The organism is Kocuria marina (assembly GCA_014652975.1).
Classification (GTDB): domain Bacteria; phylum Actinomycetota; class Actinomycetes; order Actinomycetales; family Micrococcaceae; genus Kocuria; species Kocuria marina.
In genome coordinates this window covers 1-57,671 of the sequence record BMZV01000006.1, presented here as the reverse complement: position 1 = coordinate 57,671, position 57,671 = coordinate 1, and the positions used below count along the sequence as shown (strand labels likewise).

40 protein-coding genes, 4 tRNA genes and 1 pseudogene (1 of these 45 running past the window's edge) are annotated in these 57,671 nt (G+C 69.4%); 28 read left to right on the top strand and 17 right to left on the bottom strand.

The genetic code is table 11. From position 1 onward, the window contains the following. Positions 1–1,116: the 5' portion of a glutaminase A gene (glsA, locus tag IE157_RS11625; RefSeq protein ID WP_193520053.1), read on the bottom strand. Its footprint begins 726 nt before the window's first position; 1,116 of the gene's 1,842 nt are visible here — the first part of the coding sequence; it begins with the start codon at positions 1,114–1,116; its stop codon lies beyond the left edge, outside the window. 278 nt (positions 1,117–1,394) lie between these two features. Between glsA and IE157_RS11620 the strand changes: the two genes are divergently transcribed. Next, positions 1,395–1,470: transfer RNA gene (locus IE157_RS11620), tRNA-Lys, on the top strand. 143 nt (positions 1,471–1,613) lie between these two features. Here IE157_RS11620 and IE157_RS11615 read toward each other — a convergent pair. Continuing rightward, complete coding sequence (locus IE157_RS11615) at positions 1,614–2,012, bottom strand: SRPBCC family protein (RefSeq protein WP_193520052.1); 399 nt, start codon at positions 2,010–2,012, stop codon at positions 1,614–1,616. A gap of 100 nt (positions 2,013–2,112) precedes the next feature. Between IE157_RS11615 and IE157_RS11610 the strand changes: the two genes are divergently transcribed. From IE157_RS11610 to IE157_RS11600, 3 genes are all read left to right on the top strand, one after another. Next, positions 2,113–3,153 carry a hypothetical protein gene (locus IE157_RS11610; protein ID WP_193520051.1) on the top strand — a complete coding sequence of 347 codons (1,041 nt, stop codon included), beginning with the start codon at positions 2,113–2,115 and terminating at the stop codon, positions 3,151–3,153. A gap of 599 nt (positions 3,154–3,752) precedes the next feature. After that, positions 3,753–5,909, top strand: a complete 2,157-nt coding sequence (locus IE157_RS11605; protein WP_193520050.1) for a RecQ family ATP-dependent DNA helicase — start codon at positions 3,753–3,755, stop codon at positions 5,907–5,909. Positions 5,910–5,990: 81 nt separating this feature from the next. Then, positions 5,991–7,124 carry a glycosyltransferase gene (locus tag IE157_RS11600; protein ID WP_167318813.1) on the top strand — a complete coding sequence of 378 codons (1,134 nt, stop codon included), beginning with the start codon at positions 5,991–5,993 and terminating at the stop codon, positions 7,122–7,124. A gap of 22 nt (positions 7,125–7,146) precedes the next feature. Here IE157_RS11600 and IE157_RS11595 read toward each other — a convergent pair whose 3' ends face one another. After that, a complete protein-coding gene (locus IE157_RS11595; protein ID WP_318281463.1) occupies positions 7,147–8,649 on the bottom strand; it encodes a lipopolysaccharide biosynthesis protein in 1,503 nt (500 codons plus the stop codon). 10 nt (positions 8,650–8,659) lie between these two features. Continuing rightward, positions 8,660–9,781: a glycosyltransferase gene (locus tag IE157_RS11590; RefSeq protein WP_193520049.1), complete on the bottom strand. Its 1,122-nt coding sequence runs from the start codon at positions 9,779–9,781 to the stop codon at positions 8,660–8,662. Between the two features lie 199 nt (positions 9,782–9,980). On the opposite strand from IE157_RS11590, the gene IE157_RS11585 reads away from it, so the two are divergent. Then, a tRNA-Ser gene (locus IE157_RS11585) sits at positions 9,981–10,069 on the top strand. Between the two features lie 179 nt (positions 10,070–10,248). Further along, positions 10,249–12,207, top strand: coding sequence for a S8 family serine peptidase (locus tag IE157_RS11580; protein WP_193520048.1), 1,959 nt, complete (start codon positions 10,249–10,251; stop codon positions 12,205–12,207). Between the two features lie 141 nt (positions 12,208–12,348). Here IE157_RS11580 and IE157_RS11575 read toward each other — a convergent pair whose 3' ends face one another. After that, positions 12,349–13,839 (bottom strand): MDR family MFS transporter, encoded by a 1,491-nt coding sequence (locus IE157_RS11575; protein WP_193520047.1) that lies wholly within the window; start codon positions 13,837–13,839, stop codon positions 12,349–12,351. A gap of 247 nt (positions 13,840–14,086) precedes the next feature. Between IE157_RS11575 and IE157_RS11570 the strand changes: the two genes are divergently transcribed. Continuing rightward, positions 14,087–16,090: an FAD/NAD(P)-binding protein gene (locus IE157_RS11570; RefSeq protein WP_193520046.1), complete on the top strand. Its 2,004-nt coding sequence runs from the start codon at positions 14,087–14,089 to the stop codon at positions 16,088–16,090. Between the two features lie 159 nt (positions 16,091–16,249). Here IE157_RS11570 and IE157_RS11565 read toward each other — a convergent pair whose 3' ends face one another. Together IE157_RS11565 and IE157_RS11560 are read right to left on the bottom strand one after the other, a co-directional pair. Further along, positions 16,250–17,185, bottom strand: coding sequence for a sugar-binding transcriptional regulator (locus tag IE157_RS11565; RefSeq protein WP_193520045.1), 936 nt, complete (start codon positions 17,183–17,185; stop codon positions 16,250–16,252). A 33-nt stretch (positions 17,186–17,218) separates the two neighbouring features. Then, a complete protein-coding gene (locus IE157_RS11560) occupies positions 17,219–18,436 on the bottom strand; it encodes a NupC/NupG family nucleoside CNT transporter (RefSeq protein WP_193520044.1) in 1,218 nt (405 codons plus the stop codon). Between the two features lie 179 nt (positions 18,437–18,615). On the opposite strand from IE157_RS11560, the gene IE157_RS11555 reads away from it, so the two are divergent. The 3 genes from IE157_RS11555 to IE157_RS11545 all read left to right on the top strand — a co-directional run bounded on the left by IE157_RS11555 (position 18,616) and on the right by IE157_RS11545 (position 22,368). Further along, a complete protein-coding gene (locus IE157_RS11555) occupies positions 18,616–19,911 on the top strand; it encodes a thymidine phosphorylase (RefSeq protein ID WP_064846320.1) in 1,296 nt (431 codons plus the stop codon). 100 nt (positions 19,912–20,011) lie between these two features. Continuing rightward, complete coding sequence (gene deoC / locus IE157_RS11550; protein ID WP_193520043.1) at positions 20,012–20,668, top strand: deoxyribose-phosphate aldolase; 657 nt, start codon at positions 20,012–20,014, stop codon at positions 20,666–20,668. After that, positions 20,668–22,368 carry a phospho-sugar mutase gene (locus IE157_RS11545; protein ID WP_193520042.1) on the top strand — a complete coding sequence of 567 codons (1,701 nt, stop codon included), beginning with the start codon at positions 20,668–20,670 and terminating at the stop codon, positions 22,366–22,368. Before deoC ends, IE157_RS11545 begins: the two co-directional genes overlap by 1 nt. On the opposite strand, the pseudogene IE157_RS11540 reads toward IE157_RS11545, so the two are convergent. Further along, positions 22,334–22,714, bottom strand: a pseudogene (locus IE157_RS11540) (sortase domain-containing protein); the annotation flags it as partial. The gene IE157_RS11545 and the pseudogene IE157_RS11540 overlap by 35 nt on opposite strands. A gap of 445 nt (positions 22,715–23,159) precedes the next feature. Continuing rightward, a tRNA-Ser gene (locus IE157_RS11535) sits at positions 23,160–23,247 on the bottom strand. A 182-nt stretch (positions 23,248–23,429) separates the two neighbouring features. Between IE157_RS11535 and IE157_RS11530 the strand changes: the two genes are divergently transcribed. From IE157_RS11530 to IE157_RS11515, 4 genes are all read left to right on the top strand, one after another. Further along, complete coding sequence (locus tag IE157_RS11530; protein ID WP_064846289.1) at positions 23,430–24,413, top strand: NAD(P)H-quinone oxidoreductase; 984 nt, start codon at positions 23,430–23,432, stop codon at positions 24,411–24,413. Positions 24,414–24,530: 117 nt separating this feature from the next. Beyond that, on the top strand, positions 24,531–26,816 hold the full coding sequence (locus IE157_RS11525; RefSeq protein WP_064846288.1) for a carbon starvation CstA family protein: 2,286 nt from the start codon (positions 24,531–24,533) through the stop codon (positions 26,814–26,816). Beyond that, positions 26,816–27,034 (top strand): YbdD/YjiX family protein, encoded by a 219-nt coding sequence (locus IE157_RS11520; protein ID WP_064846287.1) that lies wholly within the window; start codon positions 26,816–26,818, stop codon positions 27,032–27,034. The genes IE157_RS11525 and IE157_RS11520 overlap by 1 nt, the downstream gene beginning before the upstream one ends. 51 nt (positions 27,035–27,085) lie before the next feature. Next, positions 27,086–27,670: a hypothetical protein gene (locus tag IE157_RS11515; RefSeq protein WP_064846286.1), complete on the top strand. Its 585-nt coding sequence runs from the start codon at positions 27,086–27,088 to the stop codon at positions 27,668–27,670. Between the two features lie 519 nt (positions 27,671–28,189). Here the strand turns inward: IE157_RS11515 and IE157_RS11510 are convergent. The 4 genes from IE157_RS11510 to tmk form a co-directional block, all read right to left on the bottom strand. Next, positions 28,190–28,265: transfer RNA gene (locus IE157_RS11510), tRNA-Thr, on the bottom strand. Between the two features lie 126 nt (positions 28,266–28,391). After that, on the bottom strand, positions 28,392–29,960 hold the full coding sequence (locus IE157_RS11505; protein WP_064846285.1) for an alpha/beta hydrolase: 1,569 nt from the start codon (positions 29,958–29,960) through the stop codon (positions 28,392–28,394). Positions 29,961–29,974: 14 nt separating this feature from the next. Next, positions 29,975–31,102: a DNA polymerase III subunit delta' gene (locus tag IE157_RS11500; RefSeq protein WP_193520040.1), complete on the bottom strand. Its 1,128-nt coding sequence runs from the start codon at positions 31,100–31,102 to the stop codon at positions 29,975–29,977. Continuing rightward, a complete protein-coding gene (tmk, locus tag IE157_RS11495) occupies positions 31,099–31,755 on the bottom strand; it encodes a dTMP kinase (RefSeq protein ID WP_064846283.1) in 657 nt (218 codons plus the stop codon). The genes IE157_RS11500 and tmk overlap by 4 nt, the downstream gene beginning before the upstream one ends. A 93-nt stretch (positions 31,756–31,848) precedes the next feature. Between tmk and IE157_RS11490 the strand changes: the two genes are divergently transcribed. Both IE157_RS11490 and IE157_RS11485 read left to right on the top strand, forming a co-directional pair. Next, complete coding sequence (locus tag IE157_RS11490; protein WP_064846282.1) at positions 31,849–32,979, top strand: trans-sulfuration enzyme family protein; 1,131 nt, start codon at positions 31,849–31,851, stop codon at positions 32,977–32,979. Positions 32,980–32,988: 9 nt separating this feature from the next. Beyond that, complete coding sequence (locus IE157_RS11485; protein ID WP_193520039.1) at positions 32,989–33,339, top strand: DUF2516 family protein; 351 nt, start codon at positions 32,989–32,991, stop codon at positions 33,337–33,339. 78 nt (positions 33,340–33,417) lie between these two features. On the opposite strand, the gene IE157_RS11480 is transcribed toward IE157_RS11485, so the two are convergent. Beyond that, positions 33,418–34,233 (bottom strand): class I SAM-dependent methyltransferase, encoded by an 816-nt coding sequence (locus IE157_RS11480; RefSeq protein ID WP_064846280.1) that lies wholly within the window; start codon positions 34,231–34,233, stop codon positions 33,418–33,420. Positions 34,234–34,301: 68 nt separating this feature from the next. Between IE157_RS11480 and IE157_RS11475 the strand changes: the two genes are divergently transcribed. After that, positions 34,302–35,060 (top strand): phosphoglyceromutase, encoded by a 759-nt coding sequence (locus IE157_RS11475; RefSeq protein WP_193520038.1) that lies wholly within the window; start codon positions 34,302–34,304, stop codon positions 35,058–35,060. A 195-nt stretch (positions 35,061–35,255) separates the two neighbouring features. Here IE157_RS11475 and phoU read toward each other — a convergent pair whose 3' ends face one another. Further along, positions 35,256–35,954, bottom strand: a complete 699-nt coding sequence (gene phoU, locus IE157_RS11470; RefSeq protein WP_064846278.1) for a phosphate signaling complex protein PhoU — start codon at positions 35,952–35,954, stop codon at positions 35,256–35,258. Between the two features lie 233 nt (positions 35,955–36,187). On the opposite strand from phoU, the gene IE157_RS11465 reads away from it, so the two are divergent. Together IE157_RS11465 and IE157_RS11460 are read left to right on the top strand one after the other, a co-directional pair. After that, on the top strand, positions 36,188–37,375 hold the full coding sequence (locus IE157_RS11465) for a sensor histidine kinase (RefSeq protein ID WP_064846277.1): 1,188 nt from the start codon (positions 36,188–36,190) through the stop codon (positions 37,373–37,375). Between the two features lie 11 nt (positions 37,376–37,386). Beyond that, positions 37,387–38,052, top strand: coding sequence for a winged helix-turn-helix domain-containing protein (locus tag IE157_RS11460; RefSeq protein WP_241247156.1), 666 nt, complete (start codon positions 37,387–37,389; stop codon positions 38,050–38,052). 164 nt (positions 38,053–38,216) lie between these two features. Here IE157_RS11460 and IE157_RS11455 read toward each other — a convergent pair whose 3' ends face one another. Beyond that, the gene (locus IE157_RS11455; protein ID WP_082943372.1) at positions 38,217–38,756 is read right to left on the bottom strand and encodes a hypothetical protein; all 540 of its coding nucleotides are present in this window, start codon (positions 38,754–38,756) and stop codon (positions 38,217–38,219) included. Positions 38,757–39,056: 300 nt separating this feature from the next. Here IE157_RS11455 and IE157_RS11450 point away from each other — a divergent pair, with 300 nt between their 5' ends. From IE157_RS11450 to glgX, 6 genes are all read left to right on the top strand, one after another. Beyond that, on the top strand, positions 39,057–39,542 hold the full coding sequence (locus IE157_RS11450; protein WP_064846759.1) for a CarD family transcriptional regulator: 486 nt from the start codon (positions 39,057–39,059) through the stop codon (positions 39,540–39,542). A gap of 18 nt (positions 39,543–39,560) precedes the next feature. Beyond that, on the top strand, positions 39,561–40,409 hold the full coding sequence (locus tag IE157_RS11445; RefSeq protein WP_312796381.1) for an IspD/TarI family cytidylyltransferase: 849 nt from the start codon (positions 39,561–39,563) through the stop codon (positions 40,407–40,409). Further along, on the top strand, positions 40,402–40,935 hold the full coding sequence (gene ispF / locus IE157_RS11440) for a 2-C-methyl-D-erythritol 2,4-cyclodiphosphate synthase (RefSeq protein ID WP_193520037.1): 534 nt from the start codon (positions 40,402–40,404) through the stop codon (positions 40,933–40,935). The genes IE157_RS11445 and ispF overlap by 8 nt, the downstream gene beginning before the upstream one ends. Before the next feature lie 138 nt (positions 40,936–41,073). Continuing rightward, positions 41,074–42,516, top strand: coding sequence for a cysteine--tRNA ligase (cysS, locus tag IE157_RS11435; protein ID WP_193520036.1), 1,443 nt, complete (start codon positions 41,074–41,076; stop codon positions 42,514–42,516). An 84-nt stretch (positions 42,517–42,600) separates the two neighbouring features. Continuing rightward, positions 42,601–43,569, top strand: coding sequence for a 23S rRNA (guanosine(2251)-2'-O)-methyltransferase RlmB (gene rlmB / locus IE157_RS11430; RefSeq protein WP_064846762.1), 969 nt, complete (start codon positions 42,601–42,603; stop codon positions 43,567–43,569). Then, positions 43,556–45,700, top strand: coding sequence for a glycogen debranching protein GlgX (gene glgX / locus IE157_RS11425; protein ID WP_193520035.1), 2,145 nt, complete (start codon positions 43,556–43,558; stop codon positions 45,698–45,700). The genes rlmB and glgX overlap by 14 nt, the downstream gene beginning before the upstream one ends. A gap of 17 nt (positions 45,701–45,717) precedes the next feature. On the opposite strand, the gene glgP is transcribed toward glgX, so the two are convergent. Further along, the gene (glgP, locus tag IE157_RS11420) at positions 45,718–48,348 is read right to left on the bottom strand and encodes an alpha-glucan family phosphorylase (RefSeq protein WP_064846764.1); all 2,631 of its coding nucleotides are present in this window, start codon (positions 48,346–48,348) and stop codon (positions 45,718–45,720) included. 133 nt (positions 48,349–48,481) lie between these two features. On the opposite strand from glgP, the gene IE157_RS11415 reads away from it, so the two are divergent. From IE157_RS11415 to glgB, 3 genes are all read left to right on the top strand, one after another. After that, complete coding sequence (locus IE157_RS11415) at positions 48,482–50,995, top strand: alpha-1,4-glucan--maltose-1-phosphate maltosyltransferase (RefSeq protein ID WP_404820642.1); 2,514 nt, start codon at positions 48,482–48,484, stop codon at positions 50,993–50,995. Between the two features lie 115 nt (positions 50,996–51,110). Continuing rightward, positions 51,111–52,880: a maltose alpha-D-glucosyltransferase gene (gene treS / locus IE157_RS11410; protein WP_064846765.1), complete on the top strand. Its 1,770-nt coding sequence runs from the start codon at positions 51,111–51,113 to the stop codon at positions 52,878–52,880. A 63-nt stretch (positions 52,881–52,943) separates the two neighbouring features. Continuing rightward, on the top strand, positions 52,944–57,212 hold the full coding sequence (gene glgB / locus IE157_RS11405; RefSeq protein ID WP_193520034.1) for a 1,4-alpha-glucan branching protein GlgB: 4,269 nt from the start codon (positions 52,944–52,946) through the stop codon (positions 57,210–57,212). Positions 57,213–57,671 lie beyond the last annotated feature (459 nt).

The window sequence follows — 57,671 nt, the reverse complement described above, 5'->3', positions numbered from 1 at the left end:
CACCGCGGTCTCGGCCCCGGCGAAGCGCAGATCGCCCTGCAGCTCGATGATCCGAGCGTCCTCGCCGTGCGCGTCGAGCACCTCGGTGGCGGCCTCGTTGCGCCGCACCAACGACGGCGCTTCCGCCAGGGTGTACTCGGAGCGCACCGTGGAGTGCCCGTTGCGTTCCGTGCGGGCGAAGTGCAGGTCCAGGTCCTTGGTGAGCCGTTCGCATGCGGCCACGCCACGCACGGAGTTGCCGTGGCGGTCCAGGGGCGGGGAGAACACCGCGACCGCGAGCTGCCCCGGGAGCACGGTCATCACGCCGCCGCTGACCCCGGACTTGGCGGGCAGGCCCACGCGGATGGCCCAGCGCCCGGCGTCGTCGTACATCCCGCACGTGCTCATCACGGACAGCACGTCCGAGACGACCTCGGGGTCCAGGACGCGCTCGCCGGTCACGGGGTTGCGCCCGCCGGCCGCGAGCGTGGCACCCATGCGGGCCAGGTCCACGCAGTTGAGCATGATCGAGCACTGGCCGAAGTAGTCCTCGAGCGCGCCGGTGGGATCCCCCTCGATGATCCCCCGGGACGCGAGCAGCCAGCCCAGCGCGCGGTTGCGGTCCCCGGCCTTGTGCTCCTGCGACTGGATGTTCTTGTTGATCCGCAGCTGCCGGCCCGCGCATCGGGAATGCAACCGCAGGATCCGTTCCATGCGCGTGCCGTGGGACGTGTTGCGCACGAGGGACGTCGCCGCGATCGCGCCCGCGTTGATCATGGGGTTCGCGGGGCGTCCCGTCTCCGGCTGCAGTGAGATCTCGTTGAAGGCGTCACCGCTCGGTTCCACGTCGATCTTCTCGAACACACCCTCCGGGCCGCGGTCCGTGAGCGCCTGGGCATACGTGAAGGCCTTGGAGATGGACTGGATGCAGAATTCGAGCTTGGTGTCCCCGGCCTGGTAGAGCGCGCCGTCCACGGTGGCCACGGCGATCCCCACGATGTTCTCGTCCGCGGCCGCGAGCTCCGGGACGGAATTGTTCACCGTGCCGTCCGTCAGCGGGCGCAGGTCCTCCACCACGCGGCGCAGGTACTCGGTGACGGGGGAGGGGCCCAGCTTGGACATCGCGACGGTGCTCATGGGTCATTCCTCGAAGGCTCGGCGGGAACCCCGCGGCGGGCTGCGCACGCCCCGGGTGTCGTCTCCTCCCAGGGTCCCATATTGCGGACGGGCCCGGTCGACGACGACGCCGCGCGCTCGCCCACGGCGCGGTGGCTCGTCGCGCCGCGCGGTGCGGCCCGCTGGGCCCGCCCGTGGTTGCCGTCGGTGCCGCGCGGGAGGCCGCTTCCCGAACTGGAAATGCGACCGCGCTGCGGTAGAGTAGCCGTGCTCGGTGGCGGGAACTCGCGGCTGGGCACGCGCCTTTAGCTCAGTTGGTAGAGCAGTGGACTTTTAATCCATGGGTCGTGGGTTCGAGCCCCACAGGGCGCACCACCTCCCGGAACCGGAGACCATGTGCCCCGTGGCGATCACGATCGCGCGGGGCATTTCCGTGTCCGCTCGCATTCGGGGCCCGGGGCGAGCGGCCTTCGGCGCCCCGGACCTGCCCGCGTGCAGCGCCTCTGGCCGAGTCGCGCTCAGTGCGCCGGGCCGACCCGTACGAGGCGCGCGAGCGCCCAGCCCATGAGCGGGCGGTAGGCCAGCAGGACGGGGGCGGGGCCCTGGATCCTGACGTCCGCGCGGGAACCGCCGCGCGGGGTGGGAGCGACATCGTGCGTGAGCTCCAGTGTCATGGGACCCACGCGCACGCGCCAGGACCACGAATGCAGGTTGGCGCGGACGCTCATCACACGGAACGCCGCGGGCACCAGGCCCAGGGCCGTGACCACGCCCGAGGTGCCGGGGGCCAGGGTGGCGGAATCGGCGCGGACGTTCGTGAGGTGGGGAGCCCACACGGTCCACAGATCGAGGCGCTCGTAGTGCTGCCACACGTCCGCCGGGCGAGCGGGGCCGGTGCGGGTCACGGTCATGTCCATGGCACCAGTGTGCCCGGGATCCGCACGGACGGGGGCGTCACGCAACGGTAAGTCCACTGTCGATTGTGGGGCGAGCCGGCGGGCTGGGATCATGGGGCGCATGGACCCGGCCTATCACGTAGACGTCTTCACCGATCCCGGGCTGTGCTCCGCGATCTTTAGTCGATTGCAGCACCGCCACGGCGGGGACGGCTCCGGGGACTACCAGCTCGTGCGCCGGGACAGGACCATCCCCCTGCGCCCCGACAACAGCCTGGACGTGGACGCCGTGCGCGCGTGGTCCCGCGAGGGTGAGGCCGATTTCCAGGTCGTGATCACGGAGATCCCCCGGCGGGCGGGCAAGCTGCCCAAGATGGCGGAGCTGCACTTCGAGGACGGGCTCGTGATCATCTCGCTGCCCGCGCTGGGCTGGCGGGGGCTCACGACCAAACTGGAACGCGCCATCTTCGACTCCCTGGACACCCTGGCCCATCAGGACCTCCCGGACGTCCAGGACCGGCGTGTGCGCTTCGGAGTGGTCCACGAGCAGGACGTGGACACCGGGCGTTCCGTGTTCATTGCGTCGCCGTGGTGGTGGCCAGGTCGCATCCGCCTGGTCCTGGGCATGGTGCGCACCAACCAGCCGTTCCAGGACGTCACCAAGCTCAAGCGCATGTGGGCGGCGGCGTCGGCCACCGGCGCGTTCGGCGTGTTCTACTCCTCCATCTGGCAGATGTCCCTGGCGTTGCCCTCGTGGCGGCTCGCCCTGATCTCGCTCCTGGCGGTTGGGGCCATGGTGGGGTGGCTGATGTTCAGCAACCGCCTGTGGGACCCGCCCCGGCGGCTCGGCAGTCGCGTGGAGGCCGCGATGTACAACGCCTCCACGATCGCCACGCTGCTCGTGACGGTTCTCACGTTCTACACCGTGCTCATGGCGGGGATCCTCGTGGCCGCTCTGGTGGTGATCGAAGTCGGATACATGCAATCCGTGATCGGAGTCTCTCCCTCGCTGAACAACTACGTGGACATCGCGTGGCTCTCTGCCTCGCTCGGCACGATCGCCGGTGCTCTCGGGTCGAACTTCGACAGCCACGCGGACATCGAGCGGTTGACGCACGGTCAGCGGAACGCCGAGCGGGTCGAGAAGGACGACGACCACTGACACGGGTCCCCATGACGGGCATTCGGGGCGTCCGAGCTGTCCCCATTTTGCGCTACGAATCAGCGCCGCCGTCCGGTCGATTGCGCGCAATGGAAGCAGGGAATCGGCCTCCGACATGGGAGAACATACGCTTGAGTTGATTTGTCCACAAAACTGCGATGGGTCTTGCGCGACGCGGTGACCGCTGGAAATCCTGGAGCGGGCGTGCCAGCATATTCATGTCGCAACACGGGACATTCAGTGATGTGCGGTCATGACCGGGGGGAATACGGGCCGTACGTCCATGACGGATTCGTACGCGTTCCACGCTGGGGGGGCGTGGTGTGTCCGGGTCACCCGTGACGCGACGGTACGAGGTTCATGCCGGGGGGCATGTGCTTCGAGCGGACCTGATCCGCGCCGGTTCTCCGGCATATGCGTCCGCTGCGCCGCATGGACTCCTTCGGGGGAATGAGTCCTGGCGCAGCGGACGCAACGCGTTAAGGGGTCGTACGCCCGACCCGGCGCGTCATGGGGCCTGATGCAGAGGGCCGCACCTCGCGCCGTGGTGGGCGCTCCGGTCGCTTCTGCGTGTCCGAACCTGCTGGGACACTCGAGTCATGATCGCGCCTGCGCACGAGAACACCGCATCCCTCCGGGACCGAGCCCTGGATCACCTCCGTGAGCTCACGGGGAACCCGCACGCCGATTTCCACCCCGGCCAGTTCGAGGCCATCTCCGCACTCGTCCAGGAGCACCGGCGGGCACTCGTGGTGCAGCGCACCGGGTGGGGGAAATCGGCGGTGTACTTCCTGTCCGCGCTGTTGATGCGGGCCCAGGGCTACGGCCCCACGCTGATCATCTCCCCGCTGCTCGCACTCATGCGGGACCAGGTCGCGGCGGCCCAGCGCGCGGGTGTCCGCGCCGCGGCCATCTCGTCCGCCAATCCCACCGAGTGGGCGGAGATCTCCGCGGCCCTGGATCGCGGCGAGATCGACGTCCTGTTGGTGTCCCCGGAACGCCTCAACAATCCCCGTTTCCGGGACGAGCAACTCCCACAGCTCGTCTCCCGGCTCGGACTGCTCGTCGTGGACGAGGCCCACTGCATCTCGGACTGGGGTCACGACTTCCGTCCGGACTACCGGCGAATCAAGGACCTGCTCGCGGACCTCTCGGACTCGGTGGCCGTACTGGCCACCACGGCCACCGCCAACGAACGCGTGATCGAGGACGTTCGGGAGCAGCTCGGGGTGGGCTCCGGGTACCGCGGCGAGGTGTTCACCCTGCGCGGTCCGCTGTCCCGCGCGTCCCTGCGGCTCGGCGTGCTGCGACTGCCCTCCACCGCCACACGGCTCGCCTGGTTGCTCGAACACCTGGACCAGCTTCCGGGCAGCGGGATCATCTACGCGTTGACCATCGGGGCGGCGGAGGACACTGCCCGAGCGCTGACGGAGGCGGGCCATCCCGTGGCGGCCTACACCGGTCGCACGGACGCGGCGGAACGCGAGGAACTCGAGGTCGCCCTGAAGGAGAACCGGGTCAAGGCCCTTGTGGCCACGTCCGCGCTGGGCATGGGCTTCGACAAACCGGACCTGGGTTTCGTGGTGCACCTGGGAGCGCCGTCGTCCCCGGTGGCGTACTACCAGCAGGTGGGCCGCGCGGGGCGCGCGACCGACACCGCGGACGTCCTGCTGCTACCGGGCGGCGAGGACCGGGAGATCTGGGAGTACTTCGCCACCGCCTCCATGCCCACCGAGGAAAAGGCCACCGCGGTGCTCACCGCGCTCGCGGAGAACGGCGGCCCGTTGTCGGTCGCGGCTCTCGAGCCGCGGGTCAACATCAAACGCACCCCGCTCGAGCTGTTGCTCAAGGTGCTCGCGGTGGACGGCGCGGTGGAACGGGTCTCCGGCGGCTGGCAGAGCACGGGCCGGCCCTGGACCTACGACGCCCCGCGTTACGAGCGGGTGCGCAAGGCCAGGATCGCGGAACAGCAGGCCATGATGGATTACCAGTTCACGAGCGAGTGCCGCATGCGCTTCCTCACCCGTCAGCTCGACGACGCCACCGCGGAACCGTGCGGTCGGTGCGACGTGTGCGCCGGGCCGTGGTACCCCACCACCGTGCATTCCGACGCCTCCGCCGCCGCGGACGACGCCCTGCACCGGGCCGGCGTCCCCGTGGAACCGCGCGCGCAGTGGCCCACCGGCATGGATCGATTGGGGTTGCAGGCCAAGGGGAAGATCCCGGAAACGGAACGCGCCGAACGCGGCCGCGCCCTGGCCCGGCTCACCGATCTCGGGTGGGGGCAGCGGTTGCGGGAGATCTTCCGATCGGACGAGCACGGCGATCCCGTGGATTCGGTGGTCACGGCGGACCTGGGACGCGCGAGCATCACCGTCCTGGCGCAGTGGGACTGGCAGGAACGGCCCACCGGGGTCGTGGCCATGCCGTCACTGTCCCGCCCACAGCTCGTGGACTCCCTGGCCCGCGGGCTGGCCTCCGCGGGGCACCTGCCGTTCTGGGGCTCGCTCGAACTGAACCCGGACGTCCCCCGCGGCTCCCACGGCGGCAACAGCGCCTACCGGCTCGCCGAGGTGCGGGACCGGTTCCTGGTCCCGGGGCCCCTCGCGGAACAGTTGGCGCGGGCGCCGCGGGCGAGCGTGCTGCTCGTGGACGACCTCGTGGACAGCCGGTGGAGCCTCACGGTCGCGGCCCGGCAGTTGCGCCTCGCCGGGGCGGACGCGGTGCTACCGTTCGTACTCGCCGCCCAGGGGTGAATCGGGCCGCCGCGGGATGGATCGGGCACTCTTAAGGGGACACCCAGGCGACGGGAAACGTGTGTAAATTATCCTTGCGACATGGTCGAACACCCGCAACCGCCGCTCGTGGACATCGTGATCCCGGTCCACTCCACCTCGCGACCTTTGCAGCGGGCCGTGTCCTCGGCATTGCGTGCGGCCCCCGGTGCGGCCCCCGGTCAGTGCCGGGTGACGGCGGTCGCGCATCATCTCACCGCCGAGCAGGTGCATTCCATGTTGAGCGTCGAGCAACGCGCCGTGGTGGACGTCATCGAGTCCGAGGACCGGGGGAGTACCGCGGCCGTGCCGCGCAACGAGGCGCTGCGACGGACCAGCGCGCGCTACATCAGTTTCCTGGACAGCGACGACACCCTCGATCCCGGCGCGGTGACCCGGTGGCTCAGGATCGCCGAGCGGCGCGGTAGCGACCTGGTCATGCCCTTCCAGCACCACGAGAACCCGAGGGTGGACATCACCCCCATCGTCAGGCCGTTGCGCCGTTCGGATCTGGATCCCGTGAAGGACCGCCTGGGGTACCGCAGCTCGGCGTTCGGCCTCGTCCGGGTCGACGCCGCTCGGCAGATGGGCGCCCGGTTCGACGAGTCCGTGCGTACAGGGGAGGACCAGTCCTTCGTCATGGCCCTCTACGCGGGTTCCCGCCGGATCGACTCCGCGCCGGGCACGCCCGGTTACCTCGTCCACGCCGATGCCGACGCGCGTGTCTCCCGGCAGTCCCTCCCAGTACGCGACGAGGTGGCCGCCGCGCTGGACCTGACACGCGAACCCTGGTTCGCAGGGGTTCCGGACGAGCTGAAGCGGGCCTACATCCTCAAGTACATCCGCGTGAACTTCTTCCCCGCTCTGGAACATGCCGTGCGCTCGGGGGCGTGGGACGCCCACTACGCGCGGTCGGCGAACGCCGTGTTCGGCGAACTGACGCAGTACGCGCCGCGCGTCGCGGACCAGCTCTCGCGGGCGGACCTGCGGGTCGCGCGGTTATTGTCCCCGGGCACGGGGGAACAGGAGTTGCTCACGGCCCTGGCCGAGCGACGTCGTTTCGCCACGCCGGACGCGCTGCTCACCGAGCGCTGGACCCGGGTGCTGGGCCGGCAGGCACCCCTGCGGGTGGTCGCCGCGAGCGCCGTCCAGATCCTGCGTTACCGCTGGGCGCTCGCGGCAGGGTCGCGGAACTGAACCGACCGCCGTCGCGAACGGGTCAGCCGCGACGGAGCCTGCGCCTGACCATGTCCACACGCGGTGCGAGATCACGCCATGAGATCACACACCACAGCGCCAAGAATCCCACGGTCGCCAGGACGGTCACGAGCACGCCCTGGTGTGTGAACACGAGCCACAGCCCGGCCAGGATCAGCACGTACCCCAACACCACCCGGAGCATGAGACCGGACCACTTCATGCGGTCGTGGACCCACACAATGATCAGCGGCCCCACCGCACTGATGAGGCAGCCGACCAGGTACCCCATGGCCGCGGCCATGACACCGAGCCGCGGACCCCACCACAGGACGGTGGCGACGCCCAGGGCCAGCCCGAGCGCGTTGCACGCCGCGAGCGCGCGGACCCCCCAGCTCTCCCCGCCGTTGAGCCGCGAGTTGGAGGCGTTGAAGCTCGTGGCGGAGACCGCGAAGAACAGGACGATGAGCAGGGGGACGGCCCCGGTGAACTCCTCGGCGCGGGCGTTGTAGAGCCCGTGGATCACGTACGGCGCCCAGAGGATGCCCACGCCGAACACGGGCAGGAACACGAGCACCATGACCCGCAGGATGGAATCGAGCTGCCGTTTCATGCCGGCCATGTCCCCGGCGGTGAACATGCGGGCCACGGCCGGCGCGAGGGCCACGAGCATGGAGGAAGAGAGCATGCTGGCCGGCGTCGCGATGCTCACCGCGGCGGAGTACTGACCCACCGCGGCGGGGGTGTCGTAGTGCTTGCCGAGCATCATGGACAGCTGCAGCAGACCCGAAGCGGTGAGGATGTTGATGGACGCCCACGCCGTGAACGAGTTGATCTGCCGTTTGAGGGATGTGGGCAGCGGGCCGCCGGAACGGTGCGGCCAGCCCGGGATCGCGTAGATCAGGTAGCCCAGGCTCAGCGGCACCAGCAGCAGCGGTGTGAAACCACCCAGCAGCACCACGAGCAGGAGGGTCAGGGTGATCCCCGAGCTGATGCAGTCCCACACGGCCGTGGTCACGAACTGGTTGTTGCCGGTGCGCACACCGCGTACGAAGTTGTAGGCAGACAGCGCGATCACCAGCAGGCCCGCGGACAGCGCGTAGCTTGGGGGCAGGTGCAGGAAGTACGTGGCCACCACGACCGCCACCACGGCCAGCACCGCCGAGGCCAGGGCCGCGGTGCGTGACGTGTAGACCGCCACGGACAACTGCTCCTCGCGGTGTTGCTGACCGCGCGCCATGGCGATGAACTTGGCCGCCGCGTTGCCCGAGGCCTGCGGCCACAGCAGGACCAGGAACAGGGCCAGGGAGATGGCCAGGTTGACCCGCCCCAGGATCTCACTGCCCAGGATGTTGCCCACCAGCAGGCTGTATCCGAAACGGGAGAGTCCCTGCACGAACACGGCGATCACGGTTAACGCGAACGACGAACCGATGGGGTTGTCCCGGTTCTCGTGATTCGGTGGGGGGAAGAGGATTCCCCGCCACCGCCGAGAGGGGGAGCCTGAGGTGGGGGAGGATGTCACATCGTGGAGTTTATCGACTCGCGTGTCGACCGGACGCATCCCGCGTCACGGCACGGTAGAGCCGGGAGAACTGCGCACCGATCTCCGCACGGGAGAACCGGGAGCGCACGGTGGCGGCGATGGCGGCCGGATCGGCCTCACGGAAGCGGTCCCGCGCGGTCTCGATCGCGTCCGCGAGTACGGAGACGTCCCAGCTGTGGGTGAGCACCGAGTTCTCGGGGGTGCAGTAGTCGTCGAACCCACCGCTCAGGGGGACCGCGGCGGGCCGTCCGGCCGCGATCGCCTCGGCAACCGCAGTGAAGAAGTTCTCCTGGGCGCTCGGGAGGAAGAAGATGTGCGCGTCGGAGAGCCGCTGGGCGATCTCCGCCGGGGGGACCGCCCCGGTCAGCTCGACCCGGTCCTCGATGCCCAGCTCACGGGCGGTCTGCGGGAGGGACTCCATGAGGGGGCCCTTGCCCACCAGGGTGTAGTGCACGTCCACTCCGCGGCGCACCAGTTCCGCGACGGTCTCCAACGCCAGGACAGGGCGTTTGCGTTCGATGAGTGCCCCCACGCCCACCAGTCGCAGGGGCGGGCTCGCCGGGAACTCGGCGGCCGGGTGAGGGTTCTCCACGACGCACGGCACCACGTGGGTCGCCCCGGGGCGGGAGAAGCGCGCCATTTCGGTGCACAGCTCGGCGGTCACGCCCGTGACCGCGTGAGGCAGTCGCAAGGCATGTCGCAGCCACGCCAACCGCTGCCACAGCGGATTCACACTCGCGGGATTGACCACTCCGTTCCAGTGCTCGGTGTGTACCCAGGGCGGCCGTCGCACGGCCCAGGCCGGTGCGCTCAGCAGGACCGCGGAGAACGCCATCGTGTGCAGCACGTCCGCGCCGCGCAGCCCGGCGGAGAGAACGCGGGTCACGTGCGCGTAGGAGCGCGGATCCGTCACGTCGAGCCACACGCGGGTGACAGGGATGCGCTGGTAGACCTCTTGCTCCGTGGTGCGCGTGCGTCGACCGATGTTCACGTGCACCACCGCGACGTCGTGGCCCGCTTCCTGTAGCGCCCAGGAGTGCTCCACGATGAAGGGGGTGCGGCTGGGGGTTTCCGCGTCGGGGAACCACGCGGTGACGACGAGTGATCGCACGGGACGAAGACCTTTCGGGCGGAAGCGGACGGAGCACAACGCCCCGCACTATGACTACCACGCCGGGGTGTGCTGCCGCTGCATCCCGGTGGGAACGACGCGCCCGCCGCTTTGACCGCTCGCGCACCGTGCCGATAAGCTGACGTCCGTTGTTTTGGGATGAGCTCGTTCTCATGGAACAGAGCATCACGAACGACACGGAGACGTGCCAGAGCGGCCGAATGGACTTCACTGCTAATGAAGGGTCCGGGTTAAACCGGACCGGGGGTTCAAATCCCCCCGTCTCCGCGGAATGTCGAGGGCCCCGCATGTCATGTGGGGCCCTCGTTCGTATCGGGGGTACCCCCGCAATATTTACATTGGTAAAGTTCGTGGCATTCGCAGTCCAGTGCTCCCGCCCACGGGCGTCAGCCACCTCGATCCGGTGCTGATCCCGCCTCCGCGAGCTGATTCCCGAGGGGGAAATCATGCCACGACGCTCCGCACGAACACTTCTCACGTTGTCCGTCTCCGCGCTGTTGCTGGCCACGGCCGCACCCGCGGCGGCCGCACCCCCGGAGGGGCCCACCCCGGAACAACAGGCCCAGACGAAACCCCCGACCGTGGGCGGCGTCGAATCCCTCGGAAGGGGAACGGGCGCCCAGGGCAAGGTCCTGGCGGAAACCGACCGGATCGTCGTGAAGTTCAAGGACCACGTCCCCGAGGCGCAGAAGGAAGAGGTCCTGACCGAGGTGGGGACGGCCACCGAGATCGAGGATCCGGAGATCGTCAAGACCACGGGCAACGCCGAGCAGGTGGTGGAATCCGACACGATGCTCGACAAGGCGGAGCAGCAAGCGGTGGTCGAGACCCTCGAGAAGGACCCCGCCGTGGAATCGGCGGAACCGGACCTGATCGTGGTCAACGGGCTCGCGGCGCACACGGCGTCCGCCCCGAACGACCGCTACTGGAACTACCAGTGGGGTCCCCGCAACATCGGTGTGCCCTCCGCGTGGTCGCACGGCACGGGTAACGGCGTGGTGATCGGGATCGCGGATACGGGCCAGATTAACCACCCGGACCTCACTCAGCGCACGGTGCGCGGGTACGACTTCCTCTCGGACCTGTACCACTCGCGGGACGGCAACGGCCGGGACGGCAACCCGCAGGACGAGGGCGACTGGAGCCCCGGGCGGCCCAACTGGTGGCACGGTTCGCACGTGGCCGGGATCGCCGCGGCCCACACCAACAACCGCACGGGTATCGCCGGGGTGGCCCCGGACGCCCGGATCCAGCACGCCCGCGTCCTGGGAGCGGACGGCCGCGGGTACGTCTCGGACATCGCGGACGGTGTGATGTGGTCCGCGGGCATCGCCATCCCCGGGGTCCCGCGCAACACGACCCCCGCCAAGGTCGTGAACCTCTCCGAGGCGTGGGACGCTCCCACGTGCGCACCCGTCATGCAGAACGCGGTCAACCGCATGCACAAGATCGGGGTCCCGCTCGTGGTCGCGGCCGGGAACGCGGGCAAGAGCGCCAATCTCGCCGCCCCCGCCAACTGTGGCGGCGCGATCGTGGTCGCCGCGACGTCGTCCCAGAACCGGATCACCGGCTACTCCAACTGGGGGCCCATGGTGGACGTCGCAGCCCCGGGCGGGGACACCAACGCGCCGATCTGGTCCACGGTCAACACGGGGGCGTTCAGCCTGGGCGCGCCCTCGTACGGGGACCTGAGCGGGACGTCCATGGCGGCGCCGCACGTGTCCGGGGTGATCGCCCTGATGAAGGAGCGCAACCCGAACATCGGCGTGGAGGCCATCCGCGCGACCCTGCGGGACACCGGCGTGAACGTGAACGGTTACCGCAAGGTGGACGCGGTGCGCGCCGCCCGCGCGGTGGCGCCCACCACGCGCGGGGCGATCGCCACGTACTACAAGTCCCACGGTGGGGCGGGCGTCTACGGCAATCCGACCACCGGGGAGCGGGACACGGGCGTGGGCGGCGTCGTGCAGCACTTCGTGAAGAACGGGCGCACCACCAAGCTCTACTGGTCCTCCCGCACCGGGGTGCGCGAGGTCCGCACGTGGACGGGCATCGGCTCGCGCCACGAGGGCCTGGGCGGTGCCCGCGCGGTGGGCATCCCGTTCAACAACGAGCAGCGCACCGCCACGGGAGGCTACTACCAGAGCTTCGTGGACCCGCGTTCGGGCAAGACCACCAAGATCCTGTGGAGCGCTCGCACGGGTGCGCAACCGATCGTCGAGAGCTCGGGCATCGGCCGGGTCTGGGTCCGCAAGGGGTACGAGACCAAGGCGGGGTACCCGATCTCCCCGGAGGTCCGCACGTCCACCGGCGCCTACCAGCGGTTCCAGAACATCAGGACGGGCGAGCGCACGCAGTACACCTGGACCCCGCGCGGGGGTGTCAAGGTCACCCGCATCAAGTGACCGCCCCGCGGTGATCCACCCGCTGCATTCCTGGCCCGAAAGGGCACGCCACCGATTGGCAGCGTGCCTTTTCGGGCCTCGGATGTTCTCGGGCGGTTCGTGGGCGGGGTACGACAGCGCTGCGGCATCCGCGCGCGGACATTACCGAGCGGCGTCGTCCCCCACGCGGGTCAATTCCGTGGGGGTGGAGCGGCGCATGAAGCACGTGAGCACGAGGACGATCGCCGCGATCACCGTGGCGGTGACGAATGCCGCGTGGACGCCGGGGATGGAATCGGTCACGGTGGCGCCGTCGGCCTGCCGATGAATCACGGTGCCGGCCTGCAGGACGCCCACGAGCAACGCCGTGCCCGCGCCGCCGGCCACCTGTTGCAACGTGGACAGCGTCGCGGAACCGTGCGAGTACAACTGCGGCGGCAGCGGGTTCAGCCCGGAGGTGAACGCGGGCGTGAAGATCAGCGCGAGCCCCACGGACATGGAGATCTGCAGGGTCACGATCCACCACACGGGGGTGTCGGACTGCAACCGGGAGAAGCCGAACATCACGAGGGTCAGCAGTGCGGCGCCGGGAACAGCCAGGGGGCGGGGGCCGAACGCGTCGAACAACCGACCCACGAGCGGTCCCAGCAGACCCATGATGAGCCCACCGGGCAGCAGGATCAGGCCGGTCTGCAGGGTGTCCAGCCCGCGGCCCGTCTGCAGGTAGAGGGGCAACACGATCACCCCGCCGAACAACGCCATCATGCCGAGCGCGAGCACCGCCACGGAGACCGTGAAGTCCCGGTGCCGGAACGTGCGCAGGTCCAGGAACGGTTGGTCCTTGCGCTGCAACCGGATCTGCCGCCACACGAACAGGGCCACGAGGACCACGCCCAGCGCGAGCACGGTGGCACCGCCGGCGGTCGTGGAAAGCCAGCCGGACTCGGCGCCGGCGTGGGAACCGGCGGCCCCCACCACGGACAGGCCCTGGACCAGGGAACCGAAGCCCAGCACGGACAGCACCACGGACAGCAGGTCCAGTGTGAGGCTCCCGCGTTCGCTCACGTCCCGCAACCGCAGCAGGCCGATCACCAGGGCTAGCAGGACGATGGGCAACACGAACCAGAACACCGTGCGCCACGGAAAGTGCGCCAGGATCAACCCGGACAGCGTGGGACCCAGGGCGGGGGCCACCGAGATCACGATGGACACGTTGCCCATCACCACCCCGCGGCGCTGCTGGGGGACGAGCATGAGGATGGTGGTCATCAGCAGCGGGAGCATGATCGCCGAGCCGAAGGCCTGAATCACGCGCGCGGCGATCAGCACCCCGAAACTCGGGGACAGCGCGGCCAGCAGGGTCCCGGCCGCGAAACTGCCCATGGCCAGGGCGAAGACCGCGCGGGTACTGAAGCGTTGTAGCAGGAACCCGGTGGTGGGGATCACCACGGCCATCGTGAGCATGAAGGACGTGGTCACCCACTGCACCGTGGCGGCGTCCACGTGCAGGTCTCCCATGATGTGGGGCAGCGCCACGTTCAGGACGGTCTCGTTGAGGATCACCACGAACGCGGCCACGAGCAGCACCGCAATGGTCCCGGTGGTGCCCTGGGGGGCGAACGTGCGTGGTTCGGCCGGAGCGGCAGAGGACATGGAGAGGTTCCCAGCGTTGGAGCGGACGGGGTCGGGCGGGCCTTCCGGGGCCGGGCCCCTGTAAGGGTAACGGTCACAGACGAACGCGTGCACATGCGCATCGGGAGCGGTCCGCCAGGCCCGCGGCACGCCCGCGGGTGGTGTGCTGGTCGGTCCGTCGAGCACTCGAGCGCGACACCGGCCGGACGTCCACGTCGGATTCATGCCCGGCCCGAAGGGGGGGTCACCCTTCGTTATCCTGAAGGACGTGGTGATTCAGCAACGCGTGGTGGTGGTGGGAGCGGGCCCCAGAGGCCTGTCCGTGGTGGAACGGCTCGCGGCGCACTCCGCGGCCTACGGGATCCGCGTCCACGTGGACCTGGTGGATCCTTTTCCTCCCGGACCGGGGCACGTGTGGCGCACCGACCAGTCGGAGCTGTTCCTCATGAACACCCCTTCTCTTTTCCCCACCGTGATCGCCGCCGACGGCGCATTGGCAGTCCCCGCGCTGGAGCCCCTGCGGGGGGTGAGCTTCGAACGGTGGCGCCGCGGCGTCGTCGCCGGGGAGATCACCCCGGTGAGCCCGCTCACGGACGAGCAACGCGACCAACTCGCGCGGCTGACCCCGCAGGGGTACCCGCCGCGCGCCACGTACGGGCGCTACCTCGCGTGGGTCTTCGCGACCCTGCGGGAGAACCTGCCGCGCACCGTGGAGCTCGCGGTGCACCGCGCCGAGGCCGTGGACGCGTGGGTCAGGACGGACGGGCGTCATCGCTACTCCGTGGAACTCGCGGGCGGTGTGGTGCTGCCCGCGGACGCTGTCGTGCTCGCGCTGGGCCACCTGGACGCGCACCTGCGTCCGTCCCAGAAGGAACTCGTGGACGGCGCCGCCGAACACGGGCTGACGTACTGGCCGCCCACCGTGCCCGCGGACGCCGCGTGGCCCGATCTACCGCACGGCGAGACGGTGCTCGTGCGGGGCATGGGCCTGAACTTCTGCGACGCGCTCGCCCAGCTCACCGAGGGGCGGGGAGGTCGCTTTACGACCGATCTGGACAACCCCGAACGGTTGGTGTACCACCCCTCCGGACGGGAACCGAAGATCGTGGCGGGCTCGCGTCGCGGAACGCCGTACCGGGCGAAGCCGCGGCTCCGGGGGTACTACGCGGCGTCGTTGCAGACCCGCTTCTTCACCGTGGACGCGGTGCGCCACGTTGCGGCCTCGAGCCCCGGCGAGCTGTCCTTCGACCGGCAACTCGGACCCCTGATCCGCAAGGACGCCGTGTGGAACTACTACGTGGTGCTCGCGCGCACGGCACCGGACGCGTTCCTGGGGGACCCCCGGGCGTTCCTGGACCGGCTGGATGAAATCCTCACGGATCGCACGGACGTGAACTGGGCGCGCAAGAGCGATGCGCTGATCTCGGACTCGGTGGTCCCCGGGCGGCAACTGCAGCAGGCCCGGCTCGCTCGGCCCTTCGAGGACGTGAGCTTCGCGAGCCACGACGAGTACGCGGCCGCCGTGGTGCACTACCTGGACCGGGACGTCCACGGGTCCCTGCAGGGTGAGGACGATCCCGTCAAGATGGCGATCGCGTCCCTCAATGCCGCGCGCAGCGTGCTCAAGTGCGTCCTTGCGGAGATCGGCATCTCGGACTCGTCCTGGGTCCACGAGCTGCAGCGCGAGTTCGAACCCTTCGTGGAGGGGCTGGCCTCCGGACCGCCCGTGCTGCGGATCCAGCAGCTCGCCGCGCTGACCCGCGCGGGGATCGTGCGGTTCCTGGGCCCCGAACCGCGCTTCGTCGTGGACCGCTCCGAGGGTTACTTCGTGGCCGCGTCCCCGTGGGTCGAGGCGGCACCCGTGCGCTCACGGTGGATGATCGAGGCCATGTCCCCGAGCAACGACGTCCACCGCAACATCTCCCCGCTGCTCACGCACATGCACGAGCGCGGCCTGGTGCGCGCGAAACTCATGGAGACGCGCGACGGCGCGAGCCCCGAGACGAGCACGGGTCTGGACGTCTCGCGCGAGCGTCCGCGGGGTGCCCACGACGACGACGCCGCGGCCGGCTCGTTCGTCTACCGCGCCGTGGGGGACAAAGACGCGGTGGAACCGGGCATCCACGTGATCGGTCTACAACTGTCCTCGGTGCAGTGGGGTGTGTCGATCGCGGCCGAGGCCGGTGCACCGGCCCACCTGGGTGCCCGGACCATCGCGGACGCGGACGCCATCGCCCGGGAGATCCTGGGGGAGCCGCGCGCCCGGCAGTGATCCGGTCCGGGCGGCGTCATACGGGGAGTGACCGTGCGCGGAGCAACCGCGCGCCATGGGACCGGGACGGGTGGGCTCGGGCCGGCGCCGCCGGGATCACGTCGACCCGGCCGGGATCGCGCCGAACCATGCGGGTCCCACCACAACCGCGCCGTCGGCTCAGCCCAGGAGGGTGCGGGCGGTGCGTTCGTCGGTGACGAGGTGGGACACGTACCCGGCCCGCAGTGCCGCGCGCAGGACCGGGGTCTTCGCTGTTCCGCCGGCCACGCAGATCCGGATCTCCTTGTGCCGCAGGGAGTCCAGGGGGATGGCCACGGTGCGGGCGTCGAGCTCGGGCACGGCGGGGTTGCCGGCGTCGTCAATAAAGTGCGAACACAGGTCACCCACCGCGCGCTGCGCGACCCCTTCCCGCTCCTCGGTGGTCAGGTAGTCGCGTGCGAGCAGGGGTGCGTCCCGTCCGGCGGAGCCCACGGTGAACACCGCCACCCGGGCGCTGCGGCCCAGGTCCAGGACGTACTCGATGTGCCGGTCCTGCGCCACGAGGCGTTTGACCTCGGGGCTGTCGAAGAGCGCCGGGAGGGGCAGCGTGTGGGGGTAGGCGTTGAACGCGGTGCAGAACATCCGCACGGTCTCGAAGTGCCCCGCCGCCGGTGAGGCCAGGCTGCTGCCGCCTTTGAGCTGGACCATGTGCACGCCGCTATGCGGTTGGGGGGTCAGCGCCTGGGCCACGGCGCGCATGGTGCGACCCCACGTGATGCCCACGAGATCGCCGTCGGCCACATTCTCCTCGAGCATGCGCGCCCCGGCGGCACCCAGGTTGTGCAGCAACTCGTGCTCGGTCTCCGCATCGGCCACCACGGTGGCCTGGGCGAGCCCGAACGCGGAGCACAGCTCGCGCCCCACGTCCGTGGACACCGTGCGGGGGTCCCGGATCTCGATGCTCACGAAACCGCGCTCGCGCGCGTGCTGCAGCAGTTTGGACACCGTGGGGCGGGACATGGCCAGTGTCCGGGCCACCTCCGCCTGGGACAGGCCGCGTTCGTGGTAGAGCCGGGCCGCCTCCAGGGACTGGACGTCCCGCGCGGTCAGGTCCACGACGGCGCTCCGGTCACCGGCCGTGCAGCCACGTCACAGCCCCATGATCACGCCGACGAGCGCGGCGTTGAGCATGTTCGTGAGGAACCCACCGAGCAGGGCGAACAAGCCCAGCTGGGCCACGTCCGCGCGCCGGTCCGGGGCCAGCCCGCCGATGGAACCGATCTGGATCGCGATCGAGGACAGGTTGGCGAAGCCCGCGAGCGCGAACGTGGTGATCAGCACGGACTGGGGATCCAGGTTGGGGATCTCCGGGCCGAACGCGGTGTAGCCCACGAACTCGTTGAGGATGGTCTTCTGGCCGATGAAGTTGCCCACCTGTGCGGCGTCCTGCCACGGCACGCCCAGGGCCCACGCGAGCGGCGCGAAGATGATCCCGAACAGCCCCTCGAGGGACCAGCCCTCGAAACCGAAGAGTGAGCCGACCCAGCCGAGCACGGCGGAGACCAAGGCGATCAGCGCGATGAACGCGATCAGCAGGCAGCCCACGATCACGGCGATCCGGCCGCCGCTGATGGCGCCGTTGCCGATCGCGTCGATCAGGTTCTTGGACTCGGTGTCCCGGACCTTCAGCGTGTTCACGGAGGCCACGGAGGTCTCGGTCTCGGGCATGAGGGCCTTGGCCACGAGCAGGGAACCGGGGGCGTTCATCACAGACGCGGCGAGCAAATAGGGCAGCGGTGCGCCCAGCAGGGAGTACCCCACGAGGGTCGATCCGGCCACGGCGGCGAACCCACCGGTCATACACGCGAACAGTTCGGAGCGGGTGAGCTTGCTCAGGTACGGCTTGATCATGAGCGGTGCCTCGCTCTGGCCCAGGAAGATCACGGTGGACGCGAACACGGACTCGATCTTGGACGTGCCCATGACCTTGTTCAGCGTCGTGCCCAACACGTGCACGAAGACCTGGATGACCCGCAGGTAGTACAACGCACCGATCACGGCACCCAGGAAGATGATCACGGGCAGCACACTGAGCGCGAACACGAACCCGTTGTTGTCACTGAGCAGCCCGCCGAAGACGAACTGCGTGCCCTCGTTCGTGAACCCGATCAGTCCCTGGACCAGGCCGGAGAACCATTTCAGGGCCTCGTAGCCCGGACCCCACTTGAGGATCAGCAGCGCCACGCCCACCTGCAACAGCAGTCCCACCGCCAGAGTGCGCCACTTGATCGCGGTGCGGTGGCGGGATAGGAGAATGATGATGCCCAGGATGAGGACGATCCCCACCAGGCCCTGGAAACGGTCCACGGTGACCCCAGCTTTCGACTTCCGGCGCCGCGACGGGATCCGCCGCGGCGCGAACATTTGTCAAAACTATAATTGACAAATTTTCCGATACGCCGCCTAGGATTGCAGGACAGGTCGTGTCCTGGGACGCCCGGCGCCGACACGACACCGTGCCGCAGCTACACGAGGGAGTGATCACGGTGGTTGAAGCGTTCGACGCCGTCGACGTCATCCGCATGAAACGGGACCGCGAGACGCTGTCTCCCGAGGCCATCGACTGGGTGATCGACGCCTACACGCGCGGCGTGGTCGCGGACGAGCAGATGTCCGCGCTGGCCATGGCGATCTTCCTCAACGGGATGGACCGAGCGGAGATCTCGCACTGGACCCAGGCCATGATCGATTCGGGCGAGCGCATGAATTTCGGGGAGCTGTCCCGCCCCACGGCGGACAAGCACTCTACGGGTGGCGTGGGGGACAAGATCACGCTGCCGCTCGCCCCGCTCGTCGCGAGCTTCGGGGTGGCCGTCCCGCAGCTGTCCGGGCGGGGGCTCGGGCACACCGGTGGGACCCTGGACAAGATGGAGGCCATCCCCGGGTGGCGTGCGGATCTGAGCAACGCCGAGATGATGGACATCCTGGACACCGTGGGCGCGGTGATCTGCGCCGCCGGAACCGGCCTGGCCCCCGCGGACAAGAAGCTCTACGCGCTGCGTGACACCACCTCCACGGTGGAGTGCATCCCGCTGATCGCCTCCTCGATCATGTCCAAGAAGATCGCCGAGGGCACCGGAGCCCTGGTCCTGGACGTCAAGACCGGCCCGGGCGCGTTCATGAAGGCGGAGGAGGACGCCCGCGAACTCGCGCGCACCATGGTCGAGCTCGGCAAGGACCACGGCGTGGACACCGTGGCCCTGCTCACCGACATGTCCCGCCCGCTGGGGCGCACCGTGGGCAACGCCCTGGAGGTGCGCGAATCGGTCGAGGTGCTGGCCGGGGGTGGCCCGAGCGACGTCGTGCGCCTGACCGTGGCGTTGGCCCGCGAGATGCTCGCGGCGGCCGGCGTGCACGACGCGGACGTCGAGGAGGCCCTGCGCGACGGCCGCGCGATGGACACGTGGAAGCGCATGGTCGCCGCCCAGGGCGGGGACCCGGACGCCCAGCTGCCGCAGGCGGAGCACACGCAGGACGTGCTGGCCGAGACCTCGGGCGTGCTCATCGAGATGGACGCGATGTCCGTGGGCGTGGCGTCCTGGCGACTGGGTGCTGGCCGCGCCCGGCAGGGCGACCCCGTCCAGGCCGGCGCCGGCGTGGAGATCCACGCGGTGCCCGGCGAGCGTGTGAGTAAGGGCCAGAAGCTGTTCACCCTGCACACCGACACCCCCGACCGCTTCGAGCGCGCGCTCGAGTCCCTCCACGGCGGCGCCACGATCGACCCCGATGCCGCCGAGGGCACCGGGGCGCGCGACGACGTCGTGCTGGACCGCATCGCCTGACCCACCGTCCGACCGCAGCGACGGCGCTCGGGGACCGGGCGTCGTCGCCCCACCGTGGTGCATTGTCACCGCGCCGCACCACCCCCGCGAGGAGAACCGCATGATCACCCGTGAAGAACTGGCCGCCATGGTCGACCACACCCTGCTCAAGCCCGAGTCCACCGCCGATCAGGTCGCCGAGCTCGCCCGGGAGGCGGGTGAACTCGGGACGTACTCCATCTGTGTCTCCCCGTCCCGGCTGGACGTGGACCTGCCCGAGGGGGTCAAGCTCGCGACCGTGTGCGGCTTCCCGTCCGGCGCGCACCCCGCCCAGGTCAAGGCCGCGGAGGCAGCCGTGTCCGTGGCGAACGGCGCGGACGAGGTGGACATGGTCATCAACCTGGGCCTCGCCGTCGCGGGGGACTGGGACGGCGTGCGCGACGACATCGAGGCCGTACGCGCGGCGTGCCCCGCGCCCGCGGTGCTCAAGGTGATCATCGAGTCCGCGACCCTGACCGACGATCAGATCGTGGCCGCGTGCCGCGAGGCCGAGGCCGCCGGCGCGGACTTCGTCAAGACGTCCACGGGCTTCCACCCCGCGGGCGGGGCGTCGGTCGAGGCGGTGCGCCTCATGGCCGAGACCGTGGGCGGGCGCCTGGGCGTGAAGGCCTCCGGCGGGATCCGCACGACCGAGGCCGCGCTGGCCATGATCGACGCCGGCGCCACGCGCCTCGGGCTGTCCGGGACCCGCGCGGTGCTCGAGGGGCTCGATTCCTGATGAGCGACCAGCTGCTCGAGCGGGTGCGGCAGTGGGTCGAGCACGACCCCGATCCCGCGACCCGCGACGAACTCACCGAGCTGTCGAACGCCGCCGCCTCCGGTGACGAGCCCGCGCTCGCCGAGCTCGACTCGCGCTTCTCCGGACCGCTCGTGTTCGGCACCGCCGGGCTGCGCGCGGCCGTGGGCGCGGGGGAATCGCGGATGAACCGCGCGGTCGTGATCCGCGCGAGCGCCGGGCTCGCCTCCTTCCTCACGGAGCGCTCGGGGCCCGCGCCCCTGGTCGTGGTCGGGTGCGATGCGCGCCACGGTTCCGAGGACTTCGCCGCCGACGCCGCTGCGGTCTTCTCCGCCGCCGGATGCCGGGCCGTGCGGTTGCCGTCCCGGCTGCCCACCCCGCTCGTGGCCTACGCCGTGCGACAACTGGGCGCGGACGCCGGCGTCATGGTCACCGCGTCCCACAACCCGCCCGCGGACAACGGGTACAAGGTCTACCTGGGCGGTCGCGCGGTGGGCTCCGACGACGAGCGCGGCGTGCAGATCGTGCCCCCGGACGACGCCCTGATCGCTGAGCACATGGCCGCCGCCCCTCCCGCGGATCGCGTTCCCCGGGACTCCTCGCGTGTTTCAGCCGCCGACGCCGATCTGGTCGCCGGCTACATCGAACGCGCCGGGTGCCTGCGCGACCCCGAGGCCCGTTCCGAGATCTCCATCGCGCTGACCCCCATGCACGGCGTGGGCCTGGACACCGCGCTCGCCGTACTGCGTGGCGCCGGTTTCGAGCGGGTCTCCGTGGTGGCCGAACAGGCCGAGCCGGATCCCGACTTCCCGACCGTGGCCTTTCCCAATCCGGAGGAACCCGGGGCCATGGACCTGCTCGTGGCACTCGCAGCGGACCAGGACGCGGACGTCGCGATCGCCCTGGACCCGGACGCGGACCGCTGCGCCGTCGCCATCCCCACGGGCGCGGGCACGGGCGATCCCGCACGTGACTGGCGGCGACTGAGCGGCGACGAGCTCGGCGCGTTGCTGGGGGAGAACGCCGCAGCGGATCCCGATCGCGCGGGGGACACCCTCGCGTGCTCGATCGTCTCCGGGCGGTTGCTCGGGCGGATCGCCGAGCACCACGGGCTCTCGTTCCGTCAGACCCTCACGGGGTTCAAGTGGATCGCCCGCACCCCCGGGCTGCGTTTCGGGTACGAGGAAGCCATCGGCTATTGCACCGATCCCAGCGCCGTGCGTGACAAGGACGGGATCTCCACGGCCGTGCGGGTGGCCTCCTACGTGGCCGCTCTCAAGGACCGGGGCGCCACGGTGCAGCAGGAACTGGACCGGCTCGCCACGCTCCACGGGCTCTACGCGACCGCGCCGTTGACGTTCCGGGTGGCGGATCTCTCGCTCATCACCCGCGGGCTGGACCGGTTGCGGGAGAACCCGCCGCGGGAGATCGCGGGCTCGTCCGTGGTCGAGTACACGGATCTGTCCAAGGGCGGGCCCGAAATGCTGCCCACCGAGGGGATCCTCATCCGCACCGAGGCCGATGACCGCGTGATCGTGCGGCCCTCCGGGACCGAGCCCAAGCTCAAGTGTTACCTCGAGGTCGTCCTCCCGGTTCCCGAGGGCGGTGCCGTTCCCCGCGAGGAGGCCGCGGCGCGGCTCGAGCGGATCAGTGAACAGCTGCGGGAGGTCGTGGGGCTCTGAGCTCCGCGCCCGGACTGCACTTCGGGAACCGCTGGGTGCTTCCCCTGGTGACGAGGGTCGCGTAGGCCACGAGATTCTCGTCGAAGGTGCCGGTGGCGGGGTCGTAGCGGTCGCACGTGATGAGCCGCAGTTGCGGGTCCGCCGTGTTCCCGTAGACGCGCATCGTGGGGAAGGCGTCCTTGGCGTAGCGTTCCGCGTGCGTGACCCGGAACTGGGCTTGCGTGCCATCTGCACGGTGCACGCGGATCTCGTCCCCCGGCGTCAGGACGGGCAGGTCCGCGAAGACGCCTGGCCCACCGCCCGTGGCGTTCACGTGGCCCAGCACCACGGCCGGTCCCGTCTGCCCCGGTGTCGGCGGGGCCTCCGGGCATCGCCATGTGCGAGGACACGAACTGGCCGCACGCGATGGGCACGTCCGTGGCCAGGGGCAGCACGGGGTTCATCGGGTTCACGGCACCCGCGGCCGCGGGTGTGAGCGCCAGAGCCCCCAGGGTGAGAGTGGGAAGGGCGAGGAGAGCGGACCTCTTCTTGACGATGGCCTTTTGGGCGGATGGGTGCGGGGCCCAGCTGTGAGGCAAATCACAGACTACTGTCTATTTCGGAGGCGGCCAGGATCCATGCAAACGACAAACTTTTTTTGACGTGGGGCGACCTCGGTGGGCCGCCGTGTGCTCCGCCGCGCGCCCCATGAACCCGAGGGCTGGTGGGGCGACTGATCCGTGCCAGTAGGGCCGGACATACGAAGGCCCCGGATTCCTGACGGAACAGGAATCCGGGGCCTTTGAACTGGGCGGAAGGTAAGGGATTTGAACCCTTGGTACGGGGTTACCGCACACTGGTTTTCAAGACCAGCTCCTTAGGCCGCTCGGACAACCTTCCAGTGTCGCGCGCTCCCACGGCGGCGCGGGCGAACGAATCGCCATTATTCCATGCGCCGAGCCCGGGGGGCCAATGCCCTCGGCGCGGTGCAGGGAGGGAGGGGTGCGGTGGTGCGCCCCTGGCGCGGGTGATGCCGCTGCGGGAGAATGGGGTACAACGCCGTCGTCAGAGAAGGAAGTGCCATGCGAGCAGTACGCGATGTCCGATCGGGGGGGCCGGAGGTCCTCGAGGCCGCGGAGACCGCCGAGCCACAGCTGATCCCAGAGGGGGTCCTGATCGCCGTGACCGCCGCGGGGCTCAATCGCGCGGACGTCATGCAGCGCAACGGCAACTACCCCGTCCCGCCGGACGCCACGGACATCTTCGGCCTGGAGGTGTCGGGCACGGTCGTGGAACTCGGGGCGGACGTCCCGGAGGCGGCGGGGCTCGCGGTGGGCGACAGCGTCGTCGCCCTGGTGGACTCGGGCGGCTACGCCGAACGCGTGGTCGCGCCGTGGCGGCAGGTCCTCCCGCTGCCCGACGGTGTGGACCCGGTCGCCGCGGCGGGGCTGCCCGAGGTGGCAGCGACCGTGTACTCCAACGTGTTCATGGCCGCCGCGGCCCGGGAGGGGGAAACCCTGCTCGTCCACGGCGGAGCGGGCGGGATCGGGACGCACGCGATCCAGGTGGCCCGCGCCCTGGGGCTCACGGTGCTGGCGACCGTGGGCAGTGACGAGAAGATGCGCGTCGTGAGCGAGCTCGGCGCCACGCCCATCAACTACAAGGACGAGGACTTCGTGGAGCGGGTCCACGAACTCACGGACGGCCACGGCGCGGACGTGATCCTGGACGTCGTCGGCGCCAAGTACCTCGAGCCCAACCTCCGGGCCGCGGCGACGAACGGGCGCATCGTGATCATCGGGACGCAGGGCGGGATCAAGGGCGAACTCAACGTGGGACGGTTGCTCAACAAGCGGGCCGCGGTGATCGGTACGACCCTGCGGGCACGCCCGGCGGACGAGAAGGCGCGGATCATGGCGGCGGTGGGCGAATACGTGTGGCCGCTCGTGGCGTCCGGACAGGTGCGCCCCCTGGTCGCGCGCACGTTCCCGCTCGACCAGGTGCGTGAAGCGCACGAGTATTTCGACAGCGGATCGCACGTGGGCAAGGTGCTGCTGACCGTGTGATCGGGGTGCCCGAGACAGGGTGCCAATGCCGGGACAATGTGGTCCCGCTCGCATACACTCGTGCCAACAATCTCACGCTTCTGCCAGCGTGTTGGCACGAGATCCGGAGCCTTCCCCATGAGCACCACACATCAGCAATCGGCGGGCGCACCCCGGCCCGCGGGCGAGGGTCGCACCGACCTTCCCCCCAATCACGTGGACCCCGAGGTCCTGGAACACGAGCAGACTCGCTGGACCCCGCTGCGGATCGTGATCTGGGTGGGCATCGCCCTGCTGGGCGCGATCGCATGGGCCATGATCGCGTTCGCGCGTGGTGAGTCCATCAACGCCATCTGGTTTGTCTTCGCGGCGGTGTGCAGCTACTTCATCGCGTACCGCTTCTACTCCAAGTTCATCGAACGGAAGCTGACCCGCCCGGACGACCGTCGCGCTACGCCGGCGGAGTACAACGCCAACGGTAAGGACTTCATGCCCACCGACCGGCGGGTGCTCTACGGCCACCACTTCGCGGCCATCGCCGGCGCGGGCCCGCTCGTGGGACCGGTGTTGGCCGCCCAGATGGGCTACCTCCCCGGGACCATCTGGATCATCGTGGGCGTGATCCTGGCCGGTGCGGTCCAGGACTACCTGGTGCTCTTCTTCTCCATGCGCCGCGGTGGCCGTTCCCTGGGTCAGATGGCCCGTGAGGAGCTCGGCGTGGTGGGCGGGTACGCCGCCATCATCGCGACCTTGGCGATCATGATCATTATCGTGGCCATCCTCGCGCTCGTGGTGGTCAATGCCCTGGGCGAGTCGCCGTGGGGTGTGTTCTCCGTGGGGATGACGATCCCCATCGCGCTGTTCATGGGTGTCTACCTGCGGTACTTGCGCCCGGGCAAGGTCATGGAGGTCTCGATCATCGGGTTCGTCCTGCTCATGGCCGCGATCGTTGCCGGTGGCTGGGTCGCGGGCACGGACCTCGGCGCCCAATTGTTCACCCTGGACCGCGTGACCCTCGCGTGGTGCGTGATCGTCTACGGTTTCATCGCGGCCGTGCTACCCGTGTGGTTGCTGCTGTCCCCGCGCGACTACCTCTCCACGTTCATGAAGGTGGGCACCATCGTGCTGCTCGCGGCCGCCATCGTGGTGGTGCGCCCGGAGATCACAGTCCCCGCGGTCAGCGAGTTCGCGGGCCGTTCGGACGGGCCCGTGTTCTCCGGTTCTCTGTTCCCGTTCCTGTTTGTGACCATCGCGTGCGGTGCGCTCTCCGGGTTCCACGCCCTGATCGCATCCGGGACCACGCCCAAGATGATCGAGAAGGAACGCCAGACCCGGTTCATCGGATACGGCGGCATGCTCATGGAGTCCTTCGTGGCCATCATGGCGCTCGTGGCGGCGGTGTCGATCGACCGCGGCATCTACTTCGCGATGAACTCCTCCCCGGCGGCCACCATGGGCACCGTGGAGGGCGCCGCGGCGTTCGTGAACTCGCTGGGTCTCTCCGGCGTGCACGTGACCCCGGAACTGCTGCAGGGCACCGCGGACGCCGTGGGCGAAGAGACCATCATCTCCCGCACGGGTGGCGCACCCACCCTCGCGCTCGGGCTGTCGCACATCATGCACCAGTGGCTCGGCGGGGCCTCCATGATGAGCTTCTGGTACCACTTCGCGATCATGTTCGAGGCCCTGTTCATCCTCACCGCGGTGGACGCCGGCACGCGCGTGGCCCGCTTCATGCTCACCGACACCCTGGGCAACTTCATCCCCAAGTTCCGCGACGCCGATTGGCGCGCGGGTGCGTGGCTCACCACGGCCATCATGGTCGCCGGCTGGGGATCCATCCTGATCCTGGGCGTCACGGACCCGCTGGGCGGTATCAACACGTTCTTCCCGCTGTTCGGCATCGCCAACCAGCTGCTCGCGGCCATCGCGCTCGCGGTGTGTCTGGCCATAGCGGCCAACCTGCACCGCTTCAAGTACCTGTGGATCATCCTGCTGCCGCTCGCATTCGACGTCCTGGTTACCGTCACGGGGTCCTGGCAGAAGATCTTCTCCCCGGACCCCAAGGTGGGCTACTGGGCCAACCACTTCGCGTTCAAGGACGCACTGGCCCAGGGACAGACGAGCTTCGGGACCGCCAAGAACGTGGAGGCCATGGAAGCGGTCGTGCGCAACACGTTCGTGCAGGGCACCCTGTCCATCCTCTTCGTGGTGCTCACGATCATCGTGGTGATCATGGCCGTCGTGGAGGCCGTCAAGGCGTTGCGCGGGCACGAGCGCCGCACGCACGAGGACCCCTACGTGGAGTCCCGCTTCTACGCGCCGTCGGGCCTGGGAGCCACACCGTCCGAGAAGGCCCTGGCCAAGCAATGGGACGCGCTGCCGATCGAGCAGCGCACCCCCACCGGCGGAGGACACCACTGATGTCGGGCGCGGCGCAGATCCCGGTGCTCGCCCGCGTCGGCTCGTGGTGGCGCGGCGCGTTGCGCTTCGGCAACGGGGTGCTCGGTGCGGACAAGTACGAGCACTACGTGCAGTACCACCGGGCCTCGGGGTGCGGGACGCCGCTCATGACGGAACGCGAATTCTGGCGGGACTACCAGGACTGGCAGGAGGCGCACCCCGAGGGCCGGTGCTGCTGAAGCGGTACCATTGACTGCTGCCCGCGGGTGGCGGATCGGAAAGGGGTATCGGTGGGTTTCTTCAGCGACTACAGGGCCACGCGCCGCGACGAACGTGAACTGGGCGAGGGCGTCTGGCGCCGGGCCCACGACCGCTTCAAGCGCGGCCTGGACCGCTACCACCAGATCCTGGAATCCGTGCGCGACCCCGAACTGCGCGCCGCCGCCGTGCCGGTGGCCAACGACCTCGCGGACCTGTTGCCCAGGGTGCGCGCCGTGTGCATGGAGGCGCACGTGCGCGCCCCATCGCGCTCGCAGGACATCCCGCACTCCACGGACGGTTACCTCTCGGACGTGCACCGGCAGCTCTCCCGGGCCGGCAATTCCATGGCCCAGGCCGCGGAGGCGCTCACCATGGCGCGGTTCGCCGCGGGTTCCCATGCCCATTCGTTCGCGTCGGGTATGGCGGGGGAGGGGACGTCGGGTCTCGTGGGTGAGCCAGGTTCCGGGGGCGACGCCGCTGGGTCCCCCGAGCAGCTCTCGGCACCATCGCAGGGTGTGAGCGCCATCCAACGCCGCTCAACGGTCGTGACGGAGTACGTAACTGCGGCGGAGCGGCTGCTCGGTGAGCATGCGGAGCACTCGCCGGAGGATTGAGGGTCCCACCGGGTAACGGGTGTGTGATCGGATCCGTTACGTCTCTCGGGATGGTTGACGTTCCCCTGGGTGGTTGACGTTCACATCGGATGAGCGGTGTCTCAGAGGTATTGCACCCTCAGCGCACCCGATGCCCGCAGGCAACAAATGTGGGTGTGGACGGTGGCGTCTCAGGCTCGGGAGGGGCTCCGGGGGTTCCCCTTGCCCGTCGGTCGTGGATCTCGGCCGATTGAAGGAACCCCCGGGGCGCCATGGTGTCCCCTGTTCTGGATCATTGGGCAGCCAGAGCCACAACGTCCTGACACATATGTTATGGAACAGCGTTGTGTTTAGGAAGTGTTGCGCGAAATCGTTGCCAATATGTCACCGGCGTAAGGACCCACAGGCCTGAAACCACAGATGCCGGCCGACGGAGGGCGGGTGGCAGGGGCCAGCCGCACTAAACAGGGAGCAGGCGCGGAAATGACGATCCCCGCCCTCCGCGCAGCAGGTCCTGCCGGGGAGAACGGGGATGGTCCATGGAGCCGCCTGCCGGAATCGAACCGGCGACCTATTCATTACGAGTGAATCGCTCTACCGACTGAGCTAAGGCGGCGTGACCGGGACCATTGCGGCCCAGATGCACCCGGAAACAGTATCAGATCGGGCCGGAACACCACCAATCACGGATCACCCGGGTACAGGGGCCGGTGGCCGCGTGGATGGCACCCGGCGGCGGGCCTCAGTCACCGCACGTGGCACCCTCGTCCGGCAGGGTGCCGTCCAGGAGGTAGTCGTCCACGGCGCGGGTCACGCAGGGGTTGCCGGAGGTGTAGGCGGTGTGCCCGTATCCCTCGTGGGTGAGCAGACGGGCGTCGCCCATCTGCTGCTGCAGGGAATGGGCCCACGGATACGGGGTGGCGGGATCGTGGGTCGTGCCGATCACCAGGGTGGGAGTCTCCAGATCCGCCCGATACGTGTCCAAGGGCTTGACGGGCTTGTCCGGCCAGCCCTGGCACGCGGCCGCACCATAACCCAGGTAGGGACCGAACGTGGGGGCCTGCTGGGTCATCTCACGGGCCGCCCGGGCCATCTGTTCGTCCGTGACGTCGTTGGACACCGTGTCCAGGCAGGAGACCGCCGTGAACGCCATGGACACGTTGGACGTGTACTTCCCGGAGGGTTCACGCCCGTGGTTGGAGTCGGAGAACGCCATGAGCGCGTCCAGGTTGCCGTCCAGGGCCTGCTGCAGGGCGGAGTTCAGCTGCGGGTACGAGGCGGTCGAGTAGAGGGGGACCAGGATCCCCTCGATCGCATTGGTCGGCGTCACGGAGCGTCCGTCCGAGACCGTGGGGCGGTCCTGGGCCACCGAGCGCAACATGCGCTGGATGGTGGCCATCCCCGCGTCCACGTCCGCGCCGGCCACGGCGCAGTCGTTGTTCGTCTCCTGGCAGTCGGCCACGAAGTGGCGCAGGTTGTCCTCGAAGCCCTTGGCCTGCGCGAGCGTGGTGGCGCGATCGTCCAGGGTGGGGTCCACGGCGCCGTCCAACACCATGCGCCCGGCACGCTGGGGGAACAGGTGCGCGTACGTGGCGCCGATCTCGGTGCCGTAGGAGAACCCCAGGTAGTGGGTCGCGGGCTGGTCCAGGACGGCGCGCAGGACGTCCAGGTCCCGGGCCACGCTCTGGGTGTCCATGTGGGAGACCACGGCCGAGGAGTGCTCGTGGCACTTCTCACCGATCTCCCGGGAGCTCTGCCGCACCTCGTCCAGGGACTGCCGGCGCGGGTCGAAGGCCGGTTCGGAACGCCACTGGTCCATCTCCGGATCCGTGAGACAGCGGATCCCGTCCGAACGGTCCACACCGCGGGGGTCGAACCCCACGAGGTCGTACTTCCTGCGCACCTCCTTGGCCGTGAAGTAGTCTGCGGAGCCCATCATGTCCACGCCGGATCCGCCCGGCCCGCCGGGGTTGAGGAACAGGGCACCCGCGGGGGAGGAGCCGGTGGCCTTCAACCGGGCGATCTCCACGGTGGTGTCACCGGCGGAGGGGTTCGCGTAGTCCACGGGGACCGTGATGCTCGCGCACTCCAGACCGCTCGGGAACTGTTGCCGTTCGGAGGTCTTGGTGCACTCCCGCCACTGCGGCGTCTGGGTGTAGTAGGACGTCAGCGCGGAGTCCACGCCGGAGGTGACGTCCGGGTCCGCGCTGCCCCGGGCGCCGGACTCCCGGGAGGGATCGGCGCACGCGGTCAAGGCCAGCGCGGCGGTGCACAGCAGGACGGCCAGGCGGCGGGGGAGGGAACGGTTCACGGGGTCCTCTCGGCTCAGACGATGGCCACCATCATGGCCTCGAACGCGAGTTGTGCGCTGACGTTGGTGCGGATGCGGCGCCGGGTCTCGCTGATCACGTCGATCTTGTGCAAGGTGTGCTCGGCGGTGGTGTTGGTCGCGTACCCGTGGATCTGCTCACCCAGGTGCTGGTTGATCAGGACCGTCCCGGTGTCGAGCTGAACGCTCAGCACGTCCCGGTAGAACGTGGTGAGGTCGATCAGGAAGCGGTCCAGGGTGTCGGTCTGGATGCGCCGGGAGCGTCGCTTCTGATCGGCTTCGAGCCGGTTGAGGGCACCCCGGATGGCGGGTGGCACACGGCCGGTTTCGGGGGCACCCATGGCCGCGAGCAACTGCGCGCGTTCCTCGTTGTTGCGGGCCTCGGCGTCCGCGGTGGACTCGTCCACGGCGAGGCGGTGCAAGCGGTCCGCGGCCTTGACCGCCCGGGTCACCCCGTGCATGGATAGCGGCAGGGAGACGACCTCCTGGCGGCGGGTGCGGGCGTCGTCGTACAGGGCGAGTCGCGTGGCCACGCCCACGTGGCACTGGGACAACCGCGCGCACTCGATGGCGCGCTGCTCCGGGACCCCGTGCCGGGCCACGAGCAACCGGGCGACGTCCTCGGGGGACGGGACCTTGAGGGTCACGGGGCGGCAGCGGGAACGGATGGTCACGAGCACGTCCATGGGGGAGGGGGCGCACAACAACCAGATGGTGTGCGGAGGGGGTTCCTCGATGCTCTTGAGCATCACGTTGGAGGTGCGCTCGGTCATCCGGTCGGCGTCCTCGACGATCATGATCCGCCACGAGCCCACGGAGGGCCGATCCTGCGCCTTGACCACGAGCTCGCGGGCTTCCTCGATGCTGATCTGCGGGTTCTCCGTGACGAAATGGGTCACGTCCGCGTGGGTCCCGGCGAACGCCGTGCGACACGCGTGGCACGTGCCGCAGCCCGTGCCGTGCTCGCACAACAGCGCTGCGGCCAGGGCGCGCGCGGCCGTGGAGCGACCGGAGCCCGGGGGCCCGGTGAACAGCCACGCGTGGGTCGGGTCGTTGTCGCGGGCCGCGCGTTGTAACTGCTCCACCACGCGGGGCTGACCGACGACCTCGTCCCACACGCTCACGCGGAAACCTCTGTGCGCTCGGCGAGGATCCCGGTGACCCGGTCCACGATCGCGTCCGTGAGCTCGGCCGCGGGCGCGGACGCGTCCAGGACCAGGTAGCGGGAGGGTGCATGCGCGGCGAGCTCGCGGAAGGCCGCGTTGACGGCGTCGTGGAACGCCCGCGCCTCGGACTCCATGCGGTCCGTGGCCAGGGCGCGCTCGCGGCGTCGGGCCTCGGCGGTGGTCTGGTCCACGTCCAACAGCACGGTGAGCTCCGGGACGAGACCCTGCACGGCCCACCGGTTCAGTTCGAGCACGCGTTCGGTGCCCAGCCCGCGTCCCGCCCCCTGGTACGCCACGGAGGAGTCCACGAACCGGTCGCAGATCACGACCTCCCCGCGCTCGAGGGCGGGGCGGATCCTGCGCGCCACGTGGTCCGCGCGCGCGGACGCGAACAACAGTGCCTCGGTCACCGCGGACACCGGCGCGTGGGAGGGATCGAGCACGAGCGCGCGCACAGATTCCGCGAGGGGTGTGCCCCCGGGCTCGCGCGTGGGCGTCACGGTACGACCGTCGCGGCGCAGGGCGGCCACGAGCGCCGCAGCCTGGGTGGACTTCCCGGCGCCGTCACCGCCTTCGAACACGATGAGGGCCCCGCGCGCTGATTGCTTCACGCCCCCACTGTAGCGATCGCACCCGACAGCTACAGCGGTGCCGTGGGCGTCCACAGGACGGGCCGCACGGCGCCGCGGGATTAGGCTGGAGCAATGCGTAAAGACACCGTGGTGGTCGCCGGCGGCCGCCCCGACCACGAACACGACGCGCCCGTGAACCCGCCCGTGGTGCTGACCTCCACCTACCGGGGCACCGGGGAGCTCGACCCCGCGGACCGCACCTACGCTCGGCTGACCAACCCCACGTGGGAGGCGTTCGAGGACGTCCTGGCCCAGCTCGAGGAGGCCCCGTGCCCCGCGCTGTCCTACGCGTCCGGGCTCGCCGCGATCACCGCGGTGCTCACCCTCGTGCCCGTGGGCGGCACGCTCGTGCTGCCGCGCCACAGCTACCAGGGCAGCGTGGCGCTCGCGCACACATGGCAGGAGCGCGGCATCTTCACGGTGCGCACCGTGGACATCACGGACACCGAGGCCACCTCCGCGGCACTCGACGGCGCGGACATGCTCTGGGTCGAGAGCCCCACCAACCCCATGCTCGAGATCGCGGACGTGCCCGCACTCGTGCGCGCCGCACGGGAAAAGGGGGTGCTCACGTGCGTGGACAACACGTTCGCCACGCCCCTGCTGCAGCGTCCCCTGGGCGTGGGGGCGGATCTGGTGGTGCATTCCGCGACCAAGTACATCGCCGGTCACTCGGACGTGTTGATGGGTGCGGTGCTGTGCGCCACGCCCGAGCTGCGGCAACGCCTGCATTCCCAGCGATCTCTCGAGGGCGGGATCCCCGGCCCCTTCGAAGCGTGGCTCGCGCTGCGCGGCGTGCGTACCCTCGCGGTGCGCGTGGAACGTTCCATGGCCACCGCCGCGGAACTGGCCCGCCGGCTCGAGGCCCACCCCGCCGTGGCCCACGTGCGCTACCCGGGCCTCGCGTCCGATCCCGGCCACGAGCGCGCCACCGCGCAATTGCAGGGCGGTTTCGGTTCGGTGATCTCGGTGGTCCCCCACGGCGACGTCGCTGCGGCCGAACGTCTCCTGACGGACCTTCGCGTGTGGACCCCCGCCACGTCCCTGGGCGGGGTGGAGTCCTTGATCGAGCGGCGTCGTCGCCACCACGACGAACCGGAGACCGTCCCCGAGAACCTGCTGCGCCTGTCCGTGGGGATCGAGAACGTGGAGGACCTCTGGGAGGACCTCCGGGCCGGACTCGACGCGCTCGCGGATCGATAGACTGACCCCGTGACTTCCATTCCTTGGGCCATCGTTCTGGCGAACTACCTGGACTACGCCATCACCCTGGTGGTGGCCGTCCTCGCGCTGCTCGCGGTGTTCGACTGCTTGCGGCGTTCGGCGGTGCAGTTCGAACGCGCGTGGAAGCGGACCAAGACGTTCTGGCTCGCCCTGACAGGTGGCGCCGCGGTGGTGTCCGTGTTCAGTGCAGTGTTCTCCACCCTCACGCTGCTGGCCGTGGGTGTCCCGGGGACCGGCTCGTTGATCCTCATGCTGATCGCCGCGACGATCACCGGGGTGTACCTCGCGGACGTGCGCCCCGCTGTCTCGGGCGAGTCCAAGAACCCCGGGTACAAGTAGTAGGCATTTACCGTTCGAGGTCTCTCCCGGAGCGCATGTCGAGCCACCGTGGGGTCGACCTCCCACGGGCTCGGTGGGTCAGCCCTCGACGCGCCATCCCGGTTCGTCCGGCGCGACCGCGGACCACGGCACCGTGAGTTCCCCGAGCCGCCACCGGTGGGGCCCGTGCAGTACGGGCCACCCGGCGGCGCGCAGGTCCCGGCACATCGCCGTCCAGCGCTGTCGATGACCGAATGGTGACAGGGCCGCGTTGGCCAGCCACGCGGCGTCGGCGGCCGCGAGGAATGCGTGGACCCGCTCGCCCGGGACGTTACGGTGGATCAACGCCTTGGGCAGTCGTGCGGCCACGTCCGAGGGCACGGTGAACGCACCTGGACGCATACTCACGGTGAAGGTGCGGGGGCCCTCCACGGTGCAACATAACCACGTGGCCAGGCGCCCGATCTCGTCGCACGTGCCGTCCATCAGGACCCCGTTCGGCGCGAGCCGCCCGCACGCGAGGTGCCACGCGGCGGGGACCTCTTCCACCGGGTACTGCCGCAGCACGTTGAACGCGCGTACGAAGACCGGGGAGCGTGACCCCGAGGGGATCTCGAAGCCCCCACACCGGAAGGACAGCCCCGGGCGGGTGTGGGGTTGGGCCGCGGCCACCCGGTCCGGGTCGATCTCGATGCCCATGACCTCCACGTCCGGGCGCACCGTGCGCGCCCGCTGCCACAGCTCGACCGCGGTGATCGGGGCCGCCCCGAACCCCAGGTCCACGAGCAGGGGGTCGTATGCCCGGCGCACGAGCGGGGCCAGGACCCCGGTGAGGTACCGGTCCGCGCGCCGGAGGCGGTTCGGGTTCGTGGTCCCGCGGGTGATCGATCCCACGGGGCGGGGCTGGGTTGGCACACCCACACTGTAGTGCGCACGTCACGACACGCGTTCCCTCGGTGGCCCCGGGGTGGGACAATGGCCCCATGGCTAACGATTCCGCTACCCACAAGCTCATCCTGCTGCGCCACGGTCAGTCCGACTGGAATGAGAAGAACCTGTTCACGGGCTGGGTGGACGTCCCGCTCACGGACAGGGGCCGCGCCGAGGCCACCCGCGGCGGTGAACTGATCGCCGAGAACCAGCTGCTGCCGGACGTGGTGCACACGTCCCTGTTGCGCCGCGCCATGAACACCGCCAACCTCGCGCTCGACGCCGCGGACCGCCTCTGGATCCCCGTCAAGCGGTCGTGGCGGCTCAACGAGCGCCACTACGGTGCCCTGCAGGGCAAGAACAAGGCGGAGATCCGCGAGCAGTACGGCGAGGAACAGTTCATGGTCTGGCGCCGTTCCTACGACACCCCGCCGCCCGCCCTGGACGATTCCTCCGAGTGGTCGCAGGCCGGGGATCCCCGCTACGCGGACGTTCCCGACCTGCCCCGCACTGAGTGCCTCAAGGACGTCCTGGAGCGGTTCCTGCCGTACTGGGAGGAGCAGATCGTCCCCGATCTCAAGAGCGGCAGGACGGTCCTCGTGGCCGCGCACGGCAACTCGCTGCGCGCACTCGTCAAGCACCTGGACGGTATCTCGGACGACGACATCGCCGGGCTGAACATCCCCACGGGCATCCCGCTGTACTACGAGCTGGATCAGAACCTCAAGCCCGTGACCCCCGGTGGGCGCTACCTGGACCCGGACGCCGCCGCCGAGTCCATCCAGGCCGTGGCCAACCAGGGCAAGAAGTAACCCTTCTGGCACCGTGACGAATCCCCGGCACACTTCGGTGCCGGGGATTCTCATTGTCGCCGTGTCTCGCGGGGCCGCGTGTACGCCGCCATTCGGAGCGATCGGACGACGCCGCTCGGGCCGGTCCCCGGATGATCCCACCCGGGGCGCGCCGTCACGGGTTCCGGCGGCTCACGCCACCGGGACCCGCACCGCTCACTCGCCGGCGTCGGCGCCGATGTGTCCGTGGCCGGTGGGGTGGCTGTCGGTCGCGGGGGCCCAGTCGCCGGTCACGAGGTAGGAGACCTTGCGGGCCACGGAGACGCCGTGGTCACCGATGCGTTCGAGGTAGCGGGAAGCGAGCGTGACGTCCACCGCGGTGGGCACGGAGGAATCCCAGTCGGGATCCGCGAGCATCTCGAACACCTGCTGGTGCTTGAGGTTCAGCTCGGACTTCAAGGCGAAGATCTGGTCCGCCTCGGAGATGTCCCGGTCCTCGAGCACGGAGATCACGCGTTCGACCAGACGCGCGTCGATGTCGAACATCTCCTCGAAGTGCCCGCGCATGGCCTCGGGCAGGACGGGCTCGGGGAAGCGCAACCGGGCCAGCTGGGCTAGGTGACGGGCCAGGTCGCCCATGCGCTCGAGCGAGGCACTCATACGCAGCGCGCCCACGATCATGCGGAGGTCGGAGGCCACGGGGGACTGCAGGGCCAGGATGTCGATGGAACGCTCATCGAGATCGTTCTGCAGGAAGTCGATGCGAGCGTCGTTGGAGATGACCTCTTCGGCCACCTGGATGTCGGCGTCGAGGAATGCGGTGCGGGCGCTGCCCAATGCCTGCTGCACGAGCGTGGCGATCTGAATCAGCTCCTCACCGACCTGGTGGAGCTCAGCCTGGAAAACCTTACGCACAGGGGGCGTCCTTTCGTTCATGGCAAGTCCTGGTCCGTAGCCTACGCGGGTTGAGTGGGCCGGGTGCCATCGGGATGTCATCGGGGGAGCGGCACGACGAATTCGCACGCGCCCGACCAGGTTCACAGGCTGCCGTGAACGAATCGTCATCCCCAGGTGAACGTTCGTTGAACCGGCCCCCACGGGGCGCGGATCACCGGGGTGCGTCCGGGCGGGCCGTCTAAGCTGACACCGTGAGCGATACGTCGATTGCCCTGCTGGCCGGTTTCATCGGCTTCTTGCTCGGCATCAGCGGGGTGATCGCCGTGCGGGTGAGCCAGCGGCGTCGCCATTCGCTGGCGGACGTCCAGGAACCCACGCTGCCCGAGGGCACCGCGGAGATCCTCGCGGCGCTGGGCCTCGCGTACGTCGTGGTCGACGGCGTGGACGGCGTCGTGCGCGCGTCCCCCGCGTCCTACGCGTACGGGATTGTGCGCGGGCACACGGTGGTGCACCAGGACCTGCTGGAGATGATCCGCAATACGCGCCGCAACGGCGTCGTGGAGGAGAAGCGCCTGGAGCTGACCCGCGGGCAGTTCCAACACGGGTCGATCGTGCTGGACGTGCGGGTCGTGACCATCGCGGACGAGTACATCCTGTTGCTCGCGGACGACCAGACCGAGATCGTGCGCGCCCAGTCCATCCGCACCGACTTCGTGGCCAACGTCTCCCACGAGTTGAAGACGCCCGTGGGCGCCATCAGCCTGTTGTCCGAGGCCATCGAGGACGCCGCGGAGGACCAGGACGCGGTCCGCCACTTCGCCGCGAGCCTGCAGCGCGAGTCCATGAGGCTGAGTGCGCTCGTGCAGGACATCATCGAACTGTCCCGGTTGCAGGCCACGGACGTGGTGGCCAAAGGCACTGCCGTGGATCTCAACCGCGCGGTGCGTGAGGCCGTGGACCGGAACAAACTGGCCGCGGAGGCCAAGAACATCAGCATCAAGGTGGGCGGGCGGATCGAGACCCCCGTGTTCGGGGACCCGGACATGCTCGTGACCGCGGTGCGCAACCTGATCGACAACGCCGTGCGGTACTCCCCGGAGAACACCCGCGTGGGCATCGGCCTGCGGGAGCGGGAGGGGATGGCGCACATCACCGTCACGGATCAGGGCCCCGGCATCACGGAGACCGAGCAGGACAGGATCTTCGAACGTTTCTACCGGGTGGACAGCGCTCGGTCCCGCCAGACCGGGGGTACCGGTCTGGGATTGAGCATCGTCAAACACGTCATGGCGCAGCACGGCGGGGAGGTCTCCGTGTGGTCCCAGCCGGGCCGGGGGTCCACGTTCACCCTCGTGCTGCCGCCCATGGAGGAACCCGAGGACCAGGCGGAGCCCCCGCGCGGAGGGCTGCGTAAACAGCGAGTGGAGGAGCGCGCGTGACCCAGATTCTCATGATCGAGGACGAGGAATCCCTGAGCGACCCGTTGGCGTACCTGCTGGGCCGTGAGGGGTTCGAGGTCACCGTGGTCGCGGACGGGCTCGAGGCCGTGGCGCAGTTCGACCGCACCGGCGCGGACCTCGTCCTGTTGGACCTCATGCTGCCCGGCCAGTCAGGGACCGAGGTCTGCAAACAGATCCGGCAGCGCTCCACGGTCCCGATTATCATGCTCACCGCCAAGGACGCGGAGATCGACAAGGTGCTCGGGTTGGAGCTCGGCGCGGACGACTACGTGACTAAGCCGTATTCGTCGCGCGAACTCGTGGCGCGGATCCGGGCGGTGCTGCGGCGGCATTCCGAACCGGAGGAACTGATCACGGCCACGGTCGCCGCGGGTCCCGTGCGGATGGACGTCGAGCGTCACGTGGTCCACGTGGGCGGGGAGCCGGTGGCCATGCCGCTCAAGGAGTTCGAACTGCTGGAGATGCTGCTGCGCAACGCGGGCCGCGTGCTCACCCGGGGCCAGCTCATCGACCGGGTGTGGGGTTCCGACTATGTGGGGGACACCAAGACCCTGGACGTGCACATCAAGCGGCTGCGTTCCAAGGTGGAACCGGAGCCGTCCGCGCCGCAGCACATCGTGACCGTGCGCGGTCTCGGGTACAAGTTCGAGCCCTGATCCCGACGCCTCCACCGAGCGGCACCCGTATGACGTAAGGAGCGCCCCCTTAGCAGGGTGCGGTTCTTCCGTCTGTACACCGGTCGGAGAAAGCGAGCGCCCGGACCCTCGTGTTCGGGGCCCGGGCGCTCGCTCGCGCCGGTCGGCGTGGGTGGTGTAAGGGGTCAGTGCCCGCCGTGCGCCTCGCCCGCGGGGGCCGGAGTGTTGGAGGGGTTGGCCGGGGTGGACGGTGCGCCGCCGGGGACGAAGGATGCGTAGCGCGGGTAGGTGTGGTCCAGGACGGGGACCTGGGTGGTCTGGTCCTGGTCGTCCGCGGTGAACGTGGTGTCCACCATCAGGCCGGGGTTCGCGCCGGCGCGGTCCAACAGCACGGGCCGGGACTTCTCGAGCACGACCTCCTGGTTGGCGGGGACCTCCACGCTCGCGCGGGCGCCATTGGCGTCCATGGTGACGGTCTCGGTCTGGTCGCCGGTGTTGATCAGGGTGCCCAACACGCGGCCCTCGGAGTTCTCGTCCTCGGCGACGACCAGGATGTTGCGCAGCTGGACGTCACCCAGGTCCATCTGGATCCCGTCCGTCGGGGCGTAGCTGTCCATGGTGGCCTGCGGGCTGATGTACGCGCACCCGCTCACACCGGTCAGGACGGCGAGTGCCGCCGCACCCATTCCGAGGTGCTGCAACTTCTTGTGGGCGGCGTTCTTCACGGCACGAACTCCTCGGGCTCTCTGACAGCGGGTGCAAAATCTGCAGTCAGTCTATCGGTTTGGCCACGGATCGTCTGCATCCGCGCCCCGTTCGTGGCGCGCCCGTGGGCCCGTGGTACGCGCGCTTATGGAGTGACGACGACGCCGCACGGCCGGGTCACGCACACCCGCCCGGGCGCTTCCCGGGTGGCCTCCATAAGGCCCCGTGATGCGGTTCGTGGAGCGGCCACGGACGGGGCTCGCGGAAAGGTGGGCAATCATACACCGTGGTAGACTTGGCGGGCTGAAAGGGGTTTGTGCATGGTTTTTGAGGTTGGCGAAACGGTTGTCTATCCGCACCACGGTGCCGCAACTATCGAGGAGATCAAGACTCGAACCATCAAGGGTGAGGAGAAGATGTATCTCCGGTTGAAGGTCACCCAGGGCGATCTCATGATCGAGGTCCCGGCGGAGAACGTCGATCTCGTGGGTGTGCGGGACGTCGTGGACGAGGAAGGCCTCAAGGAGGTCATCGCGGTCCTGCAGGCCAAGGACGCCGAGGAAGCCTCCAACTGGTCGCGCCGCTACAAGGCCAACCTCGAGAAGCTCGCCTCCGGCGACGTCCTCAAGGTCGCCGAGGTCGTGCGTGATCTGTGGCGCCGCGATCGCGGCAAGGGCCTCTCCGCCGGCGAGAAGCGCATGCTGACCAAGGCCCGCCAGATCCTCACCTCCGAGCTGGCACTGGCCAAGAAGATCGACGAGGAAGAAGCGGAGAAGCGCCTGGACGACATCCTGTCCGCGGCCTGATTCCCGTAGCACGTCTTCGTGTCCCAGATTTCCGACCTCGCGAGCCCGTCCGCCATGGACGGGCTCGCCGTCATTGTCGTGGCCGCCGGTTCCGGCACGCGGCTCGGGTACGGGATGCCCAAGGCGCTCGTCCCCGTGGCCGGTCGACCGATCCTGGAGCACGCGCTTGCCACGGTGTGCGGGACCCTGCCCGGTGCCGCGGTGATCGTGACCGTGCCCGCCGGAGACACGGACCTCACGGCCGTCGCGCGCGCCGCGGGGGCCGCGGCCGTGACCGGGGGTGCCACACGCGCCCAGTCGGTCGCGGCAGCACTGACCGCCCTGCCCGCGGGTGTCACCCACGTCCTGGTGCACGACGCCGCTCGCTGTCTCACCCCGCCCGCCGTCCTCGAGCGGGTGGTCACCGCCCTGCATACGGGTGCACAGGCCGTGGTTCCCGTGACCCCGGTGACCGACACCGTGCGCGGTGTGGACACCCACGGGCGCAGTACCGGGACGGTGGACCGGGCGGGGCTGCGCAGCGTCCAGACACCCCAGGGTTTCGACCGTGCACTGCTCGAACGGGTGAACCGCGCGGCCGGTCTGCTCCCGGACGGCCCACTGGACGCCACGGGGGAGGACCCCCAGCTCGGGCACAGTGTTCGAACGGCAGAGGCGGCCACCACGGTGACGGGCTCCGCAGGGGATCCCGAAGGCATCACGGACGATGCGAGTCTTGTGGAACTGTTCGCCCCCGAACACCCCGTGGAATTCGTGGCCGGGGACGAGGAGTCCTTCAAGATCACCCGTCCCCTGGACCTGGTACTCGCCCACGCGATCGTGCGTGAGCGGGACTCGGCCTGTCCGGCACAATGGCCGCATGACTGACGCAACCCCAGGCCCCGCCGATCCATCGACCCCGGAACCCCAGCCGTACCCCGTTCCGCTCGTGGGGATCGGGGTGGACGTGCACGCGTTCGGCCCGGAGGGCACCCCGCTGTGGATCGCCGGACTCATGTGGCCCGGCGAGCCGGGACTGAGCGGGCACTCGGACGGGGACGTCGTGGCACACGCCGCGGCGGACGCGCTGTTCTCCGCGGCCGGCGTGGGGGACCTGGGAGCGCACTTCGGAACGGACCGCCCGGAGTTCGCCGGGGCCTCGGGGTGTCGGATCCTCTCGGAGGCAGTGCGGATCGTGACCGAGGCCGGCTTCCGGGTGGGCAATGTCTCCGTCCAGCTCGTGGGCGACCGGCCCAAGTTCTCCCCTCGGCGGGACGAGGCCGCCGCGGTGCTCACGGAAGCGGCTGGCGCGCCGGTGCACCTGAGCGCGACCACCACGGACGCTCTGGGGCTCACGGGCCGGGGCGAGGGTCTCGCGGCGATCGCCACCGCGATCGTGTTCCCGCACGGCTGAGCTCAAACGGGCGGCGACCGAGCCCACCGGCCGCAACCCAGCAGACCGGTCGAGTCCACCGGGGGAGCCCGCCAGTAGTGCCGGCCGACCGAACCCGCCCGCCGCGAGCGTGCGGCGCCACCCCGTTAGACTGGCAGGGTGACTTTGCGCTTCTACGACACCGCTTCCGCGACCGTCAAGGACTTCGTCCCCGTGCGACCCGGCGAGGCGGGCCTCTACTACTGCGGTGCCACGGTGCAGGGCGCACCGCACATCGGCCACGTGCGTTCCGCGCTCGTGTTCGACATCCTGGCCCGCTGGCTGCGCTTCCGTGGCTACGAGGTCACCACGGTGCGCAACGTGACGGACATCGACGACAAGATCCTGGCCAACGCGCACGCCTCGTTCGAGAACGACTACCAGGGTGACCACCCGCGCGAACCATGGTGGGCGCTGGCCTACCGGTTCGAGGGTGTGTTCGGGCGGGCCTACTCCGCGCTCGGTATCGAGGCCCCCACGTACGAACCCCGGGCCACGGGCCACGTCCCGGAGATGCACTCGCTGATCCAGGAGCTGATCGACGCCGGGCACGCGTACCCCGCACTCGACGATTCCGGCGACGTCTACTTCGACGTCCGTTCGTGGCCCCGCTACGGCGAACTCACCCGGCAACGCGTGGAGGACATGCAGGACGCCCCGGACGCCGATCCCCGCGGCAAGCGCGATCCCCGCGACTTCGCGCTGTGGAAGGGACACAAGGAGGGCGAGCCCGCCACGGCGTCGTGGGATTCCCCGTGGGGCCGCGGCCGCCCCGGCTGGCACCTGGAGTGCTCGGCCATGGCCCACAAATACCTGGGCGCGCACTTCGACATCCACGGCGGCGGCCTAGACCTGCGTTTCCCGCACCACGAGAACGAGCTCGCCCAGTCCACCGCGGCGGGCCGCCCGTTCGCCAACTTCTGGCTGCACAACGGGCTCGTGACGTACGAGGGCGAGAAGATGTCCAAGTCAATCGGCAACACGGTCTCCCCGGCGAGCATGCTCGCGGAAGCACGGCCGCTCGCCGTGCGCTACTACCTGGGCCAGGCCCACTACCGTTCCGTGCTGGACTACCGGCCCACGTCCCTGCGGGAGGCCACCGCCGCCGTCGAGCGCGTGGAAGCCGTCCTCGCGGCCGCGCAGCATTCCGGACTCAGCGTGTCCTGGGAGCACACGGATGTGCCTGAGGAGTTCGTCGCGGTCATGGACGACGACCTCAACGTGCCCCGCGCGCTCGCGGTGCTGCACGAGACGGTGCGCGCGGCCAACACGGCTCTCTCGGGCCCGGAGGCCGCGACCGCCCAGCCGCTCGTCTCCGCGATCGCGGGCATGTCCGACGTCCTGGGATTGCTCCCCTTGATGAGTCTCGACGGCGCTCGGGACGCCGACGGCGCCGAGCACCGCGCGCTCGACTCCCTCGTCCAGGACCTGCTGGCCCAGCGTGCCGCCGCGCGTGAGGCGAAGGACTGGGCGCTCGCGGACCGGATCCGGGACCAGCTGGCCGCTGCCAGCGTCGTCGTGAAGGACGGCGCCCGGGGGTCCGAGTGGTCCGTGGGGGGATGAGCCTGGCCTAAACTGGAGCCAGATCGCCGACCACCCCGGGGCGGCCCGCGGGCCGTGACCCGTGACAGACACGGAGTACTGACCATGGCCCAGAAGAACCGACCCGGAGCCACGCGCAAGAAGAAGGGTCCGGTCGTGGGTAGCGGCGGCCAGCGCCGCAAGGGCCTGGAGGGCCGCGGCCCCACGCCCAAGGCCGAGGACCGCGTCTACCACAAGGCGTACAAGGCCAAGCAGGCGGTCGCGCGCAAGCAGCAGAACCTGCACCGGCGTCCGTCCCGCACGGGGGCCGGGCCCATCAAGGAGGACCTCGTCACGGGGCGCAACGCCGTGCTGGAGGCCCTGCGCGCCGGGGTGCCCGCCAAGACGTTGTTCGTGGCCACCAAGATCGAGATGGACGACCGCGTCAAGGACATCCTGCAGTTGTGCGCCGAGGCCCAGGTGCCTACGCTCGAGGCCTCGCGCGGCGAGCTGGACCGGCTCTCAGCGGACGCGATTCATCAGGGTGTGGTGCTGCAGGTCCCGCCGTACGACTACCAGGACGCGGACGAGCTCGCGGCCTCCCTCATGGCCGACCGGGGCGAGGATTCCCGCCCGCCCCTGCTCATCGCGGCGGACGGGATCACCGATCCCCGCAACCTGGGTGCGATCATCCGCAGCGTCTCCGCGTTCGCCGGGGACGGGGTCATCCTGCCCGAGCGCCGCTCCGCCGGGGTCACGGCCACGGCGTGGAAGACGAGTTCGGGTGCTGCGGCGCGCGTCCCCGTGGCCAAGGCCACGAACCTCACGCGCACGCTCGAGAACTGCAAGAAGCAGGGCTACTTCGTGGTCGGCCTCGACGGCGGCGGGGACGTGGACCTGCCGCAGCTCGAGTTGGCCACCGAGCCCCTCGTGGTGGTCGTGGGTTCCGAGGGCAAGGGCCTGTCCCGCCTGGTGACGGAGCACTGCGACGCGATCGTGTCGATCCCCATCGAATCCGCGATGGAGTCCCTCAACGCGTCCATGGCGGTGGGGATCACGCTGTACGAGATCGCGCGCCGGCGTGCAAGCGCGTAGTTATCCGCTGGGCGTCCACCCCTCCCCGTCCGGGGACGGGACCGCCAACGTCGCGGTGTACGCCCCAGGCCTGACCGAGGTGGACCTCATGTTCCGGCGCCCCGGTGAATCGTGGCAGCGGTTGCGGCTCGCGGGGGAGAACCACGGGATCCATTACGCGACCGTCTCGCGCCCACGCCATGTGCCGGAGGTGGAACTCACCCCGGACGAGCTCGCACGGGACGTGTGTCCCGCGATGCCCGAGGGAACCGAGTACGGATTCGTGAGTGCCCGGCCCGAGGGCAGTCCCGTGCCGGATCCGGCGTACGAACCGGTCCTGCTGGACCCCTACGGGCGGGGACTGACGCGTGTGGCGCCACCGAGCGGCGTCGTCAATCCCGGCGCGGACGCCTACGGCGGGGAGTACGTTTCCGTGGTGGTCGCCCAGGACCACGAGTGGCGCGACCACGACCGTCCCCGGCCGGCGTGGCGCGAGACCGTGATCTACGAGGCCCATGTGAAGGGCCTCACCATGCTGCACCCGGGGATCCCTCACGAGCTGCGCGGCACCTACGCGGGACTCGCGCACCCCGTGATGCTCGAGTACCTGCGCAGCCTGGGGATCACCGCGGTGGAGCTGTTGCCCGTGCACGCCCACCTGGACGAGGCCCACCTGACCGCGAACGGGCTCACCAACTACTGGGGGTACAACACCCTCGCGTTCTTTGCACCCCATGCGGGGTACGCGACCAAGGCCGCCCAGGAGGCCGGGCCCACCGCGGTGCTCAACGAGTTCAAGGCCGCCGTGGACGCCTTGCACGGCGCGGGGCTGCAGGTGTTCCTGGACGTCGTGTACAACCACACCGCAGAAGGCGGACCCACACAGCGCCCGTACTGCTGGCGCGGGCTCGGGGACCGGGAGTACTACCGCCACGACGAGCACGGCAACTACGTGGACGTGACCGGGTGCGGCAATTCCATGGATTTCGGCAACCCCCAGGTCGTGCGCATGGCTCTGGACTCCCTGCGCTACTGGGTCACGCAGTGCCACGTGGACGGCTTCCGCTTCGACCTGGCCCCCGAACTGGGCCGCGACGAGCACCACCACTTCACGCGCAACCACCCGTTCTTCGTGGCGATCGCCGCGGATCCGGTGCTGCAGGGCGTGCGGATGATCTCCGAACCGTGGGACGTGGGCGCCGGTGGCTGGCAGACCGGGCGCTTCCCCACCGGCTGGGCGGACTGGAACGACCACTACCGGGACACCGTGCGGGACTTCTGGCTCTCGGGTCAGCGCACCATGCGTCGCGGGGGCGGTGGGGGCACCGCCGGTCGGCTCGCCGGGGCGATCTCCGGGTCCGCGGACCTGTTCGCCCCGCACGGGCGCACCACGCTGGCCTCGGTCAACTTCATCACCGCGCACGACGGGTTCACGCTCTACGACCTCACGGCGTACGACGCCAAGCACAACGAGGCCAACCGCGAGAACAACGCGGACGGCACCAACGACAACCACTCGTGGAACCACGACCACGAGGGCTTCTCCCCGGACGTGCGCGTGCGGGCCGCCCGCGCGGCCACCGCGCGCAACATGATGGCCACCCTGTTGTTCTCGCAGGGCATCCCCATGATCACCGCGGGGGACGAGCTGTTGCGCTCCCAGGAGGGCAACAACAACGCGTACTGCCAGGACAACCGGCTCTCGTGGGTGGACTGGCGACTCGCACCCCTGGATCGGTCCATGCTACGCACGACCCAGCGGCTCATCCGGATCCGCCGGGCCTTCCTGGCGAGCCAACCCCGGGACTTCCCCACGCGCCCCCGGGACGTGGTGCTCAATTGGTACGCGAGTTCCGGGGAGCCCATGAGCGACGATCTGTGGCAGACGGACGGGGTCCGTGCGCTGCAGATCGTGATCGGCGCGCGCGGGGGTGACCTCGCGGGACTGTTCGTGCTCAACGGCACCGCATCGCCCGTGGCCGCGGTGTTGCCGCGCTTCGAGAACCTGGCCGGCTCGGACGTGGAGGGGGCCTCGTACCGGCTCGTGCTCGCCACGGACCCTCAGCTCGACGAACTGACCGGCAACCGATGGCGTGCCGGGGAGGAGCTCACGGTCCCGGCACAGAGCATCGCGATGTTCGCGATCGCGTGAACCGGGCGGGCCGGACGTCAGTCCCCAGCGTTGCGCACGAGAGCGAGTTCGGCCGGTGAGGCCAACTCGTCGTGGCGCGGCAACACCCTCACGGTGTACCCGAACGGGCCGGAGCGGTCGATCGTGATGGGCCCGGAGAACGTCATGCGTCCCCCACCCAGCTCGATCACGTCCTCGAGCGTGGCGTAGGACCGTTCGTGGATGTGATCGGTTTCCGAGACGCGCCCGTAGCTGACCTGCACGGTCACGTCCTCGGGGGTCAGCTCGCCCAGATCTACGTACGCGTTGACCGTGAGCTCGTCACCGATCTGCGGTTCCTGGCGCACACCGTGTGCGTCCACGTGCTCGATCCGCAGCTGCGGCCACGCGGTACGCACGCGCTCGACCCAGTGGGCCGTGCCGCGGGCCAGGGCGCCGTCGTCCGTGGTCACGCGCCGGCCGGCGACGCACGCGGGGACGTACAGCTCGTTGACGTAGTCGGTGAGCATCCGCCGGGCGGAGACCTTGGGCCCGAGGGTCGCGAGTGTGTGGCGCACCATGGCGAGCCACTGGTGCGGCACGGTGCTCGCTCGCGACGGCGCGGTGTCGGGTCCGGCCGCGGTCGTGGCGTCCTCGGAACCGTCACCGTAGAACCGCGGTGCCACGTGGCTCTCGATGAGTTCGTACAGCGCGGCGGCCTCGATGTCATCGCGCTCGTCCGTGCCGGCCTTGTTGTCCGCGGTGGGGATGGCCCAGCCGTTCTGCCCGTCGTACATCTCGTCCCACCACCCGTCCAGGACGGAGAGGTTGAGCCCGCCGTTGATCGCGGCCTTCATCCCGGATGTCCCGCACGCCTCGAGCGGACGCAGCGGGTTGTTGAGCCACACGTCGCACCCCGGGAACAGGACACGCGCCATGGCGATGTCGTAGTTGGGCAGGAACACGATCCGGTGACGCACCTGCGGATCATCCGTGAACCGTACGAGGTCCTGGATCATCCGCTTGCCCATCTCGTCCGCGGGGTGGGACTTGCCCGCGACCACCAACTGCACGGGGCGGCGGGGGTCCAATAGGATCCGCTTGAGCCGTTCCGGGTTGCGCAGCATGAGCGTGAGCCGCTTGTACGTGGGGACGCGGCGTGCGAAACCGATGGTCAGCACGTCCGGGTCCAACACGGACTCCGTCCAGCCCAGTTCCGCGTCCGCGGCACCGCGGCGCTTCCACGAGGCCCGTAGACGCTCGCGGACGTCGTGCACGAGGCGTTCCCGCAGGGCGCGGCGGGTGGCCCAGAGCTCGGCGTCGGACACGTTGTAGATCCTGCGCCAACGAGCGGCCGGGTTGGTGTCGTTCTCCTCCGGGTCCACGGCCATGCGCCACACGGCGGGGTCGATCCAGGAGGGGACGTGCACGCCGTTGGTCACCGAGGTGATCGGGACCTCCTCGGTGTCGAAGCCCTCCCACAGCCCGTGGAACATGGACCGGGACACGGCACCGTGGAGCTCGGCCACGCCGTTGGCACGCTGGGCGAGCCGCAGCCCCATGACCGCCATGTTGAATTTGCTCGGGTCACCGCCCGGCATGGTCTCCGCACCCAGCTCAAGCACGCGCTCGGAGGGGACATCCGGGGCGAGCCCCGCGGCGAGGACGTGGGCGATCTGATCGCGTTCGAAGCGGTCGATGCCGGCCGGGACCGGGGTGTGGGTCGTGAACACGGTCGCGGCGCGCACCGCGGTGAGTGCTTCCTCCCACATCATGGCCTGGGCGTCGGCCCCGGGGTTCATGAGTTCCTGGATCCGCTCGACGCCCAGGAAACCCGCGTGGCCCTCGTTGCAGTGGTAGACCTCCGGCGTGGGCGCACCCGTGATCCTGCTGTGCGCGCGCAGCGCCCGGATCCCTCCCATGCCCAGCAAGAGTTCCTGGTACAACCGGTGGTCGCTGCCGCCGCCATACAACCGGTCGGTGACGTTGCGTGCGGCGTCGTCGTTCTCGCTGATGTTGGAGTCCAGCAGCAGCAGCGGCACGCGGCCCACGTCCGCCCGCCAAATCTGCGCGGACAGCGTGCGGCCCTCGGGCAGCGGTAGGACCACGCGCGCGGGCGTACCGTCCGCTTCGCGCAGCAAGGTAAGAGGGAGTTCGTCCGGGTCCAGCACCGGGTAGGTCTCCTGCTGCCAGCCGTCCCGGGACAGCGACTGCTTGAAGTACCCGGCCTGGTACAGCAATCCCACGCCCACCACGGGCACGCCCATGTCGGACGCGGTCTTCAAGTGGTCCCCGGCGAGGATCCCGAGTCCGCCCGAGTACTGCGGAAGCGCGGACGTGATGCCGTACTCGGCGCTGAAGTACGCCACGGCCGCCGGGGCGTCCTCGCCCTGCGTGCGCTGGTACCACTGGGGTTCGGTGAGATAGGTGTCCAGATCGGCGTCGAGGTCGCGGATGCGCGCCACGAGCTCGGGGTCCGCGGCGATCTGCTGGATCTCCTCGCGCGTGAGCGAGCCCAGGAGCTTGACGGGGTCCCCGTGGACCGCGTCCCACGCGTGCGGGTTGAGTTCGGCGAAGAGGTCCTCGGTGGGCTGATGCCACGTCCATCGGAGGTTCTTGGCCAATCGTGAGAGTGCGGCGATCGACTCGGGTAGGACGGTGCGGACGGTGAACCTGTGGATGGCCTTCACGGTCCCGAGCCTAGCGGCTGTGGCCTCGCCGCTCCACGGGGTCCGACGTGTGACGCGAGTGCGTCGCCGTCGCGGTTTGGGGACCACGGCCACGGCCTTATGAATCGGGGCGTTTGTCGCTAACGTTGGTCTCGTGTCGCAGCAGAACTCACAGCCCCAGGGCCGCCGTCCGTCCTCAGATCCCGTGCCGGATCCCCACGCGGGCGATGCCCACCCGGACGTCGGGTCCCGCTTGACCCCGCCGGTCCCGGCCACGGGCGTTCCCGACGTCGCCCCCTCGGTACGCCGAGCGGAGGCCCACGACGATGCCGCTCGCGTCCCGTCCGCGCCGGAGGCAACCGAAGCGGCGTCTTCCGCCGGTGCCGGGCAGCCGGACGCCCACGCACATGCGGAACCGGGTGCGGCCGAGGAGGTCGCCGCGGTCGTAACACCTACCGAGGACACCGAATCCGAGGCGCAGCCCGCATCCGACCAACAGTCCGCACCCGGAGCGCAGCGCGAGCCCGACACGCAGTACGAGCCCGACACTCAGTCCGCACCTGATCCGCACGCCGAAGCCGCGGCGCAGGCCCCGGCCGAGCAAGACTCCGATTCCGGGGACGACGAGCACCTGGCGGACTTCCCGTCGGACGATCTCGTGTACGGGCGGATCCCCGTGACGGACGTGAGCCCCGTGATCGAGGGTGGGCGTTTCCCCGCCACGGCCGTTCCCGGTGAGGACATCCGGGTGAGCGCGACCGTGTTCCGCGAGGGTCATGACTCCCTCGGTGTGACCGCGGTGTTGTACGACCCGCAGGGCCGTGAGACCCAGCGCCGACCCATGACGCTCGTGGCCCCCGGGACGGACCGCTACGAGGCGTGGCTGCGTCCCGAGCACGAGGGCCCCTGGAGTTTCGCGGTGGAGGGCTGGTCGGATCTCTACGACACGTGGCACCACGCCGCGCAGATCAAGTTGGGGGTCGGCCAGGACGTCGAGCTCATGTTCCAGGAAGCGGCCCTGCTCTTCGACGCCGCCTCCAAGGAGTCCGATCGCGCGACCGAGGAGGCCCGGGTCTTCGAGGACGCCGCCGAGGCGATGGCGGACACCGACCGCACGCCGGAACAGCGGTGGGAGATCGCCACGTCCCCGCAGCTCCTGGACTACGTTCGTGAGCGGCCGCTGCGTGATCTGCTCAGCTCGTCCCCGCGCTACCCGCTCGGCGTCGAGCGCGAGGCCGCGGGTCGTGGTGCGTGGTACGAGTTCTTCCCGCGCTCCGAGGGCGCCACGTACGACCCCGAGACGGGCGAGTGGACCTCGGGGACGTTCCGCACGGCCACCGCGGCCCTGGACCGGGCCGCGGCCATGGGCTTCGACGTCGCGTACCTCCCGCCCATCCACCCGATCGGGCGCAACCACCGCAAGGGGCCGAACAACACCCTCACGGCCGGACCCCAGGACCCGGGTTCCCCGTGGGCCATCGGTGGGCCGGAGGGAGGTCACGACACGATCCACCCGGACCTCGGGAGCTTCGAGGACTTCGACGCGTTCGTCGCGCACGCCCGTGATCTCGGTCTCGAGGTCGCGCTGGACCTCGCGCTGCAGGCGTCCCCGGATCACCCGTGGGTCGCCGAGCACCCGCAGTGGTTCACGACCCGCGCGGACGGCAGCATCGCCTACGCCGAGAACCCGCCCAAGAAGTACCAGGACATCTACCCCCTGAACTTCGACAACGACCCCGAGGGCCTCGCCGCCGAGATACTGCGGGTCGTGGAGCTGTGGATCGGTCACGGCGTGGACATCTTCCGCGTGGACAACCCGCACACCAAGCCCCTGTGGTTTTGGGAGTGGCTGATCGCCAGGGTGCGCAAGAACCACCCGGACACGGTGTTCCTCGCGGAGGCGTTCACGCGTCCGGCCATGATGCAGGGGCTGGCCAAGGCCGGGTTCCAGCAGTCCTACTCGTACTTCACGTGGCGCAACACCAAGGAGGAGATCGAGGAGTACCTCCAGGAGATCTCCCACGAGACCTCCGGGTTCTACCGGCCCAACTTCTTCGTGAACACGCCGGACATCCTCACCGAGTACCTGCAGTTCGGTGGCCCGGCCGCGTTCAAGGTGCGCGCGGCCCTGGCGGCCACCGCGTCCCCGCTGTGGGGCGTGTACGCCGGCTTCGAGTTGTTCGAGCACGTCGCTCGTCCCGGGGCGGAGGAGTACATGGACAACGAGAAGTTCCAGTTGCGCCCGCGCGACTTCGACGCCGCCGTGGAACGCGGCGAGTCGCTCGCGCCGTACATCACGCGCCTGAACCGGATCCGCAAGGACCATCCCGCACTCGGGGACCTTCAGAACCTCACGCTGCAGAATTCCACGGACGACGCCATCGTGGCCTACAGCAAGACCAAGACCGTGGAACGGGACGGCGAGCAGGTCTGGGACACCGTGATCGTGGTGCTCAACACGGACCCGCACAGCGCGCGGGAGGCCACGGTGTGGCTGGACCTCGACTCCCTGGACCTGCGGGGCCAGGACTTCAACGAGGACGGCTCTTTCTGGGTAGACGACCTGATCTCCGGTGCGAGCTGGAAGTGGGGCACCCACAACTACGTGCGCCTGGATCCGTACGTGGAACCCGCGCACGTGCTCAGCGTCCGCCGCGGGGTCAAGTGAGCGAGCGCCGTCGCGATGCGCCCCGACCGCTGAGCGCGGCGCACCACGGCGGCCGGCACCCCGCACCCGTCATGACCGACACGCACGTTTCTCCGAGAGGGCAGTCCAGCCGACCATGAGCACCACTCCTTTCCAACTCAACGCTCCCGGGCTCGCGCACGACCCGGACTGGTTCCGCAAGGCCGTGTTCTACGAGGTGCTCGTGCGAGCCTTCTCGGACGCCAACGGTGACGGCTCCGGCGACTTCTCGGGTTTGATCGACAAACTCGACTACCTGCAGTGGCTCGGGATCGATTGCTTGTGGCTGCCCCCGTTCTACGAATCCCCGCTGCGGGACGGCGGCTACGACATCTCCGACTACTACTCCGTGCTGGACGAGTTCGGCACCGTGAGCGACTTCAAGCGATTGGTCGCAGAGGCCCACGCGCGGGGTCTGCGGGTCATCACCGACCTGCCGCTGAACCACACCTCGGACCAGCACCCGTGGTTCCAGGCCTCGCGGGAGGACCCGGAGGGGCCGTACGGCGAGTTCTACGTCTGGTCGGACACGGACGAGAAGTACCAGGACGCGCGGATCATCTTCGTGGACACCGAGGTCTCCAACTGGACCTTCGACCCCGTGCGGCGGCAGTTCTTCTGGCACCGGTTCTTCTCCCACCAGCCGGACCTGAACTTCGAGAACCCCAAGGTCGTCGAGGCCGTGTTCGACGTCGTGAAGTTCTGGCTGGACATGGGCATCGACGGCTTCCGCGCGGACGCCATCCCCTACCTCATCGAGGAGGAGGGGACCAACTGCGAGAACCTGCCCGGGACCCACGACTTCCTCGTGCGGCTGCGCGAGATGGTGGACCGCGAGTACCCCGGCCGCGTGATCATCGCGGAGGCCAACCAGATGCCGCACGAGGTCGTGGAGTACTTCGGCACGGAGCAGGCGCCCGAGTGCCACATGTGCTTCCACTTCCCGATCATGCCGCGGATCTACTACTCGTTGCGCGATCAGAAGGCCGCGCCCATCGTCTCCACCATGGAGCACACGCCGCAGATCCCGCGGGGCACGCAGTGGGGCACGTTCCTGCGCAACCACGACGAGTTGACGCTCGAGATGGTCACGAGCGAGGAACGCCAGGCCATGCTCGGGTGGTACGCCCCGGATTCGCGCATGCGCGCGAACATCGGTATCCGACGCCGCTTGGCGCCCCTGCTCGACAACTCCCGCGCGGAGCTCGAACTCGCGCACGCGCTGTTGTTGTCCCTGCCCGGGTCGCCGTTCCTGTACTACGGGGACGAGATCGGCATGGGGGACAACATCTGGCTCGACGACCGCGACGCGTCCCGCACACCCATGCAGTGGACCCCCGACCGCAACGCCGGCTTCTCCACCGCGGATCCGGGCAAGCTCTACCTCCCGGTCGTGCAGTCGCTCGTCTACAACTACACGCAGACGAACGTGGAGACGCAGCTCGCGTCGTCCTCCTCCCTGCTGCACTGGATCCGGCAGATGCTCATGGTGCGCAAGGCGCACCCGGCGTTCGGTCTGGGGGACTACGTCAACGTGAGCACGGACCACGAATCCGTCCTGGCGTTCCTGCGCCGCTTGAGCCCGCAGGACGCGGACGACGGCGTGGGGGAGACCCTGCTGTGCGTGTTCAACCTTTCCCACGTCCCCGCGAGCTGCAGCGTGCACCTGGCCGAGTACGCGGGCCGGGGCACCCGGGAACTGTTCGGCGGTGAGCCGTTCGGCTCCTTCTCGGAACAGGGCGACTACCGCATCACGCTCGGTTCGCAGGACTTCTTCTGGCTCCGGTTGCGCACGACCCCCGGCACGGACGGTTCCCACCCCGAGACGGTGGCCATGCCCATCATCAAGCCCGCGCGCAACGAGTGAGCGCGCGCGGGTACGGCCCGCGCGCGAAGCAGTGATTGTCCAGACGAAAGCGGGGGAACCTCCATGACGGATCAGCAATTTCTCGACAGGTTGCGCGACTGGTTGCCGCGGCAGCGGTGGTTCCCGTTCACGGCCACCCCGGACCAGTTGCGCTTGAGCGTCGTGGGCCGCGCGACCCTGGATTCCGGCACCGGATCGCATCGCGGCACGGAACGCATCATGTTCCTGGTCCAGGTCACGGTGGGCGAGCGCAGCGAATTGCTCAACGTACCGGTCGTGCGCAGCACCGAAGCCCTGCCCGAGCTCGAGCGCTTCACGATCGGCAGCTATTGCTCCGGCGGCCCGGACCGTCCCCTGCCCGAACAGCTGATCGCGGGTGCGGAGGCCTCGGCCTCGTTCCTGCGCCGCGCCATCTCGCACGCGGGTTCCTTCCGCGAACGACGCCGCTCGGAGCGCTCGCGGACCGCCCAACCCATTACCTCGGAGGACTCCCCGGAGGCCGGTCAGACCGCCGGCGCCCAGGAGAAGGCCGGCGCGTCCGGTCGTAGTGAGGCCCGCGCCGATGCACAGGGCAGCGAGAGCACCACCGCGGACGAGACGGCCAGGTTCCACCTCTACGACGCCGTGGGGGACCCAGGTTTCATGGACCGGGTGCTGCGGATCATGGATGCGCAGCTGACCGAGGGCGGGGTGCTGCGCCACGGGATGGGCCTGCACGGCCGCTACACCGGGGCCATGAACACGGATTATCGGATTGGCTCCGCGGATCAGGTGCGGGTGATCTCCTCAGAGCAGTCCAACACGTCCGTGATCCTCACCCCGCAGGACGCGGAGGACTCGGATTCCGCGCTGGGCGGCGACGCGGTGATCGTGAAGTTCTTCCGCGTGGTGGGGGAGGGGCGCAACCCGGACGTGGAGGTGGGCGTCAAACTCACGTCGCACGGTTCCACCGCGGTCCCGGCCACGGCTGGATGGCTCGATGCCCAGTGGCGCCAGGGTCTGGTCACCACGTCCGGTCAGCTCGCCGTGGCCGCCCAGTTCCTGGCCGATTCGCGGGACGCGTGGGCCATGGCCCTGGACGCGGCGAGCCATGCCCGGGACTTCTCCGAGCTCGCGGCCGAGCTGGGTGCCACGACCGCGCGCGTCCACGCCGACCTCCTCGGCGTTTTCGACCCCGTCACCGCGGACGACGATGCTCGGCGCCGGTTCCTGGACGACCTCGCCTCGCGGATCCGCTGGGCGTGGGAGTCCTGCGGGGACTACTTCGATTCCTACCGGGCCGAGGTCGAGGACCTGCTCGAGCAGCTGTCCCGGATCCGGGAGATCCCCGCCCTGCAACGGATCCACGGTGATTACCACCTGGGCCAGGTGCTGCACAACGACGCCCAGGGGTTCCGGATCCTGGACTTCGAGGGTGAGCCCCTACGACCCATTAAGGAGCGTGTCCGCCCGGACGTGGCCCTGCGCGACGTCGTCGGCATGCTGCGCTCGTTCGACTATGCGGGCGCCATGGCCGCGCGCGAGCGGGACGAGGACATGAACGCCTGGACCGACGCGGTCTCGGACGCGTTCCTCGAGGGGTACGCCCGCACGAGCGGTTCTGGCGTGGACCGGGATTCGGTGCTCTTCCGCGCCCTGTGGCTTGACAAGGGCCTGTACGAAGTGGTCTACGAGCAGCGCAACCGCCCGGGCTGGGTCGCGGTCCCGGCCGGTGCCGTGGTGCGTTCGCTTGAACGCGCACGCTCCCGTAACGTGAGGCGTGAAACACACGAGAGCCACACACCTGCATCCAGAACCGAGGATTTCGTGACCCCTGAACACCCCGAGAACACCGGCCCCGCGGCGTCGTCGACTCCTACGGGCCCCGAATCCACGCCGACCCCGGCCTCCGAGTCCGCGCAGCACGCCGACGGCCGGGCGCCGTCGGCGGAACCGCGCAACGCGCGGGGCGCTGCGTCGGAGGCGACCGGGACGAACGACGCGTCGGCTCGGACCACCGACGGTAATGACGTGACGGCTCCGGCGGAGACCGCGGGCGGGAACCACGCGTCGACTCGGGCCGGGACTTCCCAGCAGAGCGTCGCAGCGGCGTCGGAACGGGAGCACCCCGCGGGCGGGCCCGTGCCCGTGAGCGCGGACGTGCTCGCAGCGGTGGCCGAGGGGCGCTACCACGATCCCCACGCGGTGCTCGGGGCGCACTTCAACCCGGACGGTTCGGTGACCATCCGGACCCTGCGACGCTTCGCGACGCACGTCTCGGTGCGCACGCTCAACGGGACGTTCCCCCTCGAGCACGAGTGGGGTGGGATCTTCACCGGCGTGGTCCCCGCGCACAACGAGGGCAAGATCCCCGACTACCGCGTCCTGGTGACCTATGCGGGCAAGGAGCCCGCCGAGGTCGACGACCCCTACCGCTTCGCGCCCACCCTGGGCGAGCTGGACCTGCACCTGATCGGCGAGGGCCGGCACGAGACCCTGTGGACCGTGCTCGGTGCTCACGTGCACCACTACCCGTCCTCCATGGGGGACGTCTCCGGCGTGAGCTTCGCGGTGTGGGCCCCCAATGCCCGGGCCGTGCGCGTGATTGGTGACTTCAACGGGTGGGACGGTTCCGAGCATGCCATGCGCTCGCTGGGTTCCAGCGGTGTGTGGGAAGTGTTCGTGCCCGGCATGGGCTCCGGAGACACCTACAAGTTCCGGATCCAGGCGGCGGACGGCTCGTGGCGGGACAAGGCGGACCCCATGGCCTTCGGCACCGAGATCCCGCCGTCCACCGCGTCGCGCGTGTTCGAGTCCTCCTACGAGTTCCAGGACGACGCGTGGATGCAGGCCCGCGCGGCCAAGGATCCCCACAACGCACCCATGAGCGTGTACGAGATGCACATCGGCTCGTGGCGCATGGGTCTCGGCTACGTGGATCTCGCCCGCGAGCTCGTCGAGTACCTCACGTGGCAGGGCTTCACCCACGTGGAGTTCATGCCCGTCGCGGAGCACCCCTTCGGTGGTTCGTGGGGTTACCAGGTCACCGGCTACTACGCGCCGTCGTCGCGCTTCGGTTCCCCGGACGAGTTCCGCTACCTCGTGGACCAGCTGCACCAGGCCGGCATCGGTGTGCTCGTGGACTGGGTCCCCGGCCACTTCCCCAAGGACGAGTGGGCGCTCGCCAAGTTCGACGGGCAACCGCTCTACGAGCACCCGGACCCCCGCCGCGGCGAGCACAAGGACTGGGGCACGCTAATCTTCGATTACGGCCGCCGGGAGGTGCGCAACTTCCTCGTGGCCAACGCGAACTACTGGCTCGAGGAGTTCCACGTGGACGGGCTGCGCGTGGACGCCGTGGCCTCCATGCTCTACCTGGACTACTCGCGCAACGACGGCGAGTGGGAGCCCAACCAGTACGGTGGACGCGAGAACCTCGAGGCCATCGCGTTCCTGCAGGAGGCCAACGCCACCGCGTACCGGCGCAATCCCGGGATCGTCATGGTTGCGGAGGAGTCCACGTCCTTCCCAGGGGTCACCAAACCCACGAGCGCCGGCGGTCTCGGCTTCGGGATCAAGTGGAACATGGGGTGGATGCACGACAGTCTCGAGTACATGGCCGAGGATCCCGTAAACCGGCACTACCACCACAACAAGGCCACGTTCTCCATGGTCTACGCCTACTCGGAGAACTTCGTCCTCCCCATCTCCCACGACGAGGTCGTGTACGGCAAGGGCTCCCTGCTGCGCAAGATGCCGGGTGACCGGTGGCAGCAGCTCGCCAACGTGCGCGCGTACCTCGCATACATGTGGGCCCACCCGGGTAAGCAGCTGATCTTCATGGGCACCGAGTACGCCCAGGAGTCCGAGTGGTCCCAGGAGCACGGCCTGGACTGGTGGCTCTCCGAGACCCCACCGCACCACGGCGTGCAGGAGCTGGTGAAGAGCCTCAACGAGATCTACCGCGAGACCCCGGCCCTGTACGCACGAGACAATGACCCGTCCGGTTTCGAGTGGATCGACGCCAACGACGCCAAGCGCAACACGCTGTCCTTTACCCGATGGGACGACCAGGGCAACCCGCTCGTGTGCGTGGCCAACTTCGCGGGCAACACCCACGAGCGCTTCCGGTTGGGTCTGCCGTGGGCGGGTGAGTGGGACGAGGTGCTCAACACGGACTCTGACATCTTCGGTGGTTCCGGCGTGGGCAACCTGGGCCGGGTCACCGCGGCCGAGGGTGCATACAACGGGAAGCCGGCGTCCGCCGAGGTCACCGTCCCGCCGCTCGCGGTGTTGTTCCTGAAGCCGGCCAAGGGTGTGGGCACCAGCCCGATGGCGCGCGACCGGGACTGATCAGGTCACGCATCATTGAATGCAGAACCCGCGGGAGCACGTGCTCCCGCGGGTTCTCCGTCTCCGGAGGGTTCGCCACCTCCGGAGGGTTCGCCGTCTCCGGAGGGTTCGCCGTCTCAGGTTTGCCGTCTCCGGTGGGGGCGTGTAATGTCTTCCGAGTTGCCACGGCAGCGGCCGCGAAGGCCGAACGGGGCAACGAAACGGAGTTGATCCCACCACTGACGAGCCGCGTACAACGGCGAGAAGGTGTGCTAGGATGATTCCCCGCAAGCCGCTGAAGAGCGGTGACAGCAGGAAGCAATCGAGAGTTCATTTCGAGTTGCAGCCCGGGTCACCCGCAGCTAAGCTTGCAGATCGCAACCGACCGTTGTGGCCCTGGTGAGGGGTCTGGTGGTGTGGTTTGTTGTTTGTCAACTCAATAGTGTGTCTAGTTTGTTGATACCAAAGTTTTTTTGTTTT

Excerpts from the sequence above, each read along its gene's own strand:
- IE157_RS11475 (WP_193520038.1), top strand. The coding sequence starts at position 34,302 with ATGGCTAACGATTCCGCTACCCACAAGCTCATCCTGCTGCGCCACGGT.
- IE157_RS11615 (WP_193520052.1), bottom strand. The coding sequence starts at position 2,012 with ATGGACATGACCGTGACCCGCACCGGCCCCGCTCGCCCGGCGGACGTG.
- ispF (WP_193520037.1), top strand. The coding sequence starts at position 40,402 with ATGACTGACGCAACCCCAGGCCCCGCCGATCCATCGACCCCGGAACCC.
- IE157_RS11600 (WP_167318813.1), top strand. The coding sequence starts at position 5,991 with ATGGTCGAACACCCGCAACCGCCGCTCGTGGACATCGTGATCCCGGTC.
- IE157_RS11490 (WP_064846282.1), top strand. The coding sequence starts at position 31,849 with ATGCGTAAAGACACCGTGGTGGTCGCCGGCGGCCGCCCCGACCACGAA.
- IE157_RS11610 (WP_193520051.1), top strand. The coding sequence starts at position 2,113 with ATGGACCCGGCCTATCACGTAGACGTCTTCACCGATCCCGGGCTGTGC.
- IE157_RS11460 (WP_241247156.1), top strand. The coding sequence starts at position 37,387 with ATGATCGAGGACGAGGAATCCCTGAGCGACCCGTTGGCGTACCTGCTG.
- IE157_RS11525 (WP_064846288.1), top strand. The coding sequence starts at position 24,531 with ATGAGCACCACACATCAGCAATCGGCGGGCGCACCCCGGCCCGCGGGC.
- IE157_RS11520 (WP_064846287.1), top strand. The coding sequence starts at position 26,816 with ATGTCGGGCGCGGCGCAGATCCCGGTGCTCGCCCGCGTCGGCTCGTGG.
- glgB (WP_193520034.1), top strand. The coding sequence starts at position 52,944 with ATGACGGATCAGCAATTTCTCGACAGGTTGCGCGACTGGTTGCCGCGG.
- IE157_RS11580 (WP_193520048.1), top strand. The coding sequence starts at position 10,249 with ATGCCACGACGCTCCGCACGAACACTTCTCACGTTGTCCGTCTCCGCG.
- rlmB (WP_064846762.1), top strand. The coding sequence starts at position 42,601 with ATGGCCCAGAAGAACCGACCCGGAGCCACGCGCAAGAAGAAGGGTCCG.
- treS (WP_064846765.1), top strand. The coding sequence starts at position 51,111 with ATGAGCACCACTCCTTTCCAACTCAACGCTCCCGGGCTCGCGCACGAC.
- IE157_RS11605 (WP_193520050.1), top strand. The coding sequence starts at position 3,753 with ATGATCGCGCCTGCGCACGAGAACACCGCATCCCTCCGGGACCGAGCC.
- IE157_RS11575 (WP_193520047.1), bottom strand. The coding sequence starts at position 13,839 with ATGTCCTCTGCCGCTCCGGCCGAACCACGCACGTTCGCCCCCCAGGGC.
- deoC (WP_193520043.1), top strand. The coding sequence starts at position 20,012 with ATGATCACCCGTGAAGAACTGGCCGCCATGGTCGACCACACCCTGCTC.
- IE157_RS11450 (WP_064846759.1), top strand. The coding sequence starts at position 39,057 with ATGGTTTTTGAGGTTGGCGAAACGGTTGTCTATCCGCACCACGGTGCC.
- IE157_RS11545 (WP_193520042.1), top strand. The coding sequence starts at position 20,668 with ATGAGCGACCAGCTGCTCGAGCGGGTGCGGCAGTGGGTCGAGCACGAC.
- IE157_RS11530 (WP_064846289.1), top strand. The coding sequence starts at position 23,430 with ATGCGAGCAGTACGCGATGTCCGATCGGGGGGGCCGGAGGTCCTCGAG.